General features: G+C 71.5%; 48 protein-coding genes. 29 read left to right on the top strand and 19 right to left on the bottom strand.

The window, feature by feature from the left end; all coding sequences use genetic code 11:
• Positions 1–141: 141 nt before the first annotated feature.
• Positions 142–1,641, bottom strand: a complete 1,500-nt coding sequence (locus tag ACFWRV_RS28075) for a peptide MFS transporter (protein ID WP_384338516.1) — start codon at positions 1,639–1,641, stop codon at positions 142–144.
• A 490-nt stretch (positions 1,642–2,131) separates the two neighbouring features.
• Between ACFWRV_RS28075 and ACFWRV_RS28070 the strand changes: the two genes are divergently transcribed.
• Entirely contained in the window at positions 2,132–2,809 is a 678-nt protein-coding gene (locus ACFWRV_RS28070; protein WP_007450117.1) for a response regulator transcription factor, read from the top strand.
• Between the two features lie 58 nt (positions 2,810–2,867).
• Positions 2,868–4,133 (top strand): ATP-binding protein, encoded by a 1,266-nt coding sequence (locus tag ACFWRV_RS28065; RefSeq protein ID WP_384338515.1) that lies wholly within the window; start codon positions 2,868–2,870, stop codon positions 4,131–4,133.
• Between the two features lie 20 nt (positions 4,134–4,153).
• Here ACFWRV_RS28065 and ACFWRV_RS28060 read toward each other — a convergent pair whose 3' ends face one another.
• Complete coding sequence (locus ACFWRV_RS28060; RefSeq protein WP_384338514.1) at positions 4,154–4,687, bottom strand: GtrA family protein; 534 nt, start codon at positions 4,685–4,687, stop codon at positions 4,154–4,156.
• Positions 4,688–4,852: 165 nt separating this feature from the next.
• On the opposite strand from ACFWRV_RS28060, the gene ACFWRV_RS28055 reads away from it, so the two are divergent.
• The 4 genes from ACFWRV_RS28055 to ACFWRV_RS28040 all read left to right on the top strand — a co-directional run bounded on the left by ACFWRV_RS28055 (position 4,853) and on the right by ACFWRV_RS28040 (position 8,211).
• Positions 4,853–6,004 carry a 5-(carboxyamino)imidazole ribonucleotide synthase gene (locus tag ACFWRV_RS28055; RefSeq protein ID WP_384338513.1) on the top strand — a complete coding sequence of 384 codons (1,152 nt, stop codon included), beginning with the start codon at positions 4,853–4,855 and terminating at the stop codon, positions 6,002–6,004.
• Complete coding sequence (gene purE, locus ACFWRV_RS28050; RefSeq protein ID WP_384338512.1) at positions 6,001–6,540, top strand: 5-(carboxyamino)imidazole ribonucleotide mutase; 540 nt, start codon at positions 6,001–6,003, stop codon at positions 6,538–6,540. The genes ACFWRV_RS28055 and purE overlap by 4 nt, the downstream gene beginning before the upstream one ends.
• A gap of 10 nt (positions 6,541–6,550) precedes the next feature.
• The gene (locus tag ACFWRV_RS28045) at positions 6,551–7,747 is read left to right on the top strand and encodes a dipeptidase (RefSeq protein WP_384338511.1); all 1,197 of its coding nucleotides are present in this window, start codon (positions 6,551–6,553) and stop codon (positions 7,745–7,747) included.
• A 137-nt stretch (positions 7,748–7,884) separates the two neighbouring features.
• The gene (locus tag ACFWRV_RS28040; protein WP_384338510.1) at positions 7,885–8,211 is read left to right on the top strand and encodes a hypothetical protein; all 327 of its coding nucleotides are present in this window, start codon (positions 7,885–7,887) and stop codon (positions 8,209–8,211) included.
• A 112-nt stretch (positions 8,212–8,323) separates the two neighbouring features.
• Here ACFWRV_RS28040 and ACFWRV_RS28035 read toward each other — a convergent pair whose 3' ends face one another.
• Both ACFWRV_RS28035 and ACFWRV_RS28030 read right to left on the bottom strand, forming a co-directional pair.
• The gene (locus tag ACFWRV_RS28035; RefSeq protein WP_384338509.1) at positions 8,324–9,511 is read right to left on the bottom strand and encodes a GDSL-type esterase/lipase family protein; all 1,188 of its coding nucleotides are present in this window, start codon (positions 9,509–9,511) and stop codon (positions 8,324–8,326) included.
• A gap of 61 nt (positions 9,512–9,572) precedes the next feature.
• On the bottom strand, positions 9,573–10,916 hold the full coding sequence (locus ACFWRV_RS28030; protein WP_384338508.1) for a UDP-glucose dehydrogenase family protein: 1,344 nt from the start codon (positions 10,914–10,916) through the stop codon (positions 9,573–9,575).
• A gap of 207 nt (positions 10,917–11,123) precedes the next feature.
• Here ACFWRV_RS28030 and ACFWRV_RS28025 point away from each other — a divergent pair, with 207 nt between their 5' ends.
• Positions 11,124–12,281 (top strand): acyl-CoA dehydrogenase, encoded by a 1,158-nt coding sequence (locus ACFWRV_RS28025; protein ID WP_384338520.1) that lies wholly within the window; start codon positions 11,124–11,126, stop codon positions 12,279–12,281.
• A 69-nt stretch (positions 12,282–12,350) separates the two neighbouring features.
• Here ACFWRV_RS28025 and ACFWRV_RS28020 read toward each other — a convergent pair whose 3' ends face one another.
• Positions 12,351–12,935: a 1,4-alpha-glucan branching protein gene (locus ACFWRV_RS28020; protein WP_384338507.1), complete on the bottom strand. Its 585-nt coding sequence runs from the start codon at positions 12,933–12,935 to the stop codon at positions 12,351–12,353.
• A 76-nt stretch (positions 12,936–13,011) separates the two neighbouring features.
• Between ACFWRV_RS28020 and ACFWRV_RS28015 the strand changes: the two genes are divergently transcribed.
• Together ACFWRV_RS28015 and ACFWRV_RS28010 are read left to right on the top strand one after the other, a co-directional pair.
• Positions 13,012–13,698 carry a class I SAM-dependent methyltransferase gene (locus tag ACFWRV_RS28015; RefSeq protein WP_384338506.1) on the top strand — a complete coding sequence of 229 codons (687 nt, stop codon included), beginning with the start codon at positions 13,012–13,014 and terminating at the stop codon, positions 13,696–13,698.
• A complete protein-coding gene (locus ACFWRV_RS28010; protein WP_384338505.1) occupies positions 13,695–14,219 on the top strand; it encodes an AAA family ATPase in 525 nt (174 codons plus the stop codon). The genes ACFWRV_RS28015 and ACFWRV_RS28010 overlap by 4 nt, the downstream gene beginning before the upstream one ends.
• Before the next feature lie 28 nt (positions 14,220–14,247).
• Here the strand turns inward: ACFWRV_RS28010 and ACFWRV_RS28005 are convergent, their stop codons facing one another.
• Positions 14,248–14,820, bottom strand: coding sequence for a dihydrofolate reductase family protein (locus tag ACFWRV_RS28005; protein WP_384338504.1), 573 nt, complete (start codon positions 14,818–14,820; stop codon positions 14,248–14,250).
• Positions 14,821–14,957: 137 nt separating this feature from the next.
• Between ACFWRV_RS28005 and ACFWRV_RS28000 the strand changes: the two genes are divergently transcribed.
• Genes ACFWRV_RS28000 through ACFWRV_RS27990 form a run of 3 tightly spaced genes read left to right on the top strand, consistent with a single transcriptional unit; the run spans position 14,958 to position 16,624 of the window.
• Entirely contained in the window at positions 14,958–15,428 is a 471-nt protein-coding gene (locus ACFWRV_RS28000) for a hypothetical protein (RefSeq protein WP_384338503.1), read from the top strand.
• Positions 15,429–15,469: 41 nt separating this feature from the next.
• Positions 15,470–16,030, top strand: coding sequence for a class I SAM-dependent methyltransferase (locus ACFWRV_RS27995; protein ID WP_384338519.1), 561 nt, complete (start codon positions 15,470–15,472; stop codon positions 16,028–16,030).
• 3 nt (positions 16,031–16,033) lie between these two features.
• Positions 16,034–16,624, top strand: coding sequence for a hypothetical protein (locus tag ACFWRV_RS27990; RefSeq protein WP_384338502.1), 591 nt, complete (start codon positions 16,034–16,036; stop codon positions 16,622–16,624).
• 23 nt (positions 16,625–16,647) lie between these two features.
• Here ACFWRV_RS27990 and ACFWRV_RS27985 read toward each other — a convergent pair whose 3' ends face one another.
• The 3 genes from ACFWRV_RS27985 to ACFWRV_RS27975 all read right to left on the bottom strand — a co-directional run bounded on the left by ACFWRV_RS27985 (position 16,648) and on the right by ACFWRV_RS27975 (position 19,989).
• Entirely contained in the window at positions 16,648–17,235 is a 588-nt protein-coding gene (locus tag ACFWRV_RS27985; RefSeq protein ID WP_384338501.1) for a Uma2 family endonuclease, read from the bottom strand.
• A 49-nt stretch (positions 17,236–17,284) separates the two neighbouring features.
• Positions 17,285–18,244, bottom strand: a complete 960-nt coding sequence (locus ACFWRV_RS27980) for a hypothetical protein (protein WP_384338500.1) — start codon at positions 18,242–18,244, stop codon at positions 17,285–17,287.
• Positions 18,245–18,675: 431 nt separating this feature from the next.
• Positions 18,676–19,989, bottom strand: a complete 1,314-nt coding sequence (locus ACFWRV_RS27975; protein WP_384338499.1) for an LCP family protein — start codon at positions 19,987–19,989, stop codon at positions 18,676–18,678.
• A gap of 117 nt (positions 19,990–20,106) precedes the next feature.
• Between ACFWRV_RS27975 and ACFWRV_RS27970 the strand changes: the two genes are divergently transcribed.
• Positions 20,107–20,676, top strand: coding sequence for an acyl-CoA thioesterase (locus tag ACFWRV_RS27970; protein ID WP_384338498.1), 570 nt, complete (start codon positions 20,107–20,109; stop codon positions 20,674–20,676).
• A gap of 42 nt (positions 20,677–20,718) precedes the next feature.
• Here ACFWRV_RS27970 and ACFWRV_RS27965 read toward each other — a convergent pair whose 3' ends face one another.
• The gene (locus ACFWRV_RS27965; protein ID WP_384338518.1) at positions 20,719–22,104 is read right to left on the bottom strand and encodes an LCP family protein; all 1,386 of its coding nucleotides are present in this window, start codon (positions 22,102–22,104) and stop codon (positions 20,719–20,721) included.
• Between the two features lie 343 nt (positions 22,105–22,447).
• Here ACFWRV_RS27965 and ACFWRV_RS27960 point away from each other — a divergent pair, with 343 nt between their 5' ends.
• Complete coding sequence (locus ACFWRV_RS27960) at positions 22,448–23,476, top strand: glycosyltransferase family 2 protein (RefSeq protein WP_384338497.1); 1,029 nt, start codon at positions 22,448–22,450, stop codon at positions 23,474–23,476.
• 133 nt (positions 23,477–23,609) lie between these two features.
• On the opposite strand, the gene ACFWRV_RS27955 is transcribed toward ACFWRV_RS27960, so the two are convergent.
• The 4 genes from ACFWRV_RS27955 to ACFWRV_RS27940 form a co-directional block, all read right to left on the bottom strand.
• Complete coding sequence (locus tag ACFWRV_RS27955; RefSeq protein WP_384338496.1) at positions 23,610–25,286, bottom strand: LCP family protein; 1,677 nt, start codon at positions 25,284–25,286, stop codon at positions 23,610–23,612.
• Between the two features lie 64 nt (positions 25,287–25,350).
• Positions 25,351–27,129 (bottom strand): LCP family protein, encoded by a 1,779-nt coding sequence (locus ACFWRV_RS27950; RefSeq protein WP_384338495.1) that lies wholly within the window; start codon positions 27,127–27,129, stop codon positions 25,351–25,353.
• Positions 27,130–27,353: 224 nt separating this feature from the next.
• Positions 27,354–28,892 carry an LCP family protein gene (locus ACFWRV_RS27945; RefSeq protein WP_384338494.1) on the bottom strand — a complete coding sequence of 513 codons (1,539 nt, stop codon included), beginning with the start codon at positions 28,890–28,892 and terminating at the stop codon, positions 27,354–27,356.
• Between the two features lie 177 nt (positions 28,893–29,069).
• On the bottom strand, positions 29,070–29,822 hold the full coding sequence (locus ACFWRV_RS27940) for a TIGR03089 family protein (protein ID WP_384338493.1): 753 nt from the start codon (positions 29,820–29,822) through the stop codon (positions 29,070–29,072).
• A 137-nt stretch (positions 29,823–29,959) separates the two neighbouring features.
• Here ACFWRV_RS27940 and ACFWRV_RS27935 point away from each other — a divergent pair, with 137 nt between their 5' ends.
• The 3 genes from ACFWRV_RS27935 to ACFWRV_RS27925 all read left to right on the top strand — a co-directional run bounded on the left by ACFWRV_RS27935 (position 29,960) and on the right by ACFWRV_RS27925 (position 33,839).
• A complete protein-coding gene (locus ACFWRV_RS27935; RefSeq protein WP_384338492.1) occupies positions 29,960–31,459 on the top strand; it encodes an N-acetylmuramoyl-L-alanine amidase in 1,500 nt (499 codons plus the stop codon).
• 79 nt (positions 31,460–31,538) lie between these two features.
• Entirely contained in the window at positions 31,539–32,630 is a 1,092-nt protein-coding gene (locus tag ACFWRV_RS27930) for a sugar phosphate nucleotidyltransferase (protein ID WP_384338491.1), read from the top strand.
• A 66-nt stretch (positions 32,631–32,696) separates the two neighbouring features.
• On the top strand, positions 32,697–33,839 hold the full coding sequence (locus ACFWRV_RS27925) for a DNA-3-methyladenine glycosylase family protein (RefSeq protein ID WP_384338490.1): 1,143 nt from the start codon (positions 32,697–32,699) through the stop codon (positions 33,837–33,839).
• A gap of 219 nt (positions 33,840–34,058) precedes the next feature.
• On the opposite strand, the gene ACFWRV_RS27920 is transcribed toward ACFWRV_RS27925, so the two are convergent.
• From ACFWRV_RS27920 to ACFWRV_RS27910, 3 genes are read right to left on the bottom strand one after another with little or no spacing between them, the layout of a single operon-like run.
• A complete protein-coding gene (locus ACFWRV_RS27920) occupies positions 34,059–35,390 on the bottom strand; it encodes a coenzyme F420-0:L-glutamate ligase (RefSeq protein WP_384338489.1) in 1,332 nt (443 codons plus the stop codon).
• A complete protein-coding gene (gene cofD, locus ACFWRV_RS27915) occupies positions 35,387–36,343 on the bottom strand; it encodes a 2-phospho-L-lactate transferase (RefSeq protein WP_384338488.1) in 957 nt (318 codons plus the stop codon). The genes ACFWRV_RS27920 and cofD overlap by 4 nt, the downstream gene beginning before the upstream one ends.
• A 13-nt stretch (positions 36,344–36,356) precedes the next feature.
• Complete coding sequence (locus tag ACFWRV_RS27910; protein ID WP_384338487.1) at positions 36,357–36,857, bottom strand: cysteine dioxygenase; 501 nt, start codon at positions 36,855–36,857, stop codon at positions 36,357–36,359.
• A gap of 712 nt (positions 36,858–37,569) precedes the next feature.
• Between ACFWRV_RS27910 and ACFWRV_RS27905 the strand changes: the two genes are divergently transcribed.
• The 3 genes from ACFWRV_RS27905 to ACFWRV_RS27895 all read left to right on the top strand — a co-directional run bounded on the left by ACFWRV_RS27905 (position 37,570) and on the right by ACFWRV_RS27895 (position 43,766).
• Positions 37,570–37,833 carry a WhiB family transcriptional regulator gene (locus tag ACFWRV_RS27905; RefSeq protein WP_003968728.1) on the top strand — a complete coding sequence of 88 codons (264 nt, stop codon included), beginning with the start codon at positions 37,570–37,572 and terminating at the stop codon, positions 37,831–37,833.
• A gap of 576 nt (positions 37,834–38,409) precedes the next feature.
• A complete protein-coding gene (locus tag ACFWRV_RS27900) occupies positions 38,410–42,231 on the top strand; it encodes a glycosyltransferase (protein ID WP_384338486.1) in 3,822 nt (1,273 codons plus the stop codon).
• Positions 42,228–43,766 (top strand): DUF5719 family protein, encoded by a 1,539-nt coding sequence (locus tag ACFWRV_RS27895; RefSeq protein ID WP_384338485.1) that lies wholly within the window; start codon positions 42,228–42,230, stop codon positions 43,764–43,766. Before ACFWRV_RS27900 ends, ACFWRV_RS27895 begins: the two co-directional genes overlap by 4 nt.
• Before the next feature lie 334 nt (positions 43,767–44,100).
• On the opposite strand, the gene ACFWRV_RS27890 is transcribed toward ACFWRV_RS27895, so the two are convergent.
• Positions 44,101–44,529 (bottom strand): metallopeptidase family protein, encoded by a 429-nt coding sequence (locus tag ACFWRV_RS27890; RefSeq protein ID WP_384338517.1) that lies wholly within the window; start codon positions 44,527–44,529, stop codon positions 44,101–44,103.
• 411 nt (positions 44,530–44,940) lie between these two features.
• Between ACFWRV_RS27890 and ACFWRV_RS27885 the strand changes: the two genes are divergently transcribed.
• The 8 genes from ACFWRV_RS27885 (at position 44,941) to ACFWRV_RS27850 (ending at position 53,796) form a co-directional block, all read left to right on the top strand.
• Positions 44,941–45,318, top strand: coding sequence for a DUF3499 domain-containing protein (locus ACFWRV_RS27885; protein WP_015608934.1), 378 nt, complete (start codon positions 44,941–44,943; stop codon positions 45,316–45,318).
• A gap of 69 nt (positions 45,319–45,387) precedes the next feature.
• On the top strand, positions 45,388–46,758 hold the full coding sequence (locus ACFWRV_RS27880; RefSeq protein ID WP_384338484.1) for a phosphomannomutase/phosphoglucomutase: 1,371 nt from the start codon (positions 45,388–45,390) through the stop codon (positions 46,756–46,758).
• Between the two features lie 502 nt (positions 46,759–47,260).
• Positions 47,261–47,443, top strand: coding sequence for a Trm112 family protein (locus tag ACFWRV_RS27875; protein WP_003968734.1), 183 nt, complete (start codon positions 47,261–47,263; stop codon positions 47,441–47,443).
• A 202-nt stretch (positions 47,444–47,645) separates the two neighbouring features.
• Positions 47,646–48,782: an SIS domain-containing protein gene (locus tag ACFWRV_RS27870; protein ID WP_384338483.1), complete on the top strand. Its 1,137-nt coding sequence runs from the start codon at positions 47,646–47,648 to the stop codon at positions 48,780–48,782.
• Between the two features lie 192 nt (positions 48,783–48,974).
• Positions 48,975–50,150, top strand: coding sequence for a mannose-6-phosphate isomerase, class I (manA, locus tag ACFWRV_RS27865; RefSeq protein WP_384338482.1), 1,176 nt, complete (start codon positions 48,975–48,977; stop codon positions 50,148–50,150).
• A gap of 87 nt (positions 50,151–50,237) precedes the next feature.
• On the top strand, positions 50,238–51,224 hold the full coding sequence (locus ACFWRV_RS27860) for a cation diffusion facilitator family transporter (RefSeq protein WP_384338481.1): 987 nt from the start codon (positions 50,238–50,240) through the stop codon (positions 51,222–51,224).
• Positions 51,225–51,500: 276 nt separating this feature from the next.
• Entirely contained in the window at positions 51,501–52,958 is a 1,458-nt protein-coding gene (gene ahcY / locus ACFWRV_RS27855) for an adenosylhomocysteinase (RefSeq protein WP_384338480.1), read from the top strand.
• A gap of 169 nt (positions 52,959–53,127) precedes the next feature.
• The gene (locus tag ACFWRV_RS27850) at positions 53,128–53,796 is read left to right on the top strand and encodes a hypothetical protein (protein ID WP_384338479.1); all 669 of its coding nucleotides are present in this window, start codon (positions 53,128–53,130) and stop codon (positions 53,794–53,796) included.
• On the opposite strand, the gene ACFWRV_RS27845 is transcribed toward ACFWRV_RS27850, so the two are convergent.
• The gene (locus ACFWRV_RS27845) at positions 53,793–54,728 is read right to left on the bottom strand and encodes an RDD family protein (RefSeq protein WP_384338478.1); all 936 of its coding nucleotides are present in this window, start codon (positions 54,726–54,728) and stop codon (positions 53,793–53,795) included. The genes ACFWRV_RS27850 and ACFWRV_RS27845 overlap by 4 nt on opposite strands.
• Before the next feature lie 119 nt (positions 54,729–54,847).
• On the opposite strand from ACFWRV_RS27845, the gene ACFWRV_RS27840 reads away from it, so the two are divergent.
• Positions 54,848–55,855, top strand: coding sequence for a stage II sporulation protein M (locus tag ACFWRV_RS27840; protein WP_384338477.1), 1,008 nt, complete (start codon positions 54,848–54,850; stop codon positions 55,853–55,855).
• The last annotated feature ends 460 nt before the right edge of the window (positions 55,856–56,315 follow it).

Here is a 56,315-nt window from a genome sequence, read left to right as displayed (position 1 = left end):
GGGGGGGGGTGTTTTCCTGCTCCCCCGTGGGGGGTCGGGGGGGGGGGGCGGGGTCCGGGGGCCCCGGGGGCGGGCCCCTACGGGGGGGGGGGGCCCCACCGTTCTTCGGGCGCGCCCCCGCTGCCGTACCCCGGCGGGGAACTACTTGACGTTGCCCATGAGAGCGCGGATCTTGCGTCCCGCCACCATGAACGCGATGCCCGCGGCGACCGCCACGACCGCCTGCAACGTGTAGTACGCGGCGTCGCCCAGCGGCGCGTTGAGCTTCGTGGTCCAGCCGTTCAGGGCGTTGCCCGTCGACGTGGCCAGGAACCACAGACCCATGATCTGGCCCACGAACATCTTCGGCGCCAGCTTCGTGGACAGCGACAGGCCGACCGGGGAGAGGCACATCTCACCCATGGTCTGCGCCAGGTAGACGGCGAGCAGCCAGAAGACGGTGACCTTGCCGGTGTCGCTGTTGGCCGCGGCCGCGCCGGCCAGGCCCATGATGCCGAAGGAGCCACCGATGAGGAGCATCGCCAGGGCGAACTTCATCGGGGTGCTGGGCTCACGGTTGCGCGTGGCCAGCTTGACCCAGAGCGCGGCGAAGATCGGCGCCAGGATGATGACCATGGCCGGGTTGACCGACTGCAGCCAGGAGGCCGGGAACTCCCAGCCGCCGATGAAGCGGTCCGTCTTGTTGTCCGCGAAGATCGTCAGCAGCGAGCCGGACTGGTCGTAGATCATCCAGAAGAGCACGGCGGTGATGAAGAACCACACGTACGCCTTGATCTTCGGCCGGTCCTCCTTGGTCAGCGCCGGGTCCCGGAAGATCGTGATGAAGTAGACGACCGGCACGACGACGCCCATCACGGCCAGGACGTTGACGATGTGCTCGATGTCGTACGTGCCCAGCGCCAGGTCGATCAGCAGCGCGGCGACCGCGATGCCGGTCCACAGGCCCACCTTGCGCAGCGTGCTGCGGCGCTCCTCGGGGGAGATGGGCTTGGCGGGCAGCTTGCCGATGTCGCCGAGGTGCTTGGAGCCCAGCGCGTACTGGATGACCGCGAGGGTCATACCGACACCGGCGACACCGAAGCCGAGGTGCCAGTTGACGTGCTCGCCGAGGTAGCCGACCAGCAGCGGGGCGGCGAGGCCACCGATGTTGATCGCCATGTAGAAGAGGGTGAAACCGGCGTCACGGCGGGCGCTGGACTGGCCCTCGTAGAGCGCGCCCACCATCGCCGAGATGTTCGGCTTCAGCAGGCCCGTACCGGCCGCGATCAGCGCGAGACCGATGAAGAACGCGATGTCGCTCGGCAGGGCCAGGGTGAAGTGGCCCAGCGCGATGACGATGCCGCCGACCAGAACGGCCTTGCGGGCGCCCCAGAGGCGGTCGGCGACCCAGCCGCCGGGCATCGCGGCCATGTAGACGACGGCGTTGTAGACACCGTAGATGGAGGCGGCGAGCGCCTCCCGGCCCTCAAGGGGGCCGTCGAGCACCGCGGCCACCAGGTACAGGGTGAGGATGGCGCGCATCCCGTACCAGGAGAAGCGTTCCCACATCTCCGTCATGAAGAGGGTGGCCATACCGCGGGGGTGGCCGAAGAAGGTCTTCTCGCCGGAACTGGGCGAGTCCTTCGTCAGGCTGGACGCCATGGTCGATCCTTGCTGGTCGGGACGCGCCGCCTCGTGAGCGGTACGCGCCCGGTGGGGGGCAGCCGGCACCGGCGCGGCGTACCCCGTCCCCACGCCTGAAGGGGACGTGCTCCGTGCGGCCGGGCTCCTGGCAGGGGCTCGGCGGCGGAGCGGGGAAGAACCGCGTCGGGATCCACACCCGTCGCGCGTCCTCGCGCTCCGGGCCCGGCTCACAGGTCATTCACTCAGAACGGGCCGGCGGGAACCGACCCCGCACACAAAAGGGACCCTTGGCGCTCATGGCTGCCCAAAGGTCCTTGAGTAGTGCAACAGGCGTCGGGACACCATACGACACGACACAGCAGGATATGAAAGGACTTGAGACATGGATCACAGGTCCTGGTGGAACCACACTCCCCTATTCAAAGGTCTCCATCCTGTTTGTGGCGCTGACCCGCAGGTGACGTCGCGGGCCTCACTTCGGGCCCCCCGTCCGGACTACCATCAGTCCATGACCCGTGTACTGCTCGCCGAGGACGACGCATCCATCTCGGAGCCACTGGCCCGCGCACTGCGTCGGGAGGGCTACGAGGTCGAGGTCCGCCAGGACGGTCCGACCGCGCTCGACGCCGGACTCCAGGGCGGCATCGACCTGGTCGTCCTCGACCTGGGGCTGCCCGGGATGGACGGTCTCGAAGTCGCCCGCAGGCTCCGGGCCGGCGGTCACACCATCCCGATCCTGGTGCTGACGGCCCGCGCCGACGAGGTCGACACGGTCGTCGGCCTGGACGCGGGCGCCGACGACTACGTCACCAAGCCGTTCCGCCTCGCCGAGCTGCTCGCCCGGGTCCGCGCCCTGCTGCGCCGCGGGGCCTCCGAGCCCGTCCCGCAGCCCGCCACCCACGGGGTCAGGATCGACGTCGAGTCGCACCGGGCCTGGATGGGCGAGGAGGAACTCCAGCTCACCGCCAAGGAGTTCGACCTGCTGCGGGTGCTGGTCCGGGACGCCGGCCGGGTCGTCACCCGCGACCAGCTGATGCGCGAGGTCTGGGACACCACCTGGTGGTCCTCCACCAAGACCCTCGACATGCACATCTCCTGGCTGCGCAAGAAGCTCGGCGACGACGCCGCCAATCCGCGCTACATCGCCACCGTCCGGGGCGTCGGCTTCCGGTTCGAGAAGAGCTGACGTACGAAGCTCCCATGCATCCTGAGAACCGTCCCGACGGCCCCATGAGGCGGCGGGCATGCGCCGTCGGCTGATCAACTCCACGCTCGCCGTGGTGCTCGTCGTCATCGCCGTCTTCGGCGTCTCGCTGGTGATCGTGGAGACGCGCACCATCAGCGCCAGCGCCCAGGAGAGCGTCGAGTCCGAGGCGCTGCGGCTGATCAGCGTGGTCGAGAGCCGGCTGCTGGGCGACGAGCGGATCAACCCCGGGGTGCTGAGCGAGCAGATCGACCCCAAGCGGTACGCGCTGATCGAGATCCCTGGCCGCGAGCCCATCGCGGTCGGCGAGCGCCCCGAGGGCAGCGTCCTGCGCGCCACCGAGACCGGGGAGCAGGGCGAGAAGGTCACCGTCGAGGAGTCCCGCTCGGCCGTCACCCGCGAGGTCGGGCGCACGCTCCTGATCATCGGTGCGGTGGCGCTGCTGGCGATCGTCTCGGCCGTGCTCCTCGCCGTACGCCAGGCCAACCGGCTGGCCTCCCCGCTCACCGACCTCGCCGAGACCGCCGAACGCCTCGGCTCCGGGGACCCCCGCCCGCGCCACAAGAGGTACGGGGTGCCCGAGCTGGACCGGGTCGCCGACGTCCTGGACTCCTCGGCCGAGCGGATCGCCCGGATGCTGACCGCCGAACGCCGCCTCGCCGCGGACGCCTCGCACCAGCTCCGTACGCCGCTCACCGCGCTCTCCATGCGGATCGAGGAGATCTCGGTCACCGACGACCCCGAGACGGTCAAGGAGGAGGCGAACATCGCCCTCACCCAGGTCGAGCGCCTCACCGACGTCGTCGAGCGGCTCCTGACCAACTCCCGCGACCCGCGCACCGGCTCCGCCGTCGTCTTCGACCTCGACGAGATCGTCAAACAGCAGATCGAGGAGTGGCGCCCGGCCTACCGCAGTGCCGGCCGCGCGCTGGTCTGCTCCGGAAAGCACGGGCTGCGGGCCGTCGGCACCCCGGGAGCGGTCGCCCAGGTCCTGGCGGCACTGATCGAGAACTCCCTCATGCACGGCGGCGGCACGGTCGCCCTGCGCACCCGGGTCACCGGCAACCAGGTGGTCGTCGAGGTCACCGACGAGGGCCCCGGCGTCCCCGCCGAACTGGGGGCGCGGATCTTCGAGCGGACCATCAGCGGCCGCAACTCCACCGGCATCGGCCTGGCCGTCGCCCGCGACCTCGCGGAGGCGGACGGCGGTCGGCTGGAACTGCTCCAGCAGCACCCGGCGGTCTTCGCGCTCTTCCTCAGCCGGGTCCCGGTCGACCGCAGGGCCCCTGAGCGCCCGGTGCGCTGAGCACCGAGAGGACGAAGCCCTCAGTTCCGTACGGGACCGGGCTCTACGGTCTCCGTCGACCGCCGCTGCTCCAGAAACCGCTCCGCAGGGCGTGCGGCCTCCTCGGCGGGAGGGGGCTCGGCGGGGAGGGCCTTGAAGACCCACGTCCGGTAGGACCAGAAGCGGAAGAGGGTCGCGATCCCGATGCCCAGGATCTTGAAGACGTTGCTCTGGACCGGGCTGTTCCAGTCGAAGCCGTACGTCGCCAGGTACAGAACACCGTTCTCGATCACCGCGCCCGCCGCGCTGAACAGCAGGAAGAGGGTCAGCTCGCGGGTCCGGCCGGTCTTGTCGCGGTCCCGGTAGGTCCAGTAGCGGAAGCCCACGTAGTTGCAGAGGATGGCGACGAAGGTCGCCAGCACGCTCGCCCGGACGACCTGGAGGTCGGTGGTGTGCCGGAGCAGGTTGAAGACAGCGATGTTGACCAGCAGTCCCACCGCACCGACCGCGCCGAACTTGGCGACCTCCCGGGCCAGCAGATCAAGCCGGGCCCGCAGTGCGCCCCGTTCGCTCATGGTGATCGCTCAGTCCGTCCGTTCGATGGCGTCGACGCAACCACGTCAACTCCGCCATGCTAACCAGCCCACCCGTGTAACGCCCCTGAGTCCGCAGGGCCGGCGGCCGTGCGGCCATCCGGACGGCCGTCCGGGAACCACCGGCGTGGCGGATACCCTGGAGAGGTGACGTTCCCGGTAGTCGGCATGGTCGGCGGCGGTCAGCTCGCCCGCATGACCCACGAGGCGGGTATCCCCCTCGGCCTGAAATTCAAGCTGCTCAGTGACACTCCCCAGGACTCGGCGGCCCAGGTGGTGAGCGAGGTCGTCATCGGCGACTATCGCGACCTGGACACGCTGCGCGCCTTCGCGCAGGGCTGCGACGTGATCACCTTCGATCACGAGCATGTCCCGACCGAGCATCTGCGGGCCCTGGAAGCGGACGGCATCCCCGTGCGTCCCGGCCCCGATGCCCTGGTGCACGCCCAGGACAAGGGGGTGATGCGCGCCAGGCTCGCGGAGATCGGCGCCCCCTGCCCCCGTAACCGCATCGTGAGCGACCCGGCGGACGCCGCCGCGTTCGCCGAGGAGGTCGGGGGCTTCCCCGTCATCCTCAAGACCGTGCGCGGCGGGTACGACGGCAAGGGCGTGTGGGTGGTCCGCTCCGAGGCGGACGCGGCCGACCCGTTCCGCGCCGGGGTCCCGGTCCTCGCGGAGGAGAAGGTCGACTTCGTGCGGGAGCTGGCGGCCAACATCGTCCGCTCGCCGCACGGCCAGGCCGTCGCCTACCCGGTCGTCGAGTCCATCCAGGTCGACGGCGTCTGCGACACGGTGATCGCCCCCGCCCCCGAGCTGGACGAGGCGCTGGCCGGCGAGGCCCAGCAGCTCGCGCTGCGCATCGCCGCCGAGCTGGACGTCGTCGGCCACCTCGCGGTGGAGCTGTTCGAGACGCGTGGACCCGACGGGAAGCCCGGCATCCTGGTCAACGAGCTGGCGATGCGCCCGCACAACTCCGGCCACTGGACCCAGGACGGCGCGATCACCTCGCAGTTCGCCAACCACGTACGGGCGGTCCTCGACCTCCCGCTCGGCGACCCGCGCCCGCGCGCCCCCTGGACGGTCATGTGCAACGTCCTGGGCGGCGACTACCCGGACATGTACCAGGCGTACCTGCACTGCATGGCCCGCGACCCCCAGCTCAAGATCCACATGTACGGCAAGGACGTGAAGCCCGGCCGCAAGGTCGGACACGTCAACACCTACGGCGACGATCTGGCGGACGTGCGGGAGCGCGCCCGGCACGCGGCCGACTACCTGCGAGGAACGATCACCGAATGACTTCCCCCTCCGCCCCGGCGCCCGTGATCGGCATCGTGATGGGCTCGGACTCCGACTGGCCCGTCATGGAGGCCGCCGCCAAGGCGCTGGACGAGTTCGAGATCCCGTACGAGGTCGACGTCGTCTCCGCCCACCGCATGCCGCGCGAGATGATCGCGTACGGCGAGGAGGCCGCGGGCCGTGGCCTGAAGGCGATCATCGCGGGCGCGGGCGGGGCCGCCCACCTGCCCGGGATGCTGGCCTCGGTCACCCCGCTGCCGGTCATCGGGGTGCCGGTGCCGCTGAAGTACCTCGACGGCATGGACAGCCTGCTCTCCATCGTCCAGATGCCCGCCGGCGTCCCCGTCGCCACGGTCTCCGTCGGCGGAGCGCGCAACGCGGGCCTGCTCGCCGCCCGCATTCTGGCCACGCGGGATCCCGCGCTCCAGGAGCGGATGCGGGAGTTCCAGCAGGAGCTGAACGACCAGGCCACGGAGAAGGGCAAGCGCCTGCGCGCCAAGGTCCAGGGCTCCGACTCCTTCGGCTTCGGAAAGTAGGGGCCCGCAGATGGACTACGTGCAGCGCGCCCGCGAGCTCCTCGCCGCCCACCCCGTCGTCGACGGCCACAACGACCTTCCCTGGGCCCTGCGCGAACAGGTCGGCTACGACCTCGACGCCCGGGACATCGCCGCCGACCAGCGCGGCCTGCTCCACACCGACCTGAACCGGCTGCGGGCCGGCGGGGTCGGCGGCCAGTTCTGGTCCGTGTACGTCCGCACCGACCTCACCGGCGACGCGGCCGTCAGCGCCACCCTGGAGCAGATCGACGTCGTCGGCGAGCTGATCGCCCGCTACCCGACGCACCTGCGCCGTGCGCTCACCGCCGACGACCTGGAGAAGGCCCGCGCCGAGGGCCGGATCGCCTCCCTGATGGGCGCCGAGGGCGGCCACTCGATCAACAACTCGCTGGGCACCCTGCGCGCCCTGTACGACCTGGGCGTCCGCTACATGACGCTCACCCACAACGACAACATCGACTGGGCCGACAGCGCCACCGACCTGCCGCGCCTCGGCGGTCTCTCCGCCTTCGGCCACGAGGTCGTCCGCGAGATGAACCGCGTCGGCATGCTGGTCGACCTCAGCCACGTCGCCGACGGCGTCATGCGCGACGCCATCGCCACCAGCACCGCGCCGGTGATCTTCTCGCACTCCTCGTCCCGCGCCGTCTGCGACCACCCGCGCAACATCCCCGACGACGTGCTCGCGGCCCTCCCGGCCAACGGCGGCGTCGCGATGGCGACCTTCGTCCCGAAGTTCGTGCTGCCCGAGGCCGTCGCCTGGACCCTGGCCGCCGACCGCAACATGCGCGAGCACGGCCTGCACCACCTGGACACCACCCCGGTCGCGATGCGCATCCACGAGGACTTCGAGGCGGCCCACCCGCGTCCCGAGGCCACCGCCTCGACCATCGCGGACCACCTCGACCACATGCGCGCGGTCGCGGGCGTCGACCACATCGGCATCGGCGGCGACTACGACGGCACCGCGTTCACCCCCCGCGGCCTGGAGGACGTCTCCGGCTACCCGAACCTGATCGCCGAGCTCCTGCGGCGTCACTGGTCCGAGGGCGACCTCGCCAAGCTGACCTGGCAGAACTCCGTACGGGTGCTGCGCGACGCGGAAGCCGTCGCCCGCGACGAGCAGAGCACGCGCGGCCCGTCCCACGCGACGATCGCCGAGCTGGACGGGCAGCGGCTGCGCTGATCCGTGCCGGGGCGTGTCGTGGGGATCATGTCGGGCCCCCTGACGACACGGAAGATTCGGGCAATCATCCCCATATCCGGTGCAACCTCGTGTTAGGGATAGCGGGCAGGAATCCCCTCAACAGGAGGTACGCAACGATGCGCACGAATCTTCTCCGCGTCACGACCGCCCTCGGTGCCGCGGCCGTGCTGGCCATCTGCGGCGCGGGCGTGGCCAACGCCGACGGCGTGGGCAACGCGGGCATCGGGAACAAGGGCGTCGGCAACGCGGGCATCGCGAACACGGGCGTCGGCAACGCGGGCGGTTTCAACGGCGGCTTCGGCAACGCCGGCCTCGGCAACTGGGGCTGGGGCAACGCCGGTGTCGGCAACACGGGCATCGGCAGCCACGGTCTCGGCAACTCGGGCCTCGGCAGCTCCGGCATCGGCAACACCGGCGTGGGCAGCTCCGGCATCGGCAACTGAATCGCCTCGCGCGCCCGGCCGACACCGGGCAGGCACCCCCGGGCCGGCCGCCCGCTCCACCAGCGGCCGGCCCGAGTGCGTGAGGCCGCGGGTGGCCGACGCAGTAGCGCCCTCAGGGGCTGTCCGCCCCCTCCGCGAACGGTCCCCCCGGACCGAAGGCGAACGCCCCGAAGCGCTCGCCTATGCGACGGTGGGCGGCGGTGTCCGGGTGGAGCCGGTCGGGCAGCGGCAGCTCGGCGTGGTCGGCCTCGCCGTAGAGGGTGAGCCCGTCCAGGTGGAAGAGATACGGGTCCGACACCGCCCGCTCCGCCACGATCCGGGCCAGCTCCTCCCGCACCACCCGCAGCGTCAGCTTGCCCAGAGCCGCGTCGGCGGGGTCGCCCAGGGCCGTGAACCCGACCTGCCCGTCGGAGACGTCCGGGGCGGCGGGCCCGGGCGTGTCCTCCTGCACGGGGCACAGGATGGGCGAGACGACGAGCAGCGGCGCGGTGGGGTGCCCGTCGCGGACGGTGTCGAGGAAACCGTGCACGGCCGGCCCGAAGTCGCTCAGCCGCATCACATCGCGGTTGACGAGGTTGATGCCGATCTTGACGCTGATCAGATCGGCGGGGGTGTCCCGCAGGGCGCACGCGGTGAACGGGTCGAGGAGCGCGCTGCCCGCCAGCGAGACGTTGACCAGCTCCACGCCCCCCACCGCGGCGGCCAGGGCGGGCCAGGCGGTGGCGGAGCTGTCGGCCGCCGAGCCCTGACTGATGGAGCTGCCGTGGTGCAGCCAGACCCGCCGCCCGCCCGGCTCCAGGGCCGCCACGGGCGCGTCGGTGCGCAGCGCGATCAGCTCGGTGGTCTCGGTGTACGGCAGCCAGATCTCGACGTTCTTGGCCTCGCCGGGCAGCCCGGCGAAGCGGACGGACCCGACCCGGCCGGGGAACAGCTCGCGTGACCCGTCGGACAGGTCGACCATCAGCACGTTGCCGCCGCTGGCGGTGGCCCGCCCGGCCGGCTTCCCGTCGACGTACAGGTCGTACGCGCCGTCGGGGCGGGGCGGGACGCCGCGGTGGGCCGTCACCGTGCGCAGGACGTCCAGCTCCACGGCGGTGGCCCGGGTACGGAAGACCACGCGGACGCCCGAGGGCTGCGACTCGGCCTGGGCCACCTGCTCGTCGCCGCCGGACCGGGCGCGGGCCGGGGCGGGCAGCCGGTGCGGGAGGAGGCCGCCGCGCTCGGTGCGCTCCAGTTCGAGCGCGCCGCGCAGGAGGTCGTCGGTGAGGGGGGTGCTGATCCAGCCGCGCGAGTGGTCCATGGACTCAGCCTGTCCTCGGGAGGCGGGGCGAAGCCGGACGACGGCCGTCCGACGGCAGACCCTAGGCCTTCGGCCGGCCCATCGCCCGGTAGGTCCAGCCGGCCTCGCGCCAGACCGCGCTGTCCAGGGCGTTGCGCCCGTCCAGGATGATCCGGCGGGAGACGGCCTCACCCAGCTCGGCCGGGTCCAGCTCGCGGAACTCGCGCCACTCCGTCAGGTGCAGCACCACGTCCGCGCCGCGCACCGCCTCCAGCGCGGAGTCGGCATAACCGAGGGTCGGGAACAGCCGCCGGGCGTTGTCCATCCCCTTCGGGTCGAACACGGTCACCTGGCCGCCCTGGAGGTGGATCTGCCCGGCGACGTTGAGCGCGGGGGAGTCGCGTACGTCGTCGGAGTCGGGCTTGAACGCGGCGCCGAGCACCCCCACCCGCTTGCCGAGGAAGGAGTCGCCGCCCACGGCCTCGCGGGCCAGCTCGACCATGTGGCCGCGGCGGCGCATGTTGATGGAGTCGACCTCGCGGAGGAAGGTGAGGGCCTGGTCCGCGCCCAGCTCGCCAGCGCGGGCCATGAAGGCGCGGATGTCCTTGGGCAGGCAGCCGCCGCCGAAGCCGATCCCGGCCCGCAGGAACTTCTTCCCGATGCGCTCGTCGTGCCCGATGGCCTCCGCGAGCTTCACGACGTCTCCATCGGCGGCCTCGCAGACCTCGGCCATCGCGTTGATGAAGGAGATCTTGGTGGCGAGGAAGGAGTTGGCGGAGGTCTTCACCAGCTCGGCGGTCGGGAAGTCGGTGACGACGAACGGCGAGCCCTCGGCCACCGGCACGGCGTACACCTCGCGCAGCAGCTTCTCGGCGTTCTCGCTGGTGACGCCGACGACGATCCGGTCGGGGTGCAGGGTGTCCTTGACTGCGAAGCCCTCGCGGAGGAACTCCGGGTTCCAGGCCAGCTCGGCGGCCGCCCCCGCCGGAGCCAGCTCCGCGAGCCGGTCCGCGAGCCGGGCGGCGGAGCCCACCGGGACGGTCGACTTGCCGACGACCAGGGCGGGCCGGGTCAGACGCGGGGCCAGCGACTCGAAGGCGCTGTCCACGTAGCTCATGTCACACGCATACTCGCCGTGCTTCTGCGGAGTGTTCACGCAGACGAAGTGGACGTCGCCGAACTCCGCGACCTCCTCCCAGGAGGTGGTGAAGCGCAGCCGCCCGGTGGACCCCTCGATGCCCGCGACATGCCGCTGGAGCATCTCCTCCAGCCCCGGCTCGTACATCGGCACGCGCCCGCGTGACAACAGCTCGATCTTCTCCGGCACCACGTCCAGCCCCAGGACCTCGAAGCCCAGCTCGGCCATGGCCGCGGCATGGGTGGCGCCGAGGTAGCCGGTGCCGATCACAGTGATCCTGAGGGCCATGGAGTGCTCCTGGGAGGTACGGACGAACGTGCGGACCGAGCATAGTCGGGGACCCGGAGGCCGGAATTCACCGCTCCATCTGCCCGCTACGGCCGCTATGTCCCACCCTTGTCGGCAAGCTCACGTACGCAGCACGTATGCCGCCGGGCGCGCGGCGCACTAAAATTGAGTTACTTAACGGTAGTTAGCATCTGGGGAGTGAGCGTCTTGGCGGGTTCGACCGATTTCGACCTGTACCGTCCGGCCGAGGAGCACGACATGCTCCGGGAGACCATCCGTGCGCTCGCCGAGACGAAGATCGCCCCCTTCGCCGCCGCGGTCGACGAGGAGGCCCGCTTCCCGCAGGAGGCGCTGGACGCCCTGGTCGCCTCGGACCTGCACGCCGTCCACGTCCCGGAGGAGTACGGCGGGGCCGGCGCCGACGCGCTCGCCACGGTCATCGTGATCGAGGAGGTGGCCCGCGCCTGCGCCTCCTCCTCCCTGATCCCGGCCGTCAACAAGCTCGGCTCGCTCCCGGTGATCCTCTCCGGCTCCGAGGAGCTGAAGCGCAAGTACCTGGGCCCGCTCGCCAAGGGCGACGCGATGTTCTCGTACGCCCTCTCCGAGCCGGACGCCGGTTCCGACGCGGCGGGCATGAAGACGAAGGCCGTGCGGGACGGGGACTTCTGGGTCCTCAACGGCGTGAAGCGCTGGATCACCAACGCGGGCGTCTCCGACTTCTACACGGTCATGGCCGTCACCGACCCGACCAAGCGCTCCAAGGGCATCTCGGCGTTCGTCGTCGAGAAGTCCGACGAGGGCGTCTCCTTCGGCGCCCCGGAGAAGAAGCTCGGCATCAAGGGCTCCCCGACCCGCGAGGTCTACCTCGACAACGTCCGCATCCCAGCGGACCGCATGATCGGCGAGGAGGGCACGGGCTTCGCCACCGCGATGAAGACCCTGGACCACACCCGCATCACGATCGCGGCCCAGGCCCTCGGCATCGCCCAGGGCGCGCTGGACTACGCCAAGGGGTACGTCCAGGAGCGCAAGCAGTTCGGCAAGCCGATCGCGGACTTCCAGGGCATCCAGTTCATGCTCGCCGACATGGCGATGAAGCTGGAGGCCGCGCGTCAGCTGACGTACGCGGCGGCGGCCAAGTCGGAGCGCGGTGACGCGGACCTCACCTTCCAGGGCGCGGCGGCCAAGTGCTTCGCCTCCGACGTCGCCATGGAGGTCACCACGGACGCCGTCCAGCTGCTCGGCGGCTACGGCTACACGCGGGACTACCCGGTCGAGCGCATGATGCGCGACGCCAAGATCACCCAGATCTACGAGGGCACGAACCAGGTCCAGCGCATCGTGATGGCGCGCAACCTGCCGTAGCGGCCCTGGGCGCGGCGCTTCTCACGGCCCCCGGTGATCCTGCCGGGGGCCGTTCGCGTGCCCTCCTGCCTACTGCGGCGTGACGGTCGCGAACACCCCCCGCGCAGCCCTGCCGTCCGGCCAGGTCCATCCGGCGACGAGCCGTCCCGACGGCCCCTGCTCGGCCTCCGCCTGCCGCAGGACGCGCTGGATCCGCGTGTCCATCCCCCGGTCTTGTCCGGTGGCGGCTCCGTGCACGGTGACGGTCGGGTCGGGGGTGCCGCTCAGGCTCTGGTGCTGCGGGTCCGCCTCGCCCCGCAGCAAGGCGCTCAACTGCGCCAGCACCACGGGGTCGTGGGCGCCGTCGTAGACCCACCGGGTGCCGAGCACCCCATGTTCGGAGGTGCCGATCAGCGCCTCGTCGGGTACGCCCTCCAGCGCCGCGCCGCGATAGCCCAGCGGCACCAGATACGCCACCGGCTCCGGCCCGGCGGAGTCCACCACGACCATGAACTCGATCCCGACCGCCCCTTCCGGGTCGTCCAGCCGGAACCCGCCGGCCCTGACCAGGTCCGGCTTTCCGGCGGTCCCCGGGTACCAGCTCTGCTTCGGCAGCCAGCCGGTGATGAGCTCCAGCTTGGTGGGGGTCATGGTGGTGCGGTGGATCGCTGCCATGCGAGCTCCCTGTCCTTGTCCTTGCGACCTCTGGCCGTCACGTTCCCGAGATGATGGACTGCGTGCCGTGGCGACCATGACGACCCGCGTCCTTCAGGCGATCGACCGCTTCCACAGCGTCCACCCGTGGGACCATAACGCTCACCACCATCGGTGGATCATGCGGCAGGTCCCCAGCCGCTTCGACAGCGCTCTGGACATCGGATCGGGCAGCGGAGACCTGGCCCGGCTCCTGGCCACACGAGCCACGACCGTGCAGGGGCTGGACGCCGACCGCGCCATCGTGGCGAGGGCCCGGGAACTCACGGGCCCGGCGGTCCCCGTGACGTTCACCGCCGCAGACGCGCTGACGGAGACACCGCCCGGTCCCTACGACGTCATCACGTGCGTCGCCACCCTCCACCACCTGCCGTTCTCCGAAGCCCTCACCCACCTTCGCCGACACCTGGCACCGGGCGGGACCCTGGTCGTCGTAGGTGTCGCCCGCGCGCAGTCTCCCGGTGATCACCTCCTCGGCGCTGCCGCGATCCCGCTGAACATCGCCATGGCCTGGATCAAGAACAAGGGGCGGCGAACACCACGGCCGGACTCGATGACCGCTCCCACCCGGCCCGCGACCATGACCTTCGCCGAGATCGTCCGTGACGCCCGCCGTGTTCTCCCCGGCGCGCGGCTGCGCCGACGCCTGTTCTGGCGCTACACGTTGGTCTGGCATCAGCGACCTGCCGGGGCACCCACGCATGGCCCTAGGGTGGACCGATGATCATCTGGCTGAACGGAACCTTCGGCGCGGGCAAGACCACCACCGCCAAGGAGGTGACCTCGCTTCTCCCGGATTCCCGGCTGTTCGACGCCGAGAAGGTCGGCGAAATGCTCTGCCACGTCCTGGGAGTGCCGGAGAAGGACTTCCAGGACTTCCCGCCCTGGCGGGGCCTCGTGGTGGAGACCGCACGACAGGTCCTCGACCACGTGGGCGGCGCGCTGGTGGTCACGCAGACCGTTCTGGTCGAGGCGTACTGGCAGGAGATCCACGACGGCCTGACCCGGGCCGGTATCCCCGTGCACCACTTCCTGCTCCACACCGACCGGGACACCCTCGTCGGCCGCATCGAGACCGACGTCGCGCCGGAGAGCGCCAACGCCCGGCAGTGGCGCCTGGACCACCTCACCGACTACGAGCGGGCGCTTCCCTGGCTCCGCCGGGAGGCTCAGGTCGTCGACACGACGGGGATCCTGCCCGCCGACGTGGCGGAGACCGTCCTCCGAGGCGTACGCACCGGCTGACCGGCCCGACGCGTCAGCGGACGACGTCTCAGCGGACGACGTCGAACACGTTCTTCTGGATGCCGTTGGCGTACGCCTCGTACTCGACCAGCTTCAGCTTCTGCGTGTCCTTGTCCGTCGTGCTGAACAGGCGCTTGCCCGCGCCGAGCAGGAGCGGGAAGACGAGCAGGTGGTACCGGTCGACGAGGCCGGCGTCCGCGAGGTTCCGGTTCAGCTCGGTGCTGCCGTGCACGATGATCGGGCCGCCCTCGGTCTCCTTCAGCGCGGCGACCTCGTCGAGCGACCGCAGGATCGTGGTCTCGCCCCAGTCGGACACCAGGTCGCCGTCGGCCAGCTGGGTGGAGACGACGTACTTCGGCATCGCCTTGTACCCCGTGAACTCCTCCATGCCCGGCCACACAGGGCTGAACGCCTCGTAACTGGCCCGGCCCAACAGCAGGGCCGTGGCCTCCTCCTGCTCCCGGCTCTTGATCTCGTACGCCTCCGGCAGGAACTCCACGTCCTTGAACGTCCACCCCGTGTTCCGGTAGCCGGGCTCGCCGCCCGGGGCCTCCATGACGCCGTCGAGCGAGACGAAGGCGGTGCTGATCAGGGTGCGCATCGGGGTCTCCTGGGTATCTCGTGCGGGCGGCCCGTGGGGCACCCACGCTTACGGATGTACTGACCGCGCGCCCCGCCGAAACTCATCGGTCCGGCCGAGCCTATCCGCCCGGACCACGGCCGGTAGCCTCCCTCCCCATGACCGAACTCGACAGGCTGACCGCCCTCTTCAGCGCCCTGGGGGCGGATGCCGACGCCCGGGACTGGGCCGAGTCCGAGACGGAGGAGGGGCTGCCGCAGCTCGCCCGCTACCGCCTCCTGCGGACGGTCTGGCAGGACGTCGACGCCTGGAGCACGGCCGCCCGGCAGTGGGTGGCCGCCTACCGAGCCGACGGGGCGGCGGCCGATGCCGTCGACCGGGCCCTGGCGGCCGGGCTCACCCCCGATGACCTCGGCGCGCTGGCCCGTGAGGTCGCGAGGGAGACAGCGTTCGGGGTGCTGTACGCCCTGGCGGACCCGGCGGACGGCTCGCTCCCCGCCGAGGTCGAGGCGCAACTGCCCGGCTGGCGGCTCGCGGAGCTGGACGCGGCCGGCGCACCGACCGGCCGCCATCTCGACGCCCTCCACGAGGACTTCGCCGAACTGGAACCGAAGGGAATCGCGCCGTGACCGAAGCGACCGAAGCGACCGAAGTGGCCGAGGTGACCGCCGTGACCGCCACCGTGACCACCCCCTTCGACGTCGCCGAGCGCCGCATCTGGTCGGGCAAAGCCGAGGCGTACGCCGACACCTACGCCCGGCTCTGCGCCCACCCGGCGGCGGCCCTCCTCGACGCCGCCGAGGTCGGGCCCGGCAGCCGCGTCCTCGACGTGGGCTGCGGCAGCGGGACCGTGAGCGCCGAGGCGGTCGCGCGTGGGGCGTCCGCGTACGCGGTCGACGCCGAGCCCGGCATGGCGGCCGCGACCCGCCGGGCGGTGCCCGGTGTCGGAACGCACATCGCTCGGCTTCCCGAACTGCCCTACGCGGACGACACGTTCGACGCGGTCGTCGGCAACTTCGTCCTCAACCACGTGGGCCGCCCCCGCGCAGCGCTGACCGAGCTCCGCCGGATCACCCGCCCCGGCATGTTGCGCGGCATGGCGCCGGAGCGTGTGCTTACGGAAGAGGAGTTGGACGCACGTCCCGGCGAGTACGAGGATCACCTCCAGGCGATCGCCGAGCAGTGGTACCAGACCGGCATGGGGCATGCCGACAAGGGGATGGGACAGTAGCCGATGGACAAGAAGTGGCTGCCGCTGACCGTGGTGCTCGGTGTCGCCGGGGTGGCCGTCGTGACGGCGAGCGTCTGGCCCGACGGCGATGAGCCGCCGCTGCCGCAGAGCCTGTGCCACGGAGCGCTCAGCCGGGAGACGGCGGAACTGATCGACGACGGCAAGGGGGGCGACGTCAGCGCGAACGAGGCGGAGAGCAAGGGGAAGACCACGGACTACGCGGTGTTTCGATCGTGCTCCGTTCTCCGTGCCAACGCCGACGACGACCCCCGCGGCGTCTACCAACTGCTCGTCCAGGACACCCGGAGCGACTCCGGCCGCAAGAACGACTCCGTCCCTCTCGGTCCCGGGTTCACCGGCTGGGCGCTCCCTGACCGGGCCCAGGTCACGTTGCCCGCCGACTGTGCCGCCCGCATGGGCTCGACCGCTCCGTACATCACGGCATCGCTCAGCGTGCCCTCGCAGGACGAGGAGCGCCTGGAGAGGCGGGGAGAGGAGAAGCCGGTCGACGCGGACACCGCGACACGCAACAACGCGACCGTGATGCGGGAAGTGGCCACCAGGCTCGCCCAGCGGTACGACTGCGCCGACTGACCGTTGTGCGTGCCGCCAGGCTGTCAGGCGTATCGCGGCAGACCGTCGGTCGAGATGGTCCACTCGGCGATCGTGACGTCCTCGCCGTACTGGAAGTCCTTACGGGTGGCATAGCGCGGTCCGTCCGGCGTCCGGTGGACGTCGGAGAGAACGGCTCCAGATCCGGTGCGCGGGTCGAAGATCGCGTAGACCGGAATGCCCAGGAGTGGGTAGTCCCGCATCTTGCTCACCCAGTCGTTGTCCGGGTTGGACCGGGAAACGACCTCGATCACCGCGATGAGGGTGCGGGGGTCGAAGGATCCCTCCCCCTCCATGTCCGCCACCGCGATGACCATGACGTCTGGGTGGCGCATGATCCCTTCGGCTTCCACCTCGACATCCGGGGTCCCCGTATGCGCCAGGACGTCGTCCGGCATCTCCTTCTCCAGACGGCGGCTCACCTGGGCCGCGGTGAGTTCGTGGGGCCGTCCCGGAGCCATCATGTCGTGCACGATCCCTTCTTTGGTGATCTCGAACTTGCCCGGAACGCGCTCCCGCATCTGCCCCACGATGTCCCGCATGGTTCGAAAGCGGGCTGTGTCCCGCTGTACGTCGTCCGGGGCGATGGTCATCGTGCGCGCTCCTCGATCGTGCCCAGGGATAAGGGTCGTCCCCTTCATGCTAGGCCGCCTCCCAGTACTGGGCCCGGCAGTCGCGGCAGTGGCCCGGGTCGTGGGAGCGGAAGGCCCGTTCGCAGCCCTCGCAGGTCTGGAACGGGGTGACCGGCGCACGGCGGGGCGGCGCGAGGTCGTGGATGCCGGGGAGCGGGGGCGGCAGGAGGGCCGTGAGGCGGTGCCTGAGGAGCCTTGCCGGGTGGTTCAGCGGGCGCGGGAGGTCGGTTGTGAGCGCGCGGCGGATCGCGTCGGTGGTCGCGTCGCGCTCCAGCCAGGCGGCCACCCCGGGAACCAGCTCCTCGACGTCCTCCTCCGACAGCACCAGCCCTTCCGCGTGACGCCGCAGGTCGGCGAGGAGCGCGGAGGAGGTCTGCCTCAACTCCGTGGTGAGCGCGTGCGGGTGGGGGAGCGGCCGGCGCGGCTGCTTGGGCGCGGTGCGCGACGGTAAGCGGACCGGGGGGTGCGGGGCTGCGGGTGCGGAGGTGGGCTCGGGTACGCAGATGGGCTCCGGTACGGGTGCGGGCTCCGGTACCTGGACGGGCCCCCGTACGACGGCGGGCGCGGGGGCACGGCTGGGCGGCGCGGCAGGCACAACGGGCACCGCCCCCGGCTGGTTGCAGAACACCGTGCGGGTGACCAGCCGGCCGTTCGCCAGCCTCACGCGGGTGCGGTGCAGGTAGCCGTGGGCCTCCAGCTCGCGCAGGGCGCACCCGATTCTTGCCTCGCCCTCGGGGAAGCGGGCCGCGAGCGCCTTGATGCCGACCGGCGCTCCGGCGGGCAGGGACTGGATGTGGACGCCGATCCCGATCGCGACGAGGGACAGCTCGGCGTGCTGGGCGAGGTGGTTGCCGACGACCGTGAACCGGCTCGTGTGCGGGACCGCGAGGTGGATCACGCCGGAGGGCGGTACGGGCCCGGGAATCCCGGCCAGGGCATGGGTCAGGGCGTTATGGTGCTGGGTATCCATCGGGAAGCTGTCTTCTTCCTTGGTGGTCAGGTCCTCGCTCGGGATTGCCGTCCCGGCGGGGGCCGTCTCATGTCTGGGTGTTGGTCAGCGCGAGCATATGCCTGCCAACCGGGCCAGAATCCAGCCCAGTTAGCCAACTTCACTCGTGCGAGTGATCAGCCCTCCCGCAGCTGACCACCGGGATCAGGTGGGGTGGGGTTGGGTAATTTCTCCTGGTTCTTTAAGTACTTGATGTCGTGGCCCGCCGGGTCGCGGTCGGTCACGATCCGGCAGGCTCTCGCCGGATCGTGCCGCGCCCCGACCCGGTCAGGGACGAGCACGGGAACATCAGCTACGGCACGTAGCGACCCCGGGCGAAGGGCGACAGGCGACGGATGACGAAAGGGCGCCGGGCAACAGCCCGGCGCCCCTCAACGGCTCTGTCTACGGCTTCAGTTGCCCTTGACCGTGACCTTCTCGTCGTTGTTCAGCTGCTCCACGAGCTGCTTCACCTTCGCCTTGTCCCACACCAGGTTGCCGTTCGCGCTGCCCGAGATCGGCATGTTCATCGACGTACCCTCGCCGCCGGTGACGCCCTTCATCGCGAAGAACATGTTGCCCAGCGCCCAGAGCGACATGTCCTTGTCCACGATCAGCGTGTCCAGGCCCGCGCCCATCGTCGGGTACAGCTTGAACGGGTTGATGATCGTGGACGGGGTCGCCGTCTGGCTCGCCAGCGCCGCGAGGAACTTCTGCTGGTTCTTCGTACGGTCCAGGTCACTGCCCGCGAACGCGTAGCGGGTACGGACGAAGGCGAGGGACTGCTCGCCGTTCAGCGTCTGCTTGCCCGCCTGGAAGTCGGCCCCGGACTTCTTGTCCTTGAAGGCCTTCGGGATGTCCAGCTCGACCCCGCCGATCGCGTCCACGATCTTCGCGAAGCCGCCGAAGCCGATCTCGACGTAGTGGTCGATGTGCAGACCGGTGTTGAACTCGACCGTGCGGACGAGGAGTTCGGGGCCGTCCTCGGCGTACGCCGCGTTCAGCTTCACCTGCCGGCCGGTGCCCTGGAACATCTTCCCGGAATCGGACCCCTTGAAGGACGGGATCTCGACGTTGGAGTCGCGGGGCAGCGAGATCAGCGTCGGGCCGTTGGAGCCGTCGTGCAGGATCATCATCGAGTCGGTGCGCTTGCCCTCGGCGGAACCGGTGCGCAGCCGCTTCTTCTCCTCGGCCGACATGCCCTCGCGGCTGTCGGACCCGACGATCAAATAGTTCGTCCCGTCGCCGGACTCCGGTCGCTCGATGACCTTGGAGAGGTCCACCTCGCGCTTCAAGTTCGAGTCGGCCCAGAAGTACGTCGAGATCGAGACCGCGAGCAGCGCGACCACCAGGGTCAGCGCGCCGAGCTTGATCCGGCGCCGCCAGTCCGGGGCGGGGCGGCCCTGGACGTAACCTCCGTCACCACCGCCACGGCGGCCACCGCCGCCCCGGCCGTCGGAGCCGCCGCTGCCCGATCCGTAGACCTGGCCCGTGTTGTAGCCGCTGTCGTAGCCGGGGTCGGGGCTGTTGCCGTAGCCGCCGTCCTGGTAGCGGTCGTCGTACCCCTGGCTCTGCGGCGGCACCTGCGGCCTCTGCGGTGTTCGGGGCTGGGCCGGGCGGCGCTGGATGTGCGGCATCGCCCGCGCGCTCTCGGGCTGGGGGCTGGCACTGCCCCGCCCGTAGCGCTCGCTGCGGTCGCCGGTCCGTCGATCGGGCCAATCGTTCATCCGAACAGTGTGCCGTCCCGGCCCACGGCTATTACAGGGTGTAAGGGAAATCGCACCAGGGCTGTTGCGAACCTGATGCATTCTGCGGGATCACGGCACCCGCATAAGGTGGACGGTATGACAGATCAGGCCACTGGCGTAACAGATCCGGCCAACCGGCCGCAGGGTGAGATTCCGGGCAAGCCGACCTCGGCGTCCCGGACCACCCTCAGCCACATCATGACCGGCAGCGACACCAACCTCCTCGGCACGGTGCACGGTGGCGTGATCATGAAACTGGTCGACGACGCCGCGGGCGCGGTGGCCGGCCGCCACTCCGGCGGGCCCGCCGTGACCGCGTCGATGGACGAGATGGTCTTCCTGGAGCCGGTCCGCGTCGGTGACCTCGTCCATGTGAAGGCCCAGGTCAACTGGACCGGCCGCTCCTCGATGGAGGTCGGCGTCCGCGTGATGGCGGAGCGCTGGAACGAGTCGACCCCCGCCCAGCAGGTCGGCAGTGCCTATCTGGTCTTCGCCGCCGTCGACGGGGACGGCAAGCCCCGCCGCGTACCGCCGGTGATGCCCGAGACCGAGCGGGACAACCGGCGCTACCAGGAGGCGCAGATTCGGCGCACCCACCGGCTCGCCCGCCGCCGCGCCATCAAGGAACTGCGCGAGAAGCGCGCCGCCGACGGCATCGACGACTGAGACACCCGCTCGGCGCGCGGCCCGCCCGCACCCGTCAACGGGTCACGGGCACACCACCTCGTCGCCCGTCACCGTGGAGAACTCGCCCGTCTGCCGGCTCTCCGCCTTCACCCGCTGCACCTTCGTGAAGTCCGAGCCCACCGTCACCTTCATCTGCGGGCCCTGGCCCTTCACCGCCTTGAGCTCGCTCCCGGGCAGGGCGGTGGCCAGGGACTTCGCCGACCGGTCCCAGCGCGGGTCGTACTCCACGAGCGTCCGCTTCAGCTCCCGCACCTCCCCGTTGAGCGGGGCCTCGGTGGTGGTGAACCCGGTCGCCCGCAGCGCCGCGTCCACGGTCCCGCCGAGACCGTCCTTCGGGGTCCCGTTGTAGACCTGCACCCGGACCTCCTTCGGCGCCACGTCCACCAGCGTGCCCGGGCCCTGCTTCTCCGCGCCGGCCGCGGGCTTCGGCTTCGCCGGGGCCAGCGGCTTGTCCTCGCGCAGGGCCTGGAACAGCTTCTTCGCCTTCTTCGCGTCCCACTTCACCGTCGAGCCGATGCCCTTGACGGGGAAGCTGGGGTCGCCGATGGGCACGGACGCGAACTCCGACGAGGCCGGTCCGAAGTCCTTCATCGCCTTGCCGAGCGCCAGCATCTGCTCCGTACCGAAGCCTTCGTCGGCCCGGACCGAGCCGAGCGCCGAGGCCGAGACCTGCCGGAACTTCACCGGGTTCAGCAGCACCCCGCTGCTCGTCGCCTGCTTGATCAGCGCCGCCATGAACTTCTGCTGGCGTTGCATCCGGCCCAGGTCGGAGGCCACGTCCACATGGCGGGAGCGCACGTACTGCAACGCCTGGCCGCCGTCCAGCTCATGGGTGCCCGCGGGCAGGTCCAGACCGGTGTACGAGTCCTTCATCGGCCGCGCCGTGCAGATCTTCACCCCGCCCACCGCGTCCACCGTCTTCATGAAGCTGGTGAAGTCGACCTCCAGATAGTGGTCGACCTTGACCCCGGTCATGTTCTCGACGGTCCGCACGGTCAGCGTGGGCCCGCCCTCCGCGTACGCGGCGTTCAGCTTCACCGGGTGGCTCTCGTGGTGCTTGCCCGTGGTGCGGTCGGTGTGGGCGGGCATCTCGGCGTAACTGTCCCGGGGGAGGCTGACCACGCTCGCCCGCTGCCGGTCGGCCGACAGATGGACCAGCATGACCGTGTCGGTGCAGTGGCAGGGCGCGCCGCCCAGCCTGTACTTCTGCTTCTCGGCCTTGGTGATCGTGTCCCGGCCGTCGGTCCCGACGAGCAGCAGATTCGTGCCGTGGCCCCCCTGGGGGCGGTTCTTCATGTCCTTGAACGGATCGACCCGGCCGATCCCGCCCTCCAGACTGCTCACCACCGCGTGACCGATCCCACCTGCCCCCAGCACCAGCACCGACAGACCGGTGGCCACCCGCATGCCCCAGCGCGGCCGCTCGTCCTGCTTGCGGCGGCGGACCGGTCGCGCGCCCTGCGGCGGACGCCGGCGCGGGGGAGTGGTGCGGGGGTGCGGCGGGCGCTGCGGTCGCTGCGGCGTGGGCACGGGGGGAGACACCTCCGGGGTGCGGGAGAGACACCTCTGCGGCGCAAGGGGACCATCGCACGGTAGGCCCATACGATCTCCGCCCCGGCCCGCGACCCGGCGGCGCGCACCGGTGTCCCCCATTCGCGGTAACGTGGCGGCCGAATAACGCCACCTCCCGGGGCGCCCGCCGCCTGCGGTGCGGAACCCCCGGCGCCCCCGAGGACCCCCCGAGGACCACATGTCTGCCGCGCAGTACCCCGCCGTCTCCGTGATCATGCCGGTGCTCAACGAGGAACGTCATCTCAGGAACTCGGTCCGGCACATCCTGGAGCAGGAGTACGCCGGTGAGATGGAGGTCGTGATCGCGCTCGGCCCCTCCGCCGACCGGACGGACGAGATCGCCGCCGAGCTGGTCGCCGAGGACCCCCGGGTCCACACGGTGCCCAACCCCACCGGCCGCACCCCCGCCGCCCTCAACGCGGCGATCAAGGCCTCCCGCCACCCGGTCGTCGTCCGCGTCGACGGCCACGGCATGCTCTCGCCGAACTACATCGCGACCGCCGTCCGCCTCCTGGAGGAGACCGGCGCGCAGAACGTCGGCGGCATCATGCACGCCGAGGGCGAGAACGCCTGGGAGGAGGCCGTCGCCGCCGCGATGACCTCGAAGATCGGCGTCGGCAACGCGGCCTTCCACACCGGCGGCCAGGCGGGCCCGGCCGAGACCGTCTACCTGGGCGTCTTCCGGCGCGAGGCCCTGGAGCGGGCCGACGGCTACAACGTCGAGTTCATCCGCGCCCAGGACTGGGAGCTGAACTTCCGCATCCGCGAGGCCGGCGGGCTGATCTGGTTCTCGCCCGAGCTGAAGGTCCAGTACCGCCCGCGCCCCACGGTGAAGGCGCTCGCCAAGCAGTACAAGGACTACGGCCGCTGGCGGCACGTCGTCGCCCGCTACCACGCCGGCTCGATCAACCTCCGCTACCTGGCCCCGCCGACCGCCGTCGTCGCCATCGCGGCGGGTCTGGTCCTGGGCGCGGCCGTCACCCCGTGGGCGCTGGTCGTCCCCGGCGGTTACGTCGCCGCGATCGTCGCCGGGTCGCTGCCCGCCGGCAAGGGCCTCTCGCTGAAGGCCCGCGCCCAGATCCCGGTGGCGCTGGCGACCATGCACATGTGCTGGGGCTTCGGCTTCCTCACCAGCCCCCGGTCCCTGGCCAAGCGGGTCATCGCGAGCCGCCGCCCGGCGATGACCGGCAGCACCGAGACCGTCTGAGCCGACCGACCGGTCCCGCACAAGCACGAAGCACGAAGCACGAAGCACACAGCATGAAGTGCACAGCACGAAGCACGAAGGACCCCACCGCTCGGCGGTGGGGCCCTTCTCCCGTGCACGGTCCGCTACGGCGTCACCAGCTGTAGTTCGGGTTGACCTTCATGCAGGCCCCCTCTTCCTCGCCGTTGAGGGCCCCCGCCGACTCCGGGGTCTTCTCCGTGCCCTTGGACACCGGATAGGCCCCGTCCTCGCGCCAGTCCGCGCCCACCGCGAGCGAGATCCCCGAGACGTCGGTGGACCTCTTCACCTGCGCCAGCGGAACCCCGAGCGCCTTGGCGACCGCCTGCGCGTCGCCCTCCAGATCCGCGCTCGGATACAGGATCCCGGTCCGCGTCGCCCCCGTCACGTTGCCCGAGTCGATGGTGGTCCGCCCGAAGCCCGCGTTCTTCAGCTGGTCGGCCACGTCACCGGCACGCCCCGAGGCCGGTCCGAGCGCGTCGGTGGCGGTTCCGTTCCGTACGGAGACGGCGATCTCGCCGACCGGCGCGGACGGGTCCTTGGGCTCCTCCGGCTTCTTCCGCTTGGAGGACTTGCCGTCCAGCGGTACGTCGTCCCGCACCATCCGGAACAACTGCTCGGCGTCGCCGGCCTTCGGGTAGACCCGGCCGTTGTTCGAGCCGGTGCCGTACACGTTGGGCATCGTCGACATCGTGATGCGCTTCGTCGGGACCTTCTTGAACTCCTCGGCCAGGTCGTAGAGCTTCTTGACCGTGTCCAGGCCCTTGTCGACGGTCAGCGCGGCGGTGGCCGCCTCGGCGAGGTTCATCAGCTTCGCCGGGTCGGTGAGCTTGGTGCCCTTGCGCAGCTGACGCACCATCGAGTTCATGTACTGGTGCTGGGCCTTCGCCCGCCCCAGGTCGGTGTTGTCCTCGAAGCCGTACCGGGTGCGCAGCCACTGGAGGGCCTGTTCACCCTGGATGGACGTGGTGCCCTTCTCCAGCTTCAGCCCGGAGCCCTTGCCGTCCCGGCCGCGGGATTCGATGTTGGCGTCGACGCAGACGGGGACACCGCCGATCGCGTCGGCCATCGACACCACACCCGCGAAGTCGATCATCATGAAGTGGTCGATGCGGATGCCGGTCAGCTCGTACCAGGTGGCCACCGTGCACCCCGGACCGCCGCGCCCCAGGCTCTCGTTGGTCTGCACGTCCCCGGTGCTGGCCGGGAAGACCTCGCCGTCGGGGGCTGTGCACTTGGGCATCTTCAGCATGGTGTCGCGCGGCATGCTGATGACGGACAGGTTGCTACGGTCCGCGGAGAGGTGGAGCAGCATCTGCACATCGGCGAGCGGCGGGGCCCCGAAGGTCTCCTTCGCGCCGCCCAGCTTCTGGTTGGCCTTGGAGTCCCGGGCGTCGGAACCGATGAGCAGGATGTTGAGCGGGGTCTGCCCGGCGGCGTTGGCCTTGTGATCGGCCATCTGCTTGTCGCCGAGGGTCAGATCCTCTTTCTTGATGTTGCTGTTGAGGTACTCGTAGTAGAGGTAACCGGCGCCGCCGGTGCCGAGTATCAGCACGGCGAGGACGCAGGCGCTCCAGCGCAGTACGCGCCGCTTGGCGCTCTTGGGCGCACGGCGGCTGCTGCGGCCCTGGGCACCGCCCCCGCCGCCGCGCCTGCCCTTCTTCTCCCGACGGCGGCCCCCCGGCGCCCCCTCAGCGCTCCCCGGCCCGCCGCTGTCGGCCTCCTGCGTGCTCGCGTCGCGGTCGACCCGATCGGAGCGGCGGACACGTGACCGCGTCCCCTCCCCGGACATGCTGCTCCGTCCCACCGGACCCCCCATGCTGTTCAGATTTCCGCTGCGGCCCGGTGACCCGGTGTCACTTGGCGCATACCGCCTTGTCGGCACTCGACTGCTCGACGCCTTCCGGAGCCTTCGCCGGTCCGGTGATGAGCTGGCCCGCGCCCTTGAAGTCCGCCCCCAGCGTGAGCACCATCGCCTCAAGACCCTCGGCGTCGGCGGTGCCCTGCTTCATGGCCGTTGCGGGAAGCCCCATCATCTCGGCGAGCGCCCGGGCCTGATCGGCCTGGTTGGGCGCGTACTCCAGCGTCGTCTTCTCGATCTTCTCGGGTGCGTTGGCCTTGTTGGTCGACTTCAGCACCCCCTGCTCGTTCTGGAGCCAGGTGACGGTCGACCCGGCCGCACCGGGGAGATTGCCGCCGTTGAGGACGTCCACCCGTACGTCGGCGGGCTCGGCCTTCGGGCCCTTGAGCAGGGCGGCCTGCTTGCCCTTGGCGGCCTTCTCCTTCTGCTTCACCTCGGTCAGCGAGGTGTCGGAGCGCATCATCGCGAACAGCTGCTCGCCCTTGACCGGGTCCACGACCACGGTGATGGGCTTCGGCTCGGCCGGGTTGTCGATGACCGGCATCGTGAGGAAGGTGACGTTCTTCGTGTCGACCTTGCCGATCTCCTGGGCCAGTGTCATCAGCTTCTTCGCGTCGCCGATGCCCGTGTCGACGGTCAGTGCGTTGGTGGCCGCGTCGGCCAGCGTGTAGAGCTTCTTCGGGTTGGTCAGGGTGTCGCTCGACTTCATCTCGCGGATCATCGAGGCGAGGAACTGCTGCTGCACCTTGATCCGGTCGAGGTCGCTCTCGTTGCCGAAGCTGTGCCGGGTACGCAGGAGGGCCAGGGCCTGCTCGCCCTGCACCTTCGACTTGCCCTGCGGCAGCTTCAGACGGGACTTCGGGTCGTCGACCGGCTTGGCCATGCAGACCTCGACGCCGCCGACCGCCGTGGTCAGCTCCTTGACCGCGTTGAAGTCGACCATCATGAAGTGGTCGGGCTTGATGCCGGTGATGTTCTCGACCGTCTTCATGGTGCAGCCGGGATTACGGTCGTTCTGGCCGAGGCTGGTGTTGAAGCGTTCGTCCGGGGTGCCGGGGATGATCGTGGAGGTGCCGTCCGGCTTCTTCGTCTCGCACTCGGGGATCTCGGTCTTCAGGTCGCGCGGGATGCTCATCGCCGTCGCGTTGGTCCGGTCCTCGGAGACGTGGAACAGGATGGTGGTGTCGGCGTGGCCCGCGCTGCCCTTGTCGCCGTACCCCTCGTTGCCCTTGCCGGTGCGCTTGTCGGTGCCGATGACCAGGATGTTCATCGGGCCGTCGCTGAGGACGTTCTTGTTGCCCTGGTCGCCGATGTCGATCGAGTCGATGTTGCCGTTGAGCTTCTGGTACACGACGTACGCACCGAGCGAGGTGCCCACCACGACGAACGCCATCACGCCGCCCGTCCACAGCAGCGCCTTCTTCTTGCGCGACTTCTTGGGCTTGCGCTTCCGGCGGCCGGTCGCGGGCGGCTCGACGGCCCCGCGCCCTCCCTGGGAGCTGCGGCGGCTGCGCTGACCGGGCACCTCGCGGCGGGGCCCGTCCTGGGCGCCCCCGCGTGAACCGGTCCCGCGGCGTCCCGAACCCTCGCGGGACGAGCCGGTCCGGGAGCCGTCCCGCCGACCGGTTCCCTCGGCCGTAGCCGTACGCGAAGGGCTGCTCGACTCCCCAGCGGAGTGATCCAGTCGCAATTCGTAATTACCGGTATGCGGGTTGAGTACCCACTGGTCGGCGGGGTCGATATCGTCCGCCCGTCCACGACTGTGCGCGTCCACGGTTGCCTGCGTCCTCCGTCGGTGCCACGCGAGGCGCCCTCCCCCGGCAAGGCGCTCGTTCCTTCGCTCCAGCAGTGCACGACCTGACGGCCGGAAGCACCGGATCGCGTCACACTATCCGGCCGATTCCGCGTCGAGCGACGTGCGTGACACATTCCACGCCCCTTACAACCGGGCATACTTCCCATTACGCGTCGATTGTGTTCTGTGTCTTGGCAATTGCTTTACTGCTTGCACAGGTCGTCCGCCGCACTCGAACCCGAATAGGTGGGTGTGGGCGTCGGGCTTTCGGATCCGGCGTCGTCCGGCTTCCCGTCCTGTCCGCTTTCCCCGTCCTGTTGTGCCTCTTGGAGTTCATCTGCCGGTACCACGGCGACGGGCTTGTCCTCGCGGAGTTGCTTGAACAGGTCACCCGCGTCCGGTTCGACGAGTTCATCCCGGTTCGCATTGTTTCGGTACGGCTGCCGGGGCACGGTCAGGAACTGCACCTGCTCGGTCGGTACGTTGCGCATCCCGCGTACCAGGTCGTACAGGTCGCGCAGCGAGTCCAGCCCCGGGTCGGTGGTCAGCGACTTCGTCGCCGCGTCCAGCACCGGGTAGAGCCGTGTCGGGTTGAGCAGGACGCCGTTGCTCTGCATCTTGTTCACGAGAGCGCCGAGGAACTGCTGCTGGCGCTCCATGCGTTCGGTGTCGCTGCCGTTGCCGAGGGTCTTGCGCGCCCGTACGTAGCCGAGCGCCTCCTCGCCGTTCAGCGTCTGCCGGCCCGCCGGGAGCTCCAGGCGCGCGTCCTTGTCGTCGATCGGCTCCTTGAGGCAGATGTCGACCCCGTCCACGGCGTCGACCATGTCCTTGAAACCGTTGAAGTCGACGACCATGTGGTGATCGACGCGGATGCCGGTCATCCGCTCCACGGTCCGGATCGTGCAGGCGGTGCCGCCGAGCTCGAACGCCGTGTTGAACTGGGTGAACTGCTCCCGCGACTTCTTGTCGTCCCCGGTGCGGCAGCTGGGGATCTCCACCATCAGGTCGCGGGGGAGGGACACGGCCGTCGCGCTCTTCCGGTCCGCCGCGAGGTGCAGCAGGATCGTGGTGTCGGAGCGCTGGCTGCCGCCGTCGTCCCGCCCGTACCTGCGATTGTCCCCGGACCGGCTGTCGGACCCGATGAGCAGGATGTTCTGGGCGTCCATGACGATCGGGGTCGGGCGTTCCTTCTCGTACGCCTTGAGCTCGGCGGCGGCGCTCGTGTCGGTGGTGATGTTCCCGTCGAGCTTCTTGTACATCCACCAGCCGACCCCCGCGGCGACCAGCACGAGGAACGAGGCGGCGAGCGCGGTCCAGCGCAGCCAGTGGCCCCTGCGCGCGGCGACGATGCCGTTCTTGGGCCGGTCGGCCCAGGTCTGCACGCCCGCGCCGCTCTTGGCACCCTCGCCGGGGGCGCCCGAGCCTTCGACCTCGGCCTCGTCTGCCGCGGCCTTGCGCTCGTCGGCCTCGCCCTCGGCGCTCTCGGCTTTGCGGGTCTCGGCTCTGCCGGTCTCTGCCTTGCCGGTCTCGGGCTTGTCGGGCTCGTCGGTGGCCGGGGTCTCCTCCCGCCGGGCATCGTCCTGCGCGGGACCGTCCTGCGGGGCCCCGTCGCCGGGGGCCCCGCCCTCGGGGGTCACGCTCTCGGGCCCGGACTCTTCCTGCGACCTGCCCTGCGGCTTGTCCCCGGCCGGGTGGTCCGGGTCGGACGGCGGGCCAGCACTGTCGGTCACGTCTGCGTCCATCCTTCACGTTCGGCGGCGTGAGGGGCCGCCGGTCGCAGGAGTAGACGGCTGAAACTCACGCTTGGTTGTGCACGGCCAGGAGAGTGGTCTGTACCGCTCGATCATCTACCCGCTCCGGTGCCGATTACCGAGGACTCGGCCCGCTGTGGGCCGGACGAGTGGACCTCAGGGCGCTTGTCATACCGCGGTGTTGGTGACCCGCTCACTCTCGGTCCGCTGGGCGAGACCGTCCGCGTCGAGCTGTCCGAGATGGCGGCACAGCACCACGGACCCGCCGGCCGCCAGGGGCGCGAAGAGTCCGGCGCTCAGCCCTTCCCAGGTGTCGTACGTACGCCCGGTGAGCAGCCGGGACCCCGGTACGAGCCCGAGGGCGCCGGCGTCCTCGCGAGCCCGGGCGACGAGCTGCGCTCCCGTCAGCTCGATCCCGCCGACGGCCAGCGCGGGCTCCTCGGGGTCCACCGGAGCGAAAGGTGCGAAGCGGTCGCCCTGGCTCGGCACCTCCACGGCGTAGTCGGAGAACCCCTCGGGCGTCTGCGGGAACCGGCCGCCCAGCGGACGCAGGGCGAGGGCGACGCGCTCGCCCCGGCAGGCCCGCGCCCGCTCCAGGGTGTCCGGGCCGGTCACGACGAGGTCGGCGGCGGCCGGGTCGCCCTGGACATCGGCGACGACCCCGACGGAGGAGCAGGCGAGCAGCCAGGCCGCGGACTGCCAGTGCGCGGGAAGCAGCAGGGCGAGCCGGTCGCCGGGCTCGGCGCCGAGGTCGCCCTGGAGCAGATTGGCGGTCTTGGCCACCCAATTGGCGAAGGTGGCCACCGACAGTTCGACGCGTTCTCCGGTGGCGTCGTCGTAGAAGGTGACCAGGGGGCGGGCCGGGTCCGCGGCGAGGGCGGATCGCAGCAGGTCGGCGGGGGTGCGGTCGCTGGAGTTCATCCGCGCAAGCGTACGCGGGGACGCGGTGCGGGGCGGGCTGAACGGGTGTCACGTACACCGGTTCGGCAGACGGTGCGTCATGTCGGGGTCGATGCCCGGGTAGCCGGACTCGTCACAGTATGGCAACGATCATCCGTATGCGTGCACTATTGGTCACCTCAGTCGGCGTCACCTGCGCGGCGGCCCTCACTCTGCCGCTCGCCGCCCCCGCCCTGTCCGCCCCGGCCGCGCCCTCCGCCTCGGCCCGCCCGCCTTCTCTGGCCCCCGAGTCACCCGGGGCCGGCCCGCCCTCGGTGCGGGCCGCCGCGTTCCCCCCGGCCGAATCCCGTGCCGCCGAGGCCGCGGGCTCGACGCAGTCCCTGCCCCTGGAACCCCTCGCCGCACCGTCCGACCGGTCCCTGGCCCCGACAGCGTCCGGCCAGGGGCTGGAGCGCCGGACCGCCCGGCCGTTCTCCCTGGTGGGCGTCGTCTGGGACGACGCCGAGGCCGAACTTAACGGCACGGTCCAGGTCCGCACCCGCGCGGCCGGCGGCACGAGCTGGTCCCCCTGGCAGGACGTCGAGACCCACAACGCCGAACACGCCGCCGACCTCGGCAGCGACGAGCGCACGTCCGGTGCCGTGCGCGGCGCGACCGCCCCCCTCTGGGTCGGCGCGTCGGACGGCGTGGAGGTACGCGTACAGCCGGAGCCGGCCGATCCGCGGAACCGCTCCGAAGCCGCACCGCTCCCCGACGGGCTGCGCCTCGAACTCGTCGACCCCGGCCCGGACCCCGCACCCGGCCCCGCCGCGGAACCGGCCGCCGAGCCCGTCCGCGCCGCCCCCGTCGGCCGGACCGCCACCGCGGCGACGTTCGCCGTCAACCCGACCCCGCCCACGACGACGGCGGTCGTGCCGGAGGCGCTCACGGCCGAGTCCGCGGCCGCCTCGGCCGTCAACGCGGAACTGGCACCGCTCGGCGCGTCCGTCATCCCCGCGCTGACCAAGGCGCAGACGGAGGAGGCGGCGAACGTCGCGCCCGGGGCGAAGCCGTACATCGGACCCCGGCCGAAGATCATCACCCGCAAGGGCTGGGGCGCGGACGAGAAGCTCCGCGAGCGCAACTTCGCGTACACCAAGACCGTCAAGGCCGCCTTCGTGCACCACAGCGCGACCGGGAACAACTACACCTGCAAGCAGGCCCCCTCGGTGCTCCGCTCCATCTACCGCTACCACGTCAAGAGCAGCGGCTGGCGCGACTTCGGCTACAACTTCGCCGTCGACAAGTGCGGAAACATCTACGAGGGCCGGGCCGGCGGCGTCTCGAAGGCGGTCCTGGGAGCGCACACCCTGGGCTTCAACACCAACACCATGGGGATCGCGGTCCTCGGCTCCTACTCCTCCACCAACCCGCCCGCCGCCGCGGTGACCGCCGTCTCCAGGCTCACCGCCTGGAAGCTCGGACTGTTCGGGGCCAACCCCAAGGGGAAGGTGACGCTCGTCTCCGGCGGCAGCAACAAGTACAAAGCGGGCGTGAAGGTCAAGATGAACGTCATCTCGGGCCATCGGGACGGTTTCGCAACCGAATGCCCCGGAGCGCGTCTTTACAAGAAGCTCGGCAAGGCCAGGACCAGCTCCGCCAAACTGCAGGGCCGCTGACCGGAGCGAGGCCGACCGGTCTGCTTAACTGACCAGTCACATACGAGGCCAGGCCCCAGCAGGAAGCAGAGACGGTGCTGTGACAGAGGCAAAAGAAGCGATTCTCCTGGTCGGTGGCAAAGGCACCCGACTGCGCCCGCTCACGGTGCACACCCCGAAGCCGATGGTCCCGGCCGCGGGTGTCCCCTTCCTCACCCACCAGCTGGCGCGGGCCAGGGCGGCCGGGGTGGAGCACATCGTGCTCGCCACGTCCTACCTGGCCGAGGTCTTCGAGCCGTACTTCGGCGACGGCTCCTCGCTCGGCCTGCACATCGAGTACGTCACCGAGCAGGAGCCGCTCGGCACCGGCGGAGCCATCCGCAACGTCGCGCCGAAGCTGTCCTCGGGACCGGACGAACCGGTCCTGATCTTCAACGGCGACATCCTGACCGGGCTCGACATCCGGGCCCTGGTCACCTCGCACACCGCCTCCGGCGCGGATGTCTCCCTCCATCTGACCCGGGTCGAGGACCCCCGCGCCTTCGGCCTCGTGCCGACCGACGCGACGGGCCGGGTCACGGCCTTCCTGGAGAAGCCGCAGACGCCGGAAGAGATCGTCACCGACCAGATCAACGCCGGGGCGTACATCTTCCGGCGCTCGGTCATCGACTCGATCCCGGCCGGCCGGCCGGTCTCCGTCGAACGCGAGACCTTCCCCGGCCTGCTCGCCTCCGGCGCCCACCTTCAGGGCATGGTCGACTCCACGTACTGGCTGGACCTCGGCACCCCGGGGGCCTTCGTCCGCGGCTCCGCCGACCTCGTGCTCGGCCGCGCCCCGTCCCCGGCGGTCCCCGGCCGCTGCGGCGACCGCCTGGTCCTGCCGACCGCCTCCGTGGCCCCGGACGCCAAGCTCACCGGCGGCACGGTGGTCGGCGCCGGCGCGGCGATCGGCGCGGGCGCGCGGATAGAGGGCTCGACGATCCTGGAAGGCGCGGTCGTCGAGGCGGGCGCGGTCATCACGGACTCCCTGGTCGGGGCGGGCGCGAGGGTCGGCAGCCGTACGGTCCTGGCGGGCGCGGTGATCGGTGACGGGGCGCACGTGGGCGCGGACAACGAGCTGCGCGACGGGATCAGGATCTGGTGCGGGGCGACCCTGCCGGACGCCGCGGTCCGCTTCTCCTCGGACCAGTAGCCGACCCGTACCCGTACCCTCGGAGGATCCGACCTCCGCACGTACCAGGAACACCGAGGCCCACCCGTGGCAGGACGATTCGCCCCGCGCTCCGCCCGAGCGTCACTGCCCGAGCAGGCTGTTGCGCCCCAGCAAGGTGCCGCGCCCGAACAGGTTGCCGCGCCCGAACAGGCAGCCGCGCCCCAGCAGGTTGCCGCGCCACAGCCAGCTGCCGCGTCCCAGGCCGCTGCGGGCCCGGTGCGCCCGACACCTCCGTCCCCCTCCCCCTGCTCCTCCTCCCCCTCCTCGCCCGACGGCCCGCCGCTGAGCCGTGAGTGGATCCCACCGGGCCCCCTGGACCTGCGCCTGGTGCTGGGCCCGCTGCGCCGGGGCCCGGCGGACCCCACGTTCCGCATGGTCGCGGACGGTACGTTCTGGCGGGCGACCCGCACGCCGGAAGGCCCCGGCACCCTGCGCGTCGCGGCGCGCGGCGACCGGATCGCGGCGACGGCCTGGGGCCCCGGCGCGAACTGGCTGCTGGACGGGCTCCCGGCCCTTCTGGGCGCGGAGGACGACCCGGAGGCGTTCGTTCCCCGCCACCGCCTGCTCGCCCTGACCCGGCACCGCCGCCCGGGCCTGCGCCTGCTGCGCACGGGACTGGTGATGGAATCGCTGATCCCGTCGATCCTGGAGCAGAAGGTCACCACGGACGAGGCGTACCGCGCCTGGCGCCACCTGGTCCGCCGTCACGGAACCCCGGCCCCCGGACCCACGGCCGAACTGGGCCTGCACGTCATGCCGGACCCGCGCGGCTGGGCGATGATCCCGTCCTGGGAGTGGCACAAGGCGAACGTCGACGCCAAACGCTCGTCCACGATCATGCGGGCGGTCCGGGTGGCCCGCCGCCTGGAGGAGGCGGCGACGATGAACCTCCCCGAGGCTCAGGCCCGCCTGCAACTCATCCCGGGGATCGGCCCCTGGACCTCGGCGGAGACCCTTCAGCGCTCGAACGGCGCCCCGGACGCGGTCACGGTCGGCGACCTGCACCTCCCGGGCATCGTGGGCCACGCCCTGGCGGACAACCGCGACGCGGACGACGAGGAGATGCTGACCCTCCTGACCCCGTACGAGGGCCAACGCCACCGAGCGACCCGCCTGATCCTGCTATCGGGCCACACCCCAAAACGCCGAGCCCCGAGAATGACCCCGGGCAACATCGTGAACCTGTAGCAACTTCAGCCCGCCGGTCCGGCCTGCGCTGTCCCACCCCGTCCGGCCATTTCCAGCCCCTCCGGCGTTTGAGGAGCGGAGCCCCGAACCCAGCCCGTCCGGCGCTTGAGGACAAAGGGGGGCCCGGGGCGGAGCCCCGGTTTCGGGAAGGGGCGGGTAGGGGAAAAGGCCCGCGCAGCCCCCCGCCCGCACCCCGCACCCCGCCCCGCCAGGGGCCCCTCACCGCACGGTGAGAAACGCCTCCGCATCCCGCCCAGCCCGCTCCCGAGGCACCCCCACCGCATGCCCCACAGCCACCGCCCCCAACGGATCCCAGGACGACGGCAGCGAGAGCACCTCCCGCACCACCGGCCGGCAGAACATCGTCGAGGACACCCACGCCGACCCCAGCCGCTCACCCGCCAGCGCCACCAGGAAGTTCTGCACACCGGCCCCCGCCGCGACCACGAACATCTCGCGCTCCGCGGTGTCGCGGCGCTCGTCCCCGTACGTATGGGAGCCGTCCATCACCAGACACGGCACCACCAGATACGGCGCGTTGCGCAGCACATCCCCGCGCCGCACCCGCTTCGCGATCGACTCCTCGCTCTTCCCGTCGCGCCGCAGGTCCTCGACCCACGCGTCCCGCATCGCGTCGAGCAACCGGGTCCGCGACCCGGCGGACTCCAGCAGCACGAACCGCCACGGCGTCGTGTGATGAGGCGCGGGCGCGGTGACGGCAGCCGCCACAGCGCGCCGCACCGCCCCCGGATCCACCGGCTCGTCGCTGAACTCGCGCACCGTACGCCGCAGCGTCACCGCTTCCCGCACGGCCTCGGACGTCCCGAGCCGGAACATGTCATCGGCAGCACTCCGCACGAGCGCACGAGCACCGGGCTCGTCGTCCCCGCCGGACGCCACGACGTGCGACAGCCCCCGGACCACGGCCACCGGCAGCCCCTCCGCCTTGCCCTTGACCAGGTCCCCCGCCGAGGCCAGCTCGTCCGCCGTGGCCACGACCGTGGCGCTGAGCGGATTGCCGTACGCGTCCGTCCCGCCCCGCAGATCGTCCAGCACCCGCACCCCGGCCGCCCCGATCGCGACGTCGGTCAGCCCGTTGCGCCACGCCCGCCCGAAGGTGTCCGTCACGACGACGCCGACCTCCACGCCGAGGGTGTCCCGCAGCCCGTCCCGGATGGCCCGGGCGGAGGCGTCGGGATCCTCGGGCAGCAGCAGTACGGTCCCGGCCGGCGTGTTCGAGGCGTCGACCCCGGCGGCGGCCATGACCAGACCCTGCCGGTTCTCCACGATCCGCAGCGTCCCGCGCCGGGCGACGACCCGCACGGTCTCGGCGTCGATGGCTGCCTCACGGTCCGCGGCCTCGACGATCCGGCCCTCGGCCTTGGAGACGATCTTCGAGGTGACGAGCAGCACGTCACCGTCGACCAGCCCGGGCCCGGCCGAGGCGATCAGCTTGGCGAGATCGTCACCGGCCCGCACCTCGGGCATCCCGCCCAGCGCCCAGACCCGAAAAGAGGCAGCCCCGCTGTCGGCGCCGGAAGAACCGCTCACGCCCGTACCTCCTCGGCCAGATCCAGCGCCTGCCGGGCCATCTCGGCGGTCGCGTCCACATCCGTCATCATCAGCGGCACCGCCCGGCAGCGGATCCCCGCCGCCTCGACCTCGCCGACCGCACCGGCGTCCACCGTGTCGACCAGCCACCCGTCGAGCAGCCCCGAACCGTAGTGCTGGGCCACGGCAGCCGCCGTCGACTCGACGCCCACAGCAGCGAGCACCTTGTCCGCCATACCCCGCACGGGCGCGTCCCCGACGATGGGGGAGAGGCCGACGACCGGCACCCCCGCCTCGGCGATCGCCTCGCGGATCCCGGGCACGGCGAGGATCGTGCCGACGGACACCACCGGGTTCGACGGCGGGAAGACGATGACATCGGCGGAGCCGATGGCCTCCAGCACCCCGGGAGCCGGCTTGGCCTGCTCAGCCCCGACCGGCACGATCGCCCGCGCCTCGACGGAGGCGCGGAGCTTCACCCAGTACTCCTGGAAGTGGATGGCCTTGCTCTCGCCGTCCATCTCGACGGCGACATGCGTCTCGATCCGGTCGTCGGACATCGGGAGCAGCCGCACACCCGGCTGCCAGCGGGCGCAGAGCGCCTCGGTGACCGCGCTCAGCGGATAGCCGGCGCCCAGCATCTGCGTGCGGACGATGTGGGTCGCGAAGTCGCGGTCGCCGAGCCCGAACCACCCGGGCCCCACCCCGTACGCCGCGAGCTCCTCCTTGACCTGGAAGGTCTCGTCGGTCCGCCCCCAGCCCTGCTCCTCGTTGATGCCACCGCCGAGGGTGTACATCACGGTGTCGAGGTCGGGACAGACCTTCAGCCCGAACAGATGGATGTCATCACCCGTGTTGCCGATCACCGTGATGTCCGCGTCGGGCGCGGCCTGCTTGAGGCCGCGAAGGAAGCGGGCACCGCCGATGCCACCGGCCAGAACAACAATGCGCATGCACAGCAGTTTGTCAGGCGGGTACGACGTCCACGGCCGTCGGGGCGCTTTGCGTGGCGTGCATCGGCATCTCGGTCAGGCCCGGGTAGTAGATGTGCAGACTCACGGCCGGTTCGAGCGAATCGTTGACCACTTCGTGGACGTACCCCGGGGCGAAGGCACGCTGCGCACCCGCGCCGAGCGACTGCGCCCCGCGCTCGGTGCGCTCGGTCAACTCGCCTTCCAGAACCGTCAGTACGCCGGCGGAGAGGCCGTGGTCGTGGAGCCCGCTGCCCTGTCCGGGCACCCAGCTGAGCAGCCACACCTCGTAGCCGGGGCCCTGGTGCAGGCGGTGGTACCAGCGGGAGGCGGAGTCGTACTGGACGATTTCCGCCCACCGCGCGCGGTCGGCCGCGATGGAGCGTGCGAGGCCGACGAATTCGGAGACGGTGGAGGGGTGCTCGCGGGCGGGCTGCAGAAGGTGCTGGACCTCAAGGATGTCGCCGGCGATCTGAAGGTCGCTGTCGCTGTTCATGGCTGCGGTGGTTCCTCGGCATGGGGGGTGCGCGTGCGGGGGAGTCGCGGTGAGCGTCAGCAGCTCGGAAGGAGCCGCGGGGGAGTACCGGAGGTGCGGCCCGGCGGAGCTGGAAAGCCGACGAGCAGGGGATCCGGAGAGGCTGGATCAGAGCTGGAGCGCTAGGGCATCAACAGCTGTGACAGCTGGAACAGCAACAGCGGGCCTGGACAGCGCTACGGAACCCACGGACGTGGGTGACGTGCAGGGCTGCGGTCGCTGGCATGGTCACAAGAAGACCGGCTCGGCCGTCCGCTGTCAACCCAATGCCCGATATGGGGGCAATGTTTCACTCCTTCCGGTCGCCGAATTCGGAGAAAGGTTTATGCGCCCATGACCGGGGACATGTGGCGCATCATCCGCGCTCCCAAACGCGGCTGACGCTCCGTGACCTGACTGTGATCTTGATCGCTTCAGTGATCGAATCGCAACGTAAGGGCGGCCTCGCTCGTCTCTCCCGAGAGAGGGTGTGGGGCTGTGGAGCCTGTGGCATATGTCAGGTTTTTGCTGATTTGAACACTTTCCGCATACGCTTGGTTCCGCAGAGTGAATCCCTGGGCCAATAGCAGATCCTCGCTTGACTGCCCCGGAGCTACACACTTGTAATTTCACTCGTGTCGTTCAGCCGCAAACGGCTGCATCACGGGACGCAAGAGACAGACGAGGGGCGCACATGACCGAGCTGTTCCAGCAACTGCTGGTCGAGGACGCGGACGAGGAACTCGGCTGGCAGGAGCGCGCACTGTGCGCCCAGACCGATCCCGAGTCCTTCTTTCCCGAAAAGGGCGGATCCACCCGCGAGGCCAAGAAGGTCTGCCTCGCCTGTGAGGTCCGCTCGGAATGCCTTGAGTACGCCCTTTCCAACGACGAACGCTTCGGCATCTGGGGCGGGCTCTCCGAGCGGGAGCGACGACGCCTCAAGAAGGCCGCCATCTGACCGGCCCCGGACGCACGGCGACCGGCTCCGGGCCCATCCCGGACCAGCGCCGGGCATAGTCCCTGACCGTTCGATTCAGGCCCCGGTGCATCCCGGCCAGGCGCAGGACGCACCCCGGACCACCCCGTCCTGGCGCCGGACGCATCCCGTATCCCGTATCCCGCGTCCGGGACCTCCACGGGCCGCTCCATCCGCGAGCCGCGGAGCGCCCACCCCGCCCCACCCCGCACACGCCCACCCCGCACACGCCCCCGCGCCTCCGGCCGAGGCCGCCCCTCTCACAGGGCCGCAGACCCACCGGCCCCGTCGCATGGCCGCAGACCCACCGGCCCCGGCCCCTGGGCCGCCGACCCACCACCCCCACGGCCCGTCCACCGCCCCCTCCCCGGGGGCGCCTTGGACGGGCCGTCGGCAGGTCCGCGCCCGCCCCCTTCGCCCGCTCGGACCCCCGCCACCTGTCCGTACCGTTAGTGTGGGGCCCCGTCCGAGACGCGCCAACGCCCCGCCGGGGCGCGCGTGTACACCGATGCAGCCCCCGGGGACGCCCCCGGACCCGGCCGGAGGGCCCGTACCTCGATGTCCGTGCACAGCCACTCGGCGGCGCCGAACGCGGCCGCCGCCGCCCCAGAGTTCCCCCGGCACGTCGTCACCGCCGTGCTCGTCTCCCACGACGGCGCCCGCTGGCTGCCCGACGTGCTGGCCGGGCTGCTCGGGCAGGAACGCCCCGTACAGAACGTCGTCGCCGCCGACACCGGAAGCGCCGACGACTCGGCCCGGCTGGTCACGGAGGCGCTCGGCGACGACCGCGTCCTGCACCTCGCACGCCGTACGAGCTTCGGCACGGCCGTCGACGAGGCGGCCCGCACGGCCGGCACCCCCACCCCGGACGACCTGCCGTACCTCAAGCGCCCCAGCGGCTGGGACCCGGCCACCCGCACCTGGGTCGACGAGAACTACGACCTGCCCGAGCTGCCGCACGGCGAACCGGTCCAGTGGCTCTGGCTGCTGCACGACGACTGCGCACCCGAGCCGGACGCGCTCGCCGAGATGCTGCGCGTCGTCGACACCGACAAGCACGCCACGATCGTCGGACCCAAACTGCGCGGCTGGTACGACCGCAAGCAGCTCCTCGAAGTCGGCGTCTCCATCGCCAACAGCGGACGCCGCTGGACCGGCCTGGACCGTCGCGAGCAGGACCAGGGCCAGCACGACCAGGTCCGTACGGTCCTGTCCGTCTCCACCGCCGGCATGCTCATCCGCCGCGACGTCTACGAGGAGCTCGGCGGCTTCGACCGCAGGCTCCCCCTGATGCGCGACGACGTCGACCTCTGCTGGCGCGCCCACCTCGCCGGCCACCGGGTCCTCGTCGCCCCGGACGCCGTCCTGCGGCACGCCGAGGCATCCGCCCGCGAACGCCGCCCCATCGACTGCGCCGGCCGCTCCGTCGCCAGCCCGCACCGCGTCGACAAGGCGGGCGCGGTCTACACGATGCTCGTCAACGCCCGCGGCAAGGCCCTCCCCTGGGTCCTGCTCCGGCTCGTCGTCGGCACCCTGCTCCGTACCCTCGCCTACCTCGTCGGCAAGGTGCCCGGGCAGGCCCTCGACGAGGTCACCGGACTGCTCGGCACCCTGCTGCGCCCCGGCCGCATCCTCGCCGCCCGCCGCAACCGCGGGAAGGGCGTCGTCGACGCCGCCGAGCTGCGTGCGCTGTTCCCGCCGCCCGGCGCGACCGTCCGGGCCACCGTCGACCAGGTCGCGGGCAACTTCGGCGGCCGCAGCGACGCCGACGCGGGCGGTTCGCGCCACGGGGCCGTCGAGTCCGGACCCGGCGGCGACGACGCCGACTTCCTCGAAGTCGACCAGTTCGCGCGCCTCAAGCGCATCGGCCGCAAGCCGGGCCCCGTCCTCTTCGCCCTGCTCCTGCTCGTCTCGCTCATCGCCTGCCGCAACCTGCTCAGCGGCGGCGCCCTGGCCGGCGGCGTGCTGCTGCCCGCCCCCGCCGAGGCGGGCGCGCTCTGGGAGCGGTACGCGGACGCCTGGCACACGGTGGGCACCGGCGGCACGCAGACCGCCCCGCCCTATCTCGCCCTGCTCGCCGCCCTGTCGGCCCTGTTCCTCGGCTCGGCCGGCCTCGCGGTCAGCGTGCTGCTCGTCTGCTCGATCCCGCTGGCCGGCGCCACCGCCTACTTCGCCTCCCGCCCGCTGCTCCCCTCCCGGCTGCTGCGGGCCTGGGCGAGCATCGCGTACGCGTTCCTGCCCGCCGCGACCGGCGCCCTGGCCACCGGCCGCCTGGGCACCGCCGTCCTCCTCGTCCTGCTCCCGCTGATCGCCCGCGCGGGCGTCGCCGCCCACGGGCTCCGCGCCGACAGGGCGGCGGGGGAGCGCGGCAGCTGGCGCGCCACCTGGGCGTACACGCTGCTGCTGACGGTCACCATGGCGTTCACCCCGATCGTCTGGCCGCTCGCCGTCGTCCTCGGCCTCGGCGTGCTGGTGCTGCGGCGCGGCGACATCACGGCGTACGGGCTCCGCTTCGTCGCCGCCGTCGGCACCCCGGTGCTGGTCCTCGCCCCCTGGTCGCTGAGCCTCCTGACGAACCCGTCCGCGCTCCTGACCGAAGCGGGCCTGGACACCGGTACGGGAGACGCCTCGGGCCTCGACCTGCTCGGCATCAGCCCCGGCGGCCCCGGTGCGGCGGGCGGCATCCTGCTCCTCGGCATCGTGCTGGCGGCGCTCGCCGCCCTGCTGCGCGGCGAGCGGCAGTTCGCCGTCCGTACCGCCTGGGCCGTCGCGCTCGTCGGCTTCCTCTTCGCCGCCGTCGCCAACGGATCCACCTGGGCCGGACCCGCCACCCTCGTCTACGGCACCGCGCTGATCGCCGCCGCCCTGGTGGGCGCGGACGGGGCCCGCATCCGGGTCGCCGAGCAGAGCTTCGGCTGGCGCCAGCCCGTCGCCGTGCTGATCGCGCTGGCCGCCGGACTGGCCCCGGCCCTGGCCGCGTTCGGCTGGATGATCGGCGGTGCGGACGGCCCGCTGGAACGACGCGACCCCGTCCAGGTACCCGCCTTCGTGGCGGAGGAGAGCACCACCCGCGACCAGCCCCGCACCCTCGTCCTCGGCGGCGCCTCGCCCGACACCGTCTCCTACAGCCTGGTCCGCGGCTCGGGCGCCCGCCTCGGCGACGGCGAACTGACCGAGGCCGGCGGCAGCAACAGCAACCTCGACAAGGTCGTCGCCAACCTCGTCGCCGGCTCCGGCGCCGACCAGGGCGGCCAGCTCAGCGGTTTCGCGATCCGCTACGTCCTCGTCCGCGACGGAGCGCCGCGCGAGATGAGCCGGGTCCTCGACGCGACCCCGGGCCTCAGCCGCCTGAGCCAGCTCGACGGCAGCGCCCTGTGGCGGGTGGACCGCCAGGTCGCCCGCGTCATGATCACCCCGGCGTCCGGCGAGGGGGAGCACCTTCCGGTCGGCTCGGCCGCCGTCGAGGCCCACTCCGAGATCCCGTCCGGCGAAGCGGGCCGTGAGCTGCGCATCGCGGACGCCGCCGACCCGGGCTGGACGGCCACGCTGGACGGCAAGCCGCTGACCGGGAAGACCGTCGACGGCTGGGCCCAGGGCTTCGAACTGCCCGCGAACGGCGGCCGCCTGGACCTCACCCACGAGGCCCCGATCACCCACACCGCGTGGATCTGGGCCCAGGCCGGGCTGCTCGTGGTCCTGGTGGTCATGGCGCTGCCGGGCCGCCGCCGGGAGATCGACGACGACCTGCCCGAGGAGGCGCTCCCCGTCGCCGCCGAGCCGGTCGACGGCGAGGGCCGCCGCGCCCGCAGGCTGCGCGCCGCGGCCCAGGCCGAGGCGGCGGCCGCCGCCGAGGAGACCGCGCACGACGGCCGCGACCTCGATCACGACCCGTCGCGCGTCGCGGACCAGGGGGACTACATCCCCGCACAGCAGTCCGCCGACCCGTACGCCGCGACCCCCCCTGCGCACGACCCGCAGGAGGCCACCGGCGGCTATGCGGCCGTCCCGCAGCAGCAGCAGCAGTACGACGAGTACGCGCAGTGGGACGGGCAGCAGCAGCCGAGCGCCGACTACTACGCGACGTACCAGCAGCCGGACCCGTACGCCCAACAACACCAGCAGCAACAGGAACAGAGCGCCGGCTACCAGGGCGGCTACGGAATCCAGGACCCGTACGCGCAGCAGTACGACGACCAGGGCACGTACAACGAGCCGGGCGTCGCGTACAACGACCAGGGCATGTACGACGAGTACGGCCAGTACGTCGGCGGGCAGCACCACCAGCACCCGTACACCGAGAACGGCGAACAGACCGACCCCCCGGCCCCGGGTCAGGCCCCGTGGCAGACCGGTAACGCATCGCGAGGCGAGTCCGAGTGAAGTCCACCCACCTGTCCCTGATCGCGGGCGCCGCCCTGCTGGCCGCCGTCACCGGATTCGCCACGGTCACCGCGCCCGGCGCCCCGGCGGACACCGCCGCGAAGTCCGCCGCGCTGCTGCCGGTCGAGCGCGCCGGCCTGGTCTGCCCGGCACCCAGCAACTCCGACCTCGCACAGACGCAGTACACCGCGTTCACCCCGGTGAGCGAGGGCGGCGACGCGAAGGGGGCCGCCGAGCTGAAGCCGGCCCTGCCGATCGTGGACGACGAGGACGAGACCGACCCGAAGAAGACCAAGAAGGCCGAGGAGGCGGCGAAGAAGGCAAAGGAGAAGGCCGAGAAGCCCGTCCTCGCCGTGAAGGAGCCCGGAACGCCGGTCGTCGCGGAGGCGGACGGGGCCGACGCCCCTGCCCTCGTCGGCACGGCCACCGGCAAGCTGGCCCCCGGCTGGTCCGCCCAGCAGACCACCCAGGTCACGGCGGGCGGCGCACGCGGACTCCTCGGGGTCACCTGCACCGCCCCCGACACGGACTTCTGGTTCCCGGGCGCGAGCACCGCGAAGTCCCGCCAGGACTACGTCCACCTCACCAACCCCGACGACACCGGCGCCGTGGCCGACATCGAGCTGTACGGTCCCGAGGGCGCGGTCAAGTCCGAGGTCGGCGACGGCATCACCGTGCCGGCCCGCTCCAGCGTCGCCGTCCTGCTGTCCACCCTCACCCCCGAGGCCGTCGACCAGCTGACCGCGCACGTCACCACCCGCTCGGGGCGGATCGGAGCGGTCGTCATGAGCGCCGACGAGAGCGCGGGCAGCGACTGGATCACCGCGTCCGAGAACCCCTCCGGCACGCTCGTGCTGCCGGGCATCCCGGCCGACGCCACCTCCGTACAGCTGGTGGCGTTCGCCCCCGGCGAGGACGACGCGGACGTGAAGGTCCAGCTCATGGGGAAGAACGCGGCGTTCTCCCCGGCGGGGAACGCCACCCTGCACATCAAGTCCTCGATGACGGCCGCCGTCGACCTCAAGGACGTCACCCGCGGCGAGCCGGGCTCGCTGCGCCTGAGCCCCGTCCAGAAGGACCGGGCGACCCCGATCGTCGCCGCGCTGCGCGTGGTCCGGGGCAAGGGCGACCAGCAGGAGATCGCCTACATCCCGGCCACCGGGCCGGTCGCCGCACGGGCGACCGTGCCGGACAACCGGGCCAAGGGCTCGACGCTGTCCCTGACCGCACCGGGCGCCGCGGCCAAGGTGAAGGTCACCGCGTCGGCGGGCAGCGGCGGCGGCGAACCGGCCGTCGAGACGTACAACGTCAAGGCCGGCACGACCCTCGCCGTCACCCCGAAGGCCCCGGCAGGCCTCAAGGGCTCCTACGCGCTGACCGTCGAGACGACCTCGGGCGGCCCGGTCCACGCCTCGCGCTCCCTGGCGCTCACGTCGGGCGGCGTGCAGATGTTCACCGTGCAGACGCTCCCCGACGACGGGGGCACGGTCGAGGTCCCGGCCGCCCGCCAGGACCTCTCGGTCCTGGACGACTGAGGACGCGTCCCGCAGCCGTACCCCGGGAGAGATCCCGCCGCCGGGCTCCCGGGTACGGCTGCGGGAGAGATCCCGGCGCCGGGCTCCCGGGGAGAGGGCCTTCAGCCGGGCTCCCGGGGAGAGGGCCCGCAGCCGGACCCCCGGGAAGAGGACCCACAGCCGGACCCCCGGGGAGAGCGCCTTAAGCCGGGCTCCCGGAAGAGGATCCGCAGCCGGACCCCCGGGGAAGAGGACCCGCAGCCGGGCTCCCGGGGAGAGGGCCCGCAGCCGGACCCCCGGGAAAGGACCGCAAGGGCGCGTCCGGCGGATCCTGACCGGGCCTGCCGGAAACGCGCTAGTCCTGCCCGTACCGGGGGTCGACCGACTCGGGGGCCAGCCCCAGCAGCTCGGCGACCTGCTCGACGACGACCTCGTGCACGAGCAGGGCGCGCTCGTCGCGGCTCTTCGTGCGGATCTCGACGGGCCGCCGGTAGACGACGATCTGCGCGGGCCGCCCCTTGTCCGCCGACACCGCGCTGCCGAGCGGAACGACCTCCTCCGGGGTGCCGGGCACATCGAGGACGACGAAATCGACCTCGGCCAGCTGGGGCCAGCGCCGCTCCAGCCGCTCCACCGAGTCCTGGACCAGATCACGGAAGGTCTCGCCCCGGCTGGCCGACAGCGGCACCTGCGGTGGCGCGACCGGCCCGCGCATACCGCGGCCATGACGGTCACGGCGCCTGGGCCGTGGCTCGAACGGGTGGGGAGGTACGGAGCTGTCCATCACCGACGCAGCGTAACGCTCCGGGGACCGAGGTGATCGGGGAGACGACACGGCCGCGCCGACCGTCGGCGCCGCCCCGCGTCACTCCTACGCCCCCCTACCTTTCGCCGGCGTTCCTCGGCGACGGAGGCGTGTCACCCTCCTCGCCTCCGGATGTCCGTAGTTGAACATTTCAGCCAAGGTTGAGCCCTTTTCAGGCCCGTAATCCGATCATTGACCGTGCTCCCGACGCCGCGATCCACCCCGCCCGCGATCGGCGCGATCAGCGAGTGATCACCGGACCCCGTTCCCGGCGCAGGTCAGGGTAGCCCCGGGGAGCGCCGCTGTGCCGCAGGTCACAGGGCGACACGGTGGGGTGACCCGTAGGGGAGTCGTCGCGGCCCGCTCAAGAGTGCGGTACCGTCCAACATCGTGAGCCCTGTACGTCGCTGTTCGCGCACTGCGTGCGGCCGCCCTGCCGTCGCGACACTGACGTACGTCTATGCCGATTCGACTGCGGTCCTCGGCCCGCTCGCCACCTACGCCGAGCCCCACTGTTACGACCTCTGCGCCGAACACAGTGAGCGGCTTACCGCGCCACGGGGCTGGGAAGTGGTGCGGCTCTCCGACGGCTCCGCACCGGCTCACCCCAGCGGCGACGACCTCGAAGCACTGGCCAACGCGGTCCGCGAGGCGGCACGCCCGCACGACCGGGGCCCGGACGGCGGAGGCCGGGGCCCCCGCTCCGCCGACCCGGTGGAAGTGGCCCGCCGGGGCCACCTGAGGGTGCTGCGCTCCCCCGACTCCTGAGGCCGACACCTGGGGCCCTGACCGGCCGGGTAGTTTGGGCGGTCCGTAAAGACCCCAGGAGGACCGGCCGTGGTTGCTGATCTGTCGCAGCTCGTGAAGGCGTACGACGTGCGCGGAGTGGTGCCCGACCAGTGGGACGAGTCGCTGGCCGAACTCTTCGGGGCGGCGTTCGTCCAGGTCACAGCCGCGGACGCGATCGTGATCGGCCACGACATGCGCCCGACCTCACCCGCCCTGGCCGGCGCCTTCGCGCGCGGCGCGGCGGCCCGCGGCGCGGACGTCACGCTCATCGGCCTGTGCTCGACGGACCAGCTGTACTACGCGTCGGGAGCGCTCGGCCTCCCCGGGGCGATGTTCACGGCCTCGCACAACCCGGCGCAGTACAACGGCATCAAGATGTGCTGGGCGGGCGCGGCCCCGGTCGGCCAGGACACCGGCCTGGCCGAGATCCGCACCCTGGTCGAGCAGTGGTCGGAAGGAGCCCCCGGGCCCGCCGCCGCCCCGCGCCCCGGCACGATCACGGAACGCGACACCCTCACCGACTACGCGTCCCACCTCCTCGGCCTGGTCGACCTGATGGCGATCCGCCCCCTGAAGGTCGTGGTGGACGCGGGCAACGGCATGGGCGGCCACACGGTCCCCACGGTCTTCGGAGGCCTCCCGCTCGACCTCGTACCGATGTACTTCGACCTGGACGGGACCTTCCCCAACCACGAGGCCAATCCCCTCGACCCCAAGAACATCGTCGACCTCCAGGCCCGCGTCCTCGCCGAGGGCGCCGACCTGGGCCTCGCCTTCGACGGCGACGCGGACCGCTGCTTCGTGGTCGACGAGCGGGGCGCGGGCGTCTCCCCGTCCGCGATCACGGCCCTGGTCGCCGCCCGAGAACTGGCCCGCAACGGTGGCGAGGGCATCGTCATCCACAACCTGATCACCTCCTGGTCCGTCCCCGAGGTGGTCCGCGAGAACGGCGGCACCCCGGTCCGCACCCGGGTCGGCCACTCCTTCATCAAGACGGAGATGGCCGAGCACGGCGCGATCTTCGGCGGCGAGCACTCGGCGCACTACTACTTCCGCGACTTCTGGAACGCCGATACGGGCATGCTCGCCGCCCTCCACGTACTCGCGGCACTCGGCGGCCAGCAGAAGCCGCTCTCCGAGCTGGTGGCGGAGTACGACCGCTACACCGGCTCGGGCGAGATCAACTCCACCGTCGCCGACCAGACCGCCAGCCTGACCAAGGTCAAGGCGGCCTACGGCACCCGCGAGGGCGTCACCTTCGACGACCTGGACGGCCTCACGGTGACGGCCACCGACTGGTGGTTCAACCTCCGCGCCTCGAACACGGAACCGCTGCTGCGCCTGAACGTCGAGGCGAGTGACGAGGAGACGATGACAGCGGTACGCGACGAGGTCCTGAGCCTGATCCGCGCAGCCTGACGTCCAAGGCCCCGCCCGATCCAGCCCCGTCGACCCCTCCTGCCCAATCCAGCGCCGGGGCCCCCGCCCCGCCCCTCCTGCCCGCTCCAGCGCCGTGGCCCCGCTCCGCCCCCCCGCCCGCTCCAGCGCAGTGGCCCCCGCCCCGCCCCCCGCTCCAGCCCCTCCGGCGTTTGAGGAGCGGGCGCCGTGGCCACCCGTCCGCTCCAGCCCCTCCGGCGTTTGAGGAGCGGGGTCCGGGGCGGAGCCCCGGTTACGGGAAGGGGTGGGGCGGGGAGAGGCCCGCCGCAGGCGCCCCACCGCCGCAGGTGCCCCACCCCCCCCCCGGGGGACTCCCGCACCCCACCCAGCCCCAGCCCCAGCCCCCGGCCCCGCCCCCCACGCCCCCCCACGCCATCCCCCGTTTCCTCCCCCCGGCCAGGCCGCGCCCCCTCCACCCCAGCGGTAGGCTGACGACGCCTGATCCACGCGGATCGGAACTCGCATGCTCGAAGGGACTCACCCCATGGCGCTCGAAGCCGGCCTCCTGGAGATCCTGGCCTGCCCGGCCTGCCACTCCCCGCTCGACGACCGTTCGGCGGCCGACAGCCCCGAGCTGGTCTGCACGGGCGACGACTGCGGCCTGGCCTACCCGGTCCGGGACGGCATCCCGGTCCTCCTCGTCGACGAGGCCCGCCGCCCCGCCTGACCGCGAGCGACCCACGTACGGGCAGGACGGCACCCGGCAGCGCACAGCGGCCGGGCCCGACCGACCACAGCGGGGCGGACCGCAGGCGGGCCACCATTTCGGCCCCGGCCGCCAGGCCGGGCCGGGCGGACACGCCACCAGCCCCCGCACCGCGCCCGTTCCCGCAGCCCGCACCCCACCCGGTGATCGGAGGCCCACCGCCATGCTCGACGAGTCCTTGCTCGACGCCCCGGAAGCCCTGGCCCGAGCCGACCGCCGCGATCTGCTGCGCGGTGCCGCCGAGGCCGGCGCCCGGGTCCGTACCGCCGCCCGGCACGCGGCCGAGGCCGGTATCGGCGGCCTGAACCCGGAGGGCCGGCCCCGGGCCGTCCTCGTCGCGGGCCCCGGCACCGCGGCCTGCGGGGTCGCCGACCTGATCGGCGCCCTGGCAGGCGCGGCCGCCCCCGTCGTACGCATCAACCCCACGGGCGTCGCCCCCGCCCCCGGCGCCCTCCGCTGGGCCCTGCCCGGCTGGGCCGGATCCGTGGACCTGCTCCTCATCGCGACCGCCGACGGTTCCGAGCCGGGCCTCGCCCTGCTCGCCGAGCAGGCCTACCGCCGCGGCTGCACCGTCGTCGCGGTCGCCCCCACCCGCTCACCGCTGCGCGAGGCGGTCGACGGGGTGCACGGCCTGGTCGTCCCGATGGCGGCCGCCCCGCACGGCGAGTACGACGCGGAGACCTCGGCCGCCGGCCCCGGCACCCTCTGGGCGCTGCTCACACCCCTGCTGGCGCTCCTGGACCGGGTCGGCCTGGTGACCGCGCCCCCGGAGGACCTGCAGAAGGTGGCGGACCGCCTGGACCGCACCGCGGAACGCTGCGGCCCGGCCATCGCCACGTACAGCAACCCGGCCAAGACGCTCGCCGCCGAGCTCGCCGACAGCCTGCCGCTGCTGTGGACGGAAGGGGACGCCGCGGGCCCGGTGGGGCGCCGCTTCGCCGCCGTACTGTCCGAACTGGCCGGCCGCCCCGCCCTGGCCGCGGAACTGCCGGAGGCGCTGCCCTCGCACGGCGGGCTTCTGGCCGGGGACTTCGCGGCCGGCGCGGACCCCGACGACTTCTTCCGCGACCGGGTCGACGAGGGAGAGACGCTGCGGGCCCGGGTGGTCCTGCTCCGGGACCGCCCGACGGGAGGCCTCAGCGCCTACCCGGCGGCCCGGGAACTGGCGCTCGGCCACGACACACCCGTGAGCGAGCTGGAGCCGGAGGAGGGCAGCGAGCTGGAAGCCGTGGCGGAACTCCTCGCGATCACCGACTTCGCGGCGGTCTACCTGTCGCTGGCCGCGGCCCCCCAGCCCTGACGGAAGCCCACACACTCCGGCCACCCCCACGACGCCGGCCCCTCACGTACCACTGATACTCCTGGTGCACACACCGCACAGCGCCGTTCACGACGGCACCCCGACCCACGGCCCGCGCCGCGAACCACCGCACCGCCGAACCACCGCACCGCGAACCACCGCACCGCGCCCGACCCACCCGAGGACGACTCCATGGACCGGCTGTCCAACACCGTGCGCCCCTACGCCTGGGGGTCCACCACGGCGATTCCCGCCCTGCTCGGCATCGCCCCCACCGGCGAACCGCAGGCCGAGATGTGGATGGGAGCCCACCCCGGAGCGCCCTCACGTATCACCCGTACCACCGCGGCCGGTGAGACGGAGCTGGTCCTCACCGAGGCCATCGACGCCGACCCGGAAGGCGAGCTCGGCGGGCCGACCGTCGCCCGGTTCGGCCCCCGCCTCCCCTTCCTCCTGAAGCTCCTTGCCGCCGGCGCCCCCCTCTCCCTCCAGGTCCACCCGAACCTGGACCAGGCCCGTGAGGGGTACGCGGACGAGGAGGCCCGGGGCGTCCCGATCGACGCCCCGCACCGCACGTACAAGGACGCGAACCACAAGCCCGAACTGATCTGCGCCCTCACCCCCTTCGACGGACTCTGCGGCTTCCGCCGGCCCACCGAGGCGGCGGACGCGATGGAGGCGCTGGGAGTCGACTCCCTCAAGCCGTACGTGGACCTCCTCCGCGCCCACCCCGAGGAGGCCGCCCTCCGCGAGGTGCTCACGGCGATCCTCGGCGCGAACCCGGCGGAGATGGCCGAGACCGTCGCCGAGGCCGCGGCCGCCGCGGAACGTCTCGGCGGTGCCCACGCCCCGTACGCCCGCATCGCCCACCACTTCCCCGGCGACCCCGGGGTACTGGCGGCCATGCTGCTGAACTACGTACAACTCCAGCCCGGGGAAGCCCTGTTCCTCGGCGCAGGCGTCCCGCACGCCTATCTCGACGGCCTCGGCGTCGAGATCATGGCCAACTCGGACAACGTGCTGCGCTGCGGACTGACCCCCAAGCACATCGACGTCCCCGAACTCCTGCGGATCGTCCGGTTCGAGGCCACCGAGCCCGGCGTGCTGCGTCCGGAGGCGGCCCCGTCGGGCGAGGAGCTCTACGAAACGCCGGTCGACGAGTTCGCCCTGTCCCGCTACACCCTCGCGGCAGGGGCGGCCCCCACCGAACTGACGGCCCCCACCCCCCAGATCCTGCTCTGCACGACAGGCACGGTCACGATCGGCGAACTCGGCCTGACCCCGGGGGAGTCCGTCTACGTCCCGGCCGGCGAGGCGGTCGAGGCGGCAGGCTCGGGCACGGTCTTCCGGGCCACTGTGGCAGCCTGATCCACGAGCCGTCCCGACGGCTGCAACAATGTGCCGCCTCACCGCGGCGGCACGTGCCGCGCACCGACGAAGGGACACCACGCACTCATGAGCGCGTCAGGCGGAACCAAGGCGATCGTGGCGGCACTCGTCGCCAACCTCTCGATCGCCGTGGCCAAATTCGTAGCGTTCCTCTTCAGTGGTTCCTCGTCGATGCTCGCGGAGAGCGTCCACTCGCTCGCCGACTCGGGCAACCAGGGACTCCTGCTGCTCGGCGGCAAGAAGGCGAAGCGCGAGGCCACTCCCCAGCACCCCTTCGGCTACGGGCGCGAGCGCTACATCTACGCGTTCCTCGTCTCCATCGTCCTCTTCTCGGTCGGTGGCATGTTCGCGGTGTACGAGGGCTACGAGAAGATCAAGCACCCGCACGAGATCGAGGCCTGGTACTGGCCGGTCGGGGTGCTGGTCTTCGCGATCATCGCCGAGATCTTCTCCTTCCGTACGGCAATCGTCGAGTCCAACCAGACGCGCGGCGACCGCTCCTGGACCGAGTTCGTCCGCCGGTCCAAGGCGCCCGAACTGCCGGTCGTCCTGCTGGAGGACCTCGGCGCGCTCGTCGGCCTGATCCTGGCGCTCGCGGGCGTCGGCCTGGCCCTCGGCACCGGCAACGGCGTCTGGGACGGCATCGGCACCCTCTGCATCGGCATCCTGCTGATCGTCATCGCGATCGTCCTGGCCGTCGAGACGAAGTCCCTCCTGCTCGGCGAGTCCGCCGGCATCGAGGACGTCGAGAAGATCAAGGCGGCCGTGGTGGACGGCGACACCGTCACCCGCATCATCCACATGCGCACCCTGCACCTCGGCCCCGAGGAGCTGCTGGTCGCCGCCAAGATCGCGGTCCGGCACGACGAGACCGCCGCCGAGGTCGCCGAGGCCATCAACGCCGCCGAGACCCGCATCCGCGCGGCGTGCCCGATCGCCCGGGTCATCTACCTGGAGCCGGACATCTTCGACGCGGACGCCGCCGCGACCGGAGCCAACCCGGGCAAGACCCTCGGCAGCCCGCCCGACGCCCCGAGCGATTCCGGCCACTGACCCACCGCACACCAGCCCCGATCGGCCCGGTGACCCCTCACACACGCCCCTCTCCACGAACGGGCTGGGGCTCACTGGGCCGTTCGGTGTAGATTCGGATACGGATAACAGACGTCGCTGCTGATGGCGGTCGACCGGCTGGCGGGAGCGAGCCGGGCGAGGGACAGAGGGCCTCCGACGGACTGCACTGTGAACGCCCGGGCATTCCTGTGCCCGTCGCGCCGCAGAGTCAGCCCCGACAGCCCACCCTCGACCCATCACGAGGAGCAGCCCGTTATGACGACGGCCACCAACCGCCAGGACTTCAAGGTCGCCGACCTCTCCCTCGCCTCTTTCGGGCGCAAGGAGATCACGCTGGCCGAGCACGAGATGCCCGGCCTGATGTCGATCCGCAAGGAGTTCGCCGCCGCCCAGCCGCTGGCCGGCGCCCGGATCACCGGCTCGCTGCACATGACCGTGCAGACCGCCGTGCTCATCGAGACCCTCGTCGCCCTGGGCGCCGAGGTCCGCTGGGCCTCCTGCAACATCTTCTCCACCCAGGACCACGCCGCCGCCGCCATCGCGGTCGGCCCGAACGGCACTCCGGAAGCCCCCGCGGGCGTCCCGGTCTTCGCCTGGAAGGGCGAGACGCTGGAGGAGTACTGGTGGTGCACGGAGCAGGCGCTGACCTGGCCGAACACCCCCACCGGCGGCCCGAACATGATCCTCGACGACGGTGGCGACGCCACCCTCCTCGTCCACAAGGGCGTCGAGTTCGAGAAGGCCGGTGCAGCCCCGGACCCGTCGACCGCGGACAGCGAGGAGTACGCCCACATCCTCACCCTGCTGAACCGCACCCTCGGCGAGGCCCCGCAGAAGTGGACCCAGCTCGCGTCCGAGATCCGCGGTGTCACCGAGGAGACGACGACGGGCGTGCACCGCCTGTACGAGATGCACCGCGACGGTTCCCTCCTGTTCCCCGCGATCAACGTGAACGACGCGGTGACCAAGTCGAAGTTCGACAACAAGTACGGCTGCCGCCACTCCCTCATCGACGGCATCAACCGCGCCACCGACGTCCTCATCGGCGGCAAGACCGCCGTCGTCTTCGGCTACGGCGACGTGGGCAAGGGCTGCGCGGAGTCCCTGCGCGGCCAGGGCGCCCGCGTGATCATCACGGAGATCGACCCGATCTGCGCGCTCCAGGCGGCGATGGACGGCTACCAGGTCGCCACGCTGGACGACGTCGTGGAGCAGGCGGACATCTTCATCACCACGACGGGCAACAAGGACATCATCATGGCCAAGGACATGGCCCGGATGAAGCACCAGGCGATCGTCGGGAACATCGGCCACTTCGACAACGAGATCGACATGGCCGGTCTCGCGCAGATCGACGGCATCGTCAAGGACGAGGTCAAGCCTCAGGTCCACACCTGGACGTTCGCCGACGGCAAGGTCCTCATCGTTCTGTCCGAGGGCCGCCTCCTCAACCTGGGCAACGCGACCGGACACCCGTCCTTCGTGATGTCCAACAGCTTCGCGGACCAGACGCTCGCGCAGATCGAGCTGTTCACGAAGCCCCAGGAGTACCCGACCGACGTGTACGTGCTGCCCAAGCACCTGGACGAGAAGGTCGCCCGTCTCCACCTCGACGCCCTGGGCGTCAAGCTCACGACGCTGCGTCCCGAGCAGGCGGCGTACATCGGTGTCGAGGTAGAGGGCCCGTACAAGCCCGACCACTACCGCTACTGATCCCTGCGCGGCCACTGATCCACCCTCGGTGTCCGGGAGGCCGGCCTCCCGGACACCGAGCAGCGTCAGACGATCCAGCAGCAGATTCGAGCGCAGGCCCCCGCACCCCCGTGCCGGGGGCCTGCTCCCGTTACCGCCCCCGCACAGCCCGAGGAACCCGAAGGACCCCATGCCCCGCGGCAGGTATTCGCTCCACGACCTTCACGATCACACCCCCCTCGGCGAAGAACACTTCCACTGCGCCCCCGGCCCCTCCGGCTGGCGCTACGTCTCCCAGACCACTTCCCCCTCCGGAGACCACCTCGGCTCCGTCGACCTCGCCCTGGACGAGCTGGGCCGGCCCATCCGCCTCGAACTCCATGCCGCGAGCTGGCAGGTGCGAGGAGCAGCCCTGGAGGGGGTCACCTGGGTCCGGACCGACCCGACCGGCAGCCACGCCACCGAAGGCAACGTCCGTGCCCATACCTTCGCCGGGACATCTCCCGCATTCCTCATCGCCATGACCCGTCTCCTGCGCCTCACCCCCGCTTCCCCGACGACGCGTGTCCGCGTGGTCACCTTCACGGACCCGGTCCTCGCACCCAGGACCGTCGACCAGTCCTGGGCCCTGGTGAACAGTGAAGCGCACACCACTGACAACGGCCCCCTGGTCGTGGACGAATACCAGGTCAGCGCCCTGGACACGGGGGAACAGCACACCGTCCACGTCGCCGGTGACGTGGTTCTCGCGGCACCCGGCATCGAGCTCGAACACCTGGAGACGCCTCCGTCCCCCCGCGCCTCCGGAACCCCGTACGGCCAGGGCCCGTCACCCGGCGCCGGACCGGACACCGCCTAGCCGGGCGGAGCGAACCCGGCCGAGGAAGCACCCCCGCGCCGCTGCACAGAAGCGCCGCCGTGCTCGCCTGCCCCGGCAGCCGTCGGCCCCGCGAAGCGCTCACCCGGCCCACCGGGCCCGCCCGGCACCGCGACTCCACGCGGTCCGGCAGGCAGGGCCGGCACGGGCCCCTCGCCCCGGGGGCCGGAGAACACCCGCCGCGCATCGCGTGACTGCCGTTCATGCACCACCGCGGCCAGGAACCCCGCCGCGGGAACGCCCTGCGGCGCGGCGGCCCCCGTCCGTGCGACCAGTTCACCGGCCAGCCGTTCCGCGATCGAACGCCCCACGCCGGGATCCAGCTGCTGCATCCGCGTCAGGTACTGCCGTATCGCGGACCAGAGTTCGTCCGGTACGGCTGACAGATCCAGCTGTGCGAACCGGCCGACCAGCCAGGGCGGGGGAGGCGGCACGGCGACGGACCGGCCCGTGGCCGCGACGCGTTCCCGGATCACCAGAGTCCCGGCGAACACGTCACCGATCCGGCGCCCCCGCGCCGACACCAGGGACGCGATGGAGGCCAGGGCGCCGAAGGTCAGGAGGATCTCGACGAGCCCCATGGCTCCTCGGACGAGCGCGTGCCGGAACCGGATCGGCCCCCCGTCGTCCCGTACCACCCGCAGCCCGCAGGCCAGCTTCCCCAGTGAGCGGCCATGGCTCAGCGTCTCCACCGCGACCGGACCACCGATCAGGACCAGCAGGAACGAGGCGACACCGATCGCCGCGACGGCGGCCTCGTCCAAAGAAACGGAGGCGATGCCCAGCAGCACCGAGACCAGGATGAAGACGGCGAACGTCACCGCCAGATCAATGGCCGAGGCCAGCGCCCGGCTGGGCAGCCGCGCGGGCCTCAACCCCAGAACGACCGCGTCACCGGTCACCAGCTCACTCATCGGGCCCCACCCTCCGCCGACCTTCTCTGCCCCAGCCGGGCCCAGTCTGCCAAGCTGACCGCCAGCGCGCCGCAGCAGTACGGACCCGTACGCCCCCTTGCCTGGAGCAACAGACGCCCATGGACCTCGACGTCTTCGTCACCGCCCACCGCACGGAGTGGGACCGCCTCGAACATCTCCTGCGCCGAGGGCGCCGCCTCACGGGCGCGGAAGCGGACGAACTGGTCGTCCTCTACCAACGCACGGCGACGCACCTCTCGCTGATCCAGTCGAGCAGTACCGACCCGCTCCTCACGGGACGCCTCACGCAGCTCGTGGCCCGCGCCCGGTCCACGGTGACCGGCACCCGCAAGGCCTCCTGGCGCGACGCGGCCCGGTTCCTCACCACCGGATTCCCGGCTGCGGTCTACCGCTCCCGTCATTGGTGGGTTCCCACCGCCGTGCTCTCGACCGCGCTGGCGGCACTGCTGGGCTGGTGGATAGGCGCCCACCCCGAGGTACAGGCCGCGATCGGGGCGCCGGACGACCTCCGGGCGATGACCCGGCCCGGAGGGGAGTACGAGACCTACTACTCCAGCCATCCGGCGGCGTCGTTCGCGGCACAGGTATGGACGAACAACGCGCAGGCCGCGGCCCTGTGCCTGGTCCTGGGGGCATTCCTCTGCATACCGGTGATCTGGATCCTCTTCCTCAACATGCTCAACCTCGGCGTCGGCATAGGCCTCATGTCCTCCGCTGGCCGCCTCGACGTCTTCCTCGGCCTGGTGCTGCCCCACGGCCTGCTCGAACTCACCGCGGTGTTCGTCGCCGCCGGCACAGGGCTGCGCCTCGGCTGGACCGTGATCGACCCGGGCCCTCTGTCCCGCCGGACCGCCCTGGCCCAGCAGGGCCGGGCAGCACTGGGCATGGCCATCGGCCTGGCGCTGGTGCTGTTCGTCTCCGGACTCATCGAGGGCTTCGTGACCCCGTCCGGCCTCCCGACCTGGGCCCGGATCACCATCGGCATAGCCGCTGAGCTGGCATTTCTCGCCTACGTCTACATCCTGGGCGGCCGAGCGGCCCGCGCCGGCGACACGGGCGACCTCACAGCGGTCGAACGGAGCGCCGAACTTCCCACCGCTGCCTGACCACCGATGTGCTTCGACCTCCGCTGACCTGCTAGTGTCCTCCTCGCCCACAAAACCCGTTGACACGGCAGATGTGGGGAGGTAGATTTGAACGGTTGCCTCGGACTGGACAAGTTCGAGTTGAGCGCGTAATATCTACTCCGCTCGTGCAGGAGTTCTTCATTTATCTCCGCCGGGCCAAATGATTCTCCTTTACCTAACTCACTCGGGTTGTTCGTTCAACCCGTGATCCTCTGATAAAGTCGGATCCGCCGAAAGGCAAGGCCAATCCACAGGCCACCGGAAATCACATTCGGACCGGAAACGGAACGGAAAAGAGTCTGGTAAAGTTGGAACCGCCGGAAAGGGAAAACGCGAAAGCGAAAAACCTGGAAAGCGAAACTGCACGGCCCGCTTCGACCGGGAGTCAGACACTGGAAAGCGTCTGATAGAGTCGGAAACGCAAGACAGCAAGACAAAG

The organism is Streptomyces sp. NPDC058576 (assembly GCF_042718715.1).
Taxonomy (GTDB): Bacteria; Actinomycetota; Actinomycetes; order Streptomycetales; family Streptomycetaceae; genus Streptomyces.
The sequence above is the reverse complement of the archived record's forward strand: the minus strand, read 5'-3'. Positions and strand labels throughout refer to the sequence as shown.

What these genes read in the sequence shown, in the direction of transcription:
- ACFWRV_RS28075 (WP_384338516.1), bottom strand. Translation starts at nt 1,641, where the DNA reads ATGGCGTCCAGCCTGACGAAGGACTCGCCCAGTTCCGGCGAGAAGACC.
- ACFWRV_RS28070 (WP_007450117.1), top strand. Translation starts at nt 2,132, where the DNA reads ATGACCCGTGTACTGCTCGCCGAGGACGACGCATCCATCTCGGAGCCA.
- ACFWRV_RS28065 (WP_384338515.1), top strand. Translation starts at nt 2,868, where the DNA reads ATGCGCCGTCGGCTGATCAACTCCACGCTCGCCGTGGTGCTCGTCGTC.
- ACFWRV_RS28060 (WP_384338514.1), bottom strand. Translation starts at nt 4,687, where the DNA reads ATGAGCGAACGGGGCGCACTGCGGGCCCGGCTTGATCTGCTGGCCCGG.
- purE (WP_384338512.1), top strand. Translation starts at nt 6,001, where the DNA reads ATGACTTCCCCCTCCGCCCCGGCGCCCGTGATCGGCATCGTGATGGGC.
- ACFWRV_RS28045 (WP_384338511.1), top strand. Translation starts at nt 6,551, where the DNA reads ATGGACTACGTGCAGCGCGCCCGCGAGCTCCTCGCCGCCCACCCCGTC.
- ACFWRV_RS28040 (WP_384338510.1), top strand. Translation starts at nt 7,885, where the DNA reads ATGCGCACGAATCTTCTCCGCGTCACGACCGCCCTCGGTGCCGCGGCC.
- ACFWRV_RS28035 (WP_384338509.1), bottom strand. Translation starts at nt 9,511, where the DNA reads ATGGACCACTCGCGCGGCTGGATCAGCACCCCCCTCACCGACGACCTC.
- ACFWRV_RS28030 (WP_384338508.1), bottom strand. Translation starts at nt 10,916, where the DNA reads ATGGCCCTCAGGATCACTGTGATCGGCACCGGCTACCTCGGCGCCACC.
- ACFWRV_RS28020 (WP_384338507.1), bottom strand. Translation starts at nt 12,935, where the DNA reads ATGGCAGCGATCCACCGCACCACCATGACCCCCACCAAGCTGGAGCTC.
- ACFWRV_RS28015 (WP_384338506.1), top strand. Translation starts at nt 13,012, where the DNA reads ATGACGACCCGCGTCCTTCAGGCGATCGACCGCTTCCACAGCGTCCAC.
- ACFWRV_RS28010 (WP_384338505.1), top strand. Translation starts at nt 13,695, where the DNA reads ATGATCATCTGGCTGAACGGAACCTTCGGCGCGGGCAAGACCACCACC.
- ACFWRV_RS28005 (WP_384338504.1), bottom strand. Translation starts at nt 14,820, where the DNA reads ATGCGCACCCTGATCAGCACCGCCTTCGTCTCGCTCGACGGCGTCATG.
- ACFWRV_RS28000 (WP_384338503.1), top strand. Translation starts at nt 14,958, where the DNA reads ATGACCGAACTCGACAGGCTGACCGCCCTCTTCAGCGCCCTGGGGGCG.
- ACFWRV_RS27990 (WP_384338502.1), top strand. Translation starts at nt 16,034, where the DNA reads ATGGACAAGAAGTGGCTGCCGCTGACCGTGGTGCTCGGTGTCGCCGGG.
- ACFWRV_RS27985 (WP_384338501.1), bottom strand. Translation starts at nt 17,235, where the DNA reads ATGACCATCGCCCCGGACGACGTACAGCGGGACACAGCCCGCTTTCGA.
- ACFWRV_RS27980 (WP_384338500.1), bottom strand. Translation starts at nt 18,244, where the DNA reads ATGGATACCCAGCACCATAACGCCCTGACCCATGCCCTGGCCGGGATT.
- ACFWRV_RS27975 (WP_384338499.1), bottom strand. Translation starts at nt 19,989, where the DNA reads ATGAACGATTGGCCCGATCGACGGACCGGCGACCGCAGCGAGCGCTAC.
- ACFWRV_RS27970 (WP_384338498.1), top strand. Translation starts at nt 20,107, where the DNA reads ATGACAGATCAGGCCACTGGCGTAACAGATCCGGCCAACCGGCCGCAG.
- ACFWRV_RS27965 (WP_384338518.1), bottom strand. Translation starts at nt 22,104, where the DNA reads ATGCGGGTGGCCACCGGTCTGTCGGTGCTGGTGCTGGGGGCAGGTGGG.
- ACFWRV_RS27960 (WP_384338497.1), top strand. Translation starts at nt 22,448, where the DNA reads ATGTCTGCCGCGCAGTACCCCGCCGTCTCCGTGATCATGCCGGTGCTC.
- ACFWRV_RS27955 (WP_384338496.1), bottom strand. Translation starts at nt 25,286, where the DNA reads ATGTCCGGGGAGGGGACGCGGTCACGTGTCCGCCGCTCCGATCGGGTC.
- ACFWRV_RS27945 (WP_384338494.1), bottom strand. Translation starts at nt 28,892, where the DNA reads ATGGACGCAGACGTGACCGACAGTGCTGGCCCGCCGTCCGACCCGGAC.
- ACFWRV_RS27940 (WP_384338493.1), bottom strand. Translation starts at nt 29,822, where the DNA reads ATGAACTCCAGCGACCGCACCCCCGCCGACCTGCTGCGATCCGCCCTC.
- ACFWRV_RS27935 (WP_384338492.1), top strand. Translation starts at nt 29,960, where the DNA reads ATGCGTGCACTATTGGTCACCTCAGTCGGCGTCACCTGCGCGGCGGCC.
- cofD (WP_384338488.1), bottom strand. Translation starts at nt 36,343, where the DNA reads ATGCGCATTGTTGTTCTGGCCGGTGGCATCGGCGGTGCCCGCTTCCTT.
- ACFWRV_RS27910 (WP_384338487.1), bottom strand. Translation starts at nt 36,857, where the DNA reads ATGAACAGCGACAGCGACCTTCAGATCGCCGGCGACATCCTTGAGGTC.
- ACFWRV_RS27905 (WP_003968728.1), top strand. Translation starts at nt 37,570, where the DNA reads ATGACCGAGCTGTTCCAGCAACTGCTGGTCGAGGACGCGGACGAGGAA.
- ACFWRV_RS27900 (WP_384338486.1), top strand. Translation starts at nt 38,410, where the DNA reads ATGTCCGTGCACAGCCACTCGGCGGCGCCGAACGCGGCCGCCGCCGCC.
- ACFWRV_RS27890 (WP_384338517.1), bottom strand. Translation starts at nt 44,529, where the DNA reads ATGGACAGCTCCGTACCTCCCCACCCGTTCGAGCCACGGCCCAGGCGC.
- ACFWRV_RS27875 (WP_003968734.1), top strand. Translation starts at nt 47,261, where the DNA reads ATGGCGCTCGAAGCCGGCCTCCTGGAGATCCTGGCCTGCCCGGCCTGC.
- ACFWRV_RS27870 (WP_384338483.1), top strand. Translation starts at nt 47,646, where the DNA reads ATGCTCGACGAGTCCTTGCTCGACGCCCCGGAAGCCCTGGCCCGAGCC.
- manA (WP_384338482.1), top strand. Translation starts at nt 48,975, where the DNA reads ATGGACCGGCTGTCCAACACCGTGCGCCCCTACGCCTGGGGGTCCACC.
- ACFWRV_RS27860 (WP_384338481.1), top strand. Translation starts at nt 50,238, where the DNA reads ATGAGCGCGTCAGGCGGAACCAAGGCGATCGTGGCGGCACTCGTCGCC.
- ahcY (WP_384338480.1), top strand. Translation starts at nt 51,501, where the DNA reads ATGACGACGGCCACCAACCGCCAGGACTTCAAGGTCGCCGACCTCTCC.
- ACFWRV_RS27850 (WP_384338479.1), top strand. Translation starts at nt 53,128, where the DNA reads ATGCCCCGCGGCAGGTATTCGCTCCACGACCTTCACGATCACACCCCC.
- ACFWRV_RS27845 (WP_384338478.1), bottom strand. Translation starts at nt 54,728, where the DNA reads ATGAGTGAGCTGGTGACCGGTGACGCGGTCGTTCTGGGGTTGAGGCCC.
- ACFWRV_RS27840 (WP_384338477.1), top strand. Translation starts at nt 54,848, where the DNA reads ATGGACCTCGACGTCTTCGTCACCGCCCACCGCACGGAGTGGGACCGC.